The sequence below is a fragment of the Bradyrhizobium sp. 45 genome, from assembly GCF_023073155.1.
Lineage (GTDB): Bacteria > Pseudomonadota > Alphaproteobacteria > Rhizobiales > Xanthobacteraceae > Bradyrhizobium > Bradyrhizobium canariense_D.
Genome location: NZ_JADPIX010000125.1, coordinates 1 through 50880 on the forward strand (window position 1 = coordinate 1; position 50880 = coordinate 50880).

General features: G+C 61.1%; 30 protein-coding genes and 4 pseudogenes. 16 read left to right on the forward strand and 18 right to left on the reverse strand.

Going from position 1 to position 50880, the window contains the following annotated elements; all coding sequences use genetic code 11:
• Positions 1-159: 159 nt before the first annotated feature.
• Positions 160-1190, reverse strand: a pseudogene (locus IVB42_RS28310) (IS110 family transposase).
• A gap of 214 nt (positions 1191-1404) precedes the next feature.
• Between IVB42_RS28310 and IVB42_RS28315 the strand changes: the two are divergent.
• Both IVB42_RS28315 and cysK read left to right on the forward strand, forming a co-directional pair.
• Positions 1405-2430: an IS110 family transposase gene (locus tag IVB42_RS28315; protein ID WP_247369490.1), complete on the forward strand. Its 1026-nt coding sequence runs from the start codon at positions 1405-1407 to the stop codon at positions 2428-2430.
• 669 nt (positions 2431-3099) lie between these two features.
• A complete protein-coding gene (gene cysK / locus IVB42_RS28320; protein ID WP_247369492.1) occupies positions 3100-4149 on the forward strand; it encodes a cysteine synthase A in 1050 nt (349 codons plus the stop codon).
• 497 nt (positions 4150-4646) lie between these two features.
• Here cysK and IVB42_RS28325 read toward each other — a convergent pair whose 3' ends face one another.
• Positions 4647-6023, reverse strand: coding sequence for an FAD-binding oxidoreductase (locus tag IVB42_RS28325; RefSeq protein WP_247369494.1), 1377 nt, complete (start codon positions 6021-6023; stop codon positions 4647-4649).
• Between the two features lie 107 nt (positions 6024-6130).
• Here IVB42_RS28325 and IVB42_RS28330 point away from each other — a divergent pair, with 107 nt between their 5' ends.
• Positions 6131-7039 (forward strand): LysR substrate-binding domain-containing protein, encoded by a 909-nt coding sequence (locus tag IVB42_RS28330; RefSeq protein WP_247369498.1) that lies wholly within the window; start codon positions 6131-6133, stop codon positions 7037-7039.
• 360 nt (positions 7040-7399) lie between these two features.
• Here the strand turns inward: IVB42_RS28330 and IVB42_RS28335 are convergent, their stop codons facing one another.
• Positions 7400-10732, reverse strand: coding sequence for an adenylate/guanylate cyclase domain-containing protein (locus IVB42_RS28335; RefSeq protein ID WP_247369500.1), 3333 nt, complete (start codon positions 10730-10732; stop codon positions 7400-7402).
• A gap of 731 nt (positions 10733-11463) precedes the next feature.
• Between IVB42_RS28335 and IVB42_RS28340 the strand changes: the two genes are divergently transcribed.
• Both IVB42_RS28340 and IVB42_RS28345 read left to right on the forward strand, forming a co-directional pair.
• A complete protein-coding gene (locus tag IVB42_RS28340; RefSeq protein WP_247369502.1) occupies positions 11464-12339 on the forward strand; it encodes a site-specific integrase in 876 nt (291 codons plus the stop codon).
• 13 nt (positions 12340-12352) lie between these two features.
• Positions 12353-13552: an IS91 family transposase gene (locus tag IVB42_RS28345; protein WP_247369504.1), complete on the forward strand. Its 1200-nt coding sequence runs from the start codon at positions 12353-12355 to the stop codon at positions 13550-13552.
• Between the two features lie 765 nt (positions 13553-14317).
• Here the strand turns inward: IVB42_RS28345 and IVB42_RS28350 are convergent.
• From IVB42_RS28350 to modA, 3 genes are all read right to left on the reverse strand, one after another.
• A complete protein-coding gene (locus IVB42_RS28350) occupies positions 14318-15490 on the reverse strand; it encodes an IS110 family transposase (RefSeq protein ID WP_247369506.1) in 1173 nt (390 codons plus the stop codon).
• Between the two features lie 202 nt (positions 15491-15692).
• A complete protein-coding gene (locus tag IVB42_RS28355) occupies positions 15693-16688 on the reverse strand; it encodes an SAM-dependent methyltransferase (RefSeq protein ID WP_247369585.1) in 996 nt (331 codons plus the stop codon).
• Between the two features lie 33 nt (positions 16689-16721).
• On the reverse strand, positions 16722-17498 hold the full coding sequence (modA, locus tag IVB42_RS28360; protein ID WP_247369508.1) for a molybdate ABC transporter substrate-binding protein: 777 nt from the start codon (positions 17496-17498) through the stop codon (positions 16722-16724).
• Between the two features lie 233 nt (positions 17499-17731).
• Here modA and IVB42_RS28365 point away from each other — a divergent pair, with 233 nt between their 5' ends.
• Positions 17732-18562, forward strand: a complete 831-nt coding sequence (locus IVB42_RS28365; RefSeq protein WP_247369510.1) for a helix-turn-helix domain-containing protein — start codon at positions 17732-17734, stop codon at positions 18560-18562.
• A gap of 248 nt (positions 18563-18810) precedes the next feature.
• Here the strand turns inward: IVB42_RS28365 and IVB42_RS28370 are convergent, their stop codons facing one another.
• The gene (locus IVB42_RS28370; protein ID WP_247471455.1) at positions 18811-20250 is read right to left on the reverse strand and encodes an IS1182 family transposase; all 1440 of its coding nucleotides are present in this window, start codon (positions 20248-20250) and stop codon (positions 18811-18813) included.
• Positions 20251-20406: 156 nt separating this feature from the next.
• Between IVB42_RS28370 and IVB42_RS28375 the strand changes: the two are divergent.
• The 4 genes and pseudogenes from IVB42_RS28375 (at position 20407) to IVB42_RS28390 (ending at position 25488) form a co-directional block, all read left to right on the forward strand.
• Positions 20407-21448, forward strand: a pseudogene (locus IVB42_RS28375) (IS110 family transposase).
• A gap of 582 nt (positions 21449-22030) precedes the next feature.
• On the forward strand, positions 22031-22336 hold the full coding sequence (locus tag IVB42_RS28380; protein ID WP_247369515.1) for a pilus assembly protein N-terminal domain-containing protein: 306 nt from the start codon (positions 22031-22033) through the stop codon (positions 22334-22336).
• A 448-nt stretch (positions 22337-22784) separates the two neighbouring features.
• Positions 22785-24314 (forward strand): adenylate/guanylate cyclase domain-containing protein, encoded by a 1530-nt coding sequence (locus IVB42_RS28385; protein ID WP_247471457.1) that lies wholly within the window; start codon positions 22785-22787, stop codon positions 24312-24314.
• Positions 24223-25488 carry a carbohydrate porin gene (locus tag IVB42_RS28390; RefSeq protein ID WP_247471461.1) on the forward strand — a complete coding sequence of 422 codons (1266 nt, stop codon included), beginning with the start codon at positions 24223-24225 and terminating at the stop codon, positions 25486-25488. The genes IVB42_RS28385 and IVB42_RS28390 overlap by 92 nt, the downstream gene beginning before the upstream one ends.
• 107 nt (positions 25489-25595) lie before the next feature.
• Here the strand turns inward: IVB42_RS28390 and IVB42_RS28395 are convergent, their stop codons facing one another.
• From IVB42_RS28395 to IVB42_RS28405, 3 genes and pseudogenes are all read right to left on the reverse strand, one after another.
• Positions 25596-26111 (reverse strand): DUF1003 domain-containing protein, encoded by a 516-nt coding sequence (locus tag IVB42_RS28395; protein ID WP_247369520.1) that lies wholly within the window; start codon positions 26109-26111, stop codon positions 25596-25598.
• 2 nt (positions 26112-26113) lie between these two features.
• Positions 26114-26557 (reverse strand): low affinity iron permease family protein, encoded by a 444-nt coding sequence (locus IVB42_RS28400; RefSeq protein WP_247369522.1) that lies wholly within the window; start codon positions 26555-26557, stop codon positions 26114-26116.
• Between the two features lie 313 nt (positions 26558-26870).
• A pseudogene (locus tag IVB42_RS28405) lies at positions 26871-27285 on the reverse strand (glycosyltransferase family 4 protein); the annotation flags it as partial.
• A gap of 131 nt (positions 27286-27416) precedes the next feature.
• Between IVB42_RS28405 and IVB42_RS28410 the strand changes: the two are divergent.
• Positions 27417-27701: a tyrosine-type recombinase/integrase gene (locus IVB42_RS28410; RefSeq protein WP_345947080.1), complete on the forward strand. Its 285-nt coding sequence runs from the start codon at positions 27417-27419 to the stop codon at positions 27699-27701.
• Between the two features lie 12 nt (positions 27702-27713).
• A pseudogene (locus tag IVB42_RS28415) lies at positions 27714-28913 on the forward strand (IS91 family transposase).
• Positions 28914-29680: 767 nt separating this feature from the next.
• Here IVB42_RS28415 and IVB42_RS28420 read toward each other — a convergent pair.
• From IVB42_RS28420 to IVB42_RS28430, 3 genes are all read right to left on the reverse strand, one after another.
• Positions 29681-30850, reverse strand: coding sequence for an IS110 family transposase (locus IVB42_RS28420; RefSeq protein WP_247395402.1), 1170 nt, complete (start codon positions 30848-30850; stop codon positions 29681-29683).
• 231 nt (positions 30851-31081) lie between these two features.
• Complete coding sequence (locus IVB42_RS28425) at positions 31082-31897, reverse strand: MBL fold metallo-hydrolase (RefSeq protein WP_247395403.1); 816 nt, start codon at positions 31895-31897, stop codon at positions 31082-31084.
• A 252-nt stretch (positions 31898-32149) separates the two neighbouring features.
• Complete coding sequence (locus IVB42_RS28430; protein WP_247395404.1) at positions 32150-33658, reverse strand: tetratricopeptide repeat protein; 1509 nt, start codon at positions 33656-33658, stop codon at positions 32150-32152.
• A 342-nt stretch (positions 33659-34000) separates the two neighbouring features.
• Between IVB42_RS28430 and IVB42_RS28435 the strand changes: the two genes are divergently transcribed.
• Complete coding sequence (locus IVB42_RS28435) at positions 34001-34954, forward strand: MBL fold metallo-hydrolase (protein WP_247395405.1); 954 nt, start codon at positions 34001-34003, stop codon at positions 34952-34954.
• Between the two features lie 177 nt (positions 34955-35131).
• Here the strand turns inward: IVB42_RS28435 and IVB42_RS28440 are convergent, their stop codons facing one another.
• From IVB42_RS28440 to IVB42_RS42340, 5 genes are all read right to left on the reverse strand, one after another.
• The gene (locus tag IVB42_RS28440; RefSeq protein ID WP_247395406.1) at positions 35132-35281 is read right to left on the reverse strand and encodes a hypothetical protein; all 150 of its coding nucleotides are present in this window, start codon (positions 35279-35281) and stop codon (positions 35132-35134) included.
• A 289-nt stretch (positions 35282-35570) separates the two neighbouring features.
• A complete protein-coding gene (locus IVB42_RS28445) occupies positions 35571-36326 on the reverse strand; it encodes a substrate-binding domain-containing protein (RefSeq protein WP_247392938.1) in 756 nt (251 codons plus the stop codon).
• 277 nt (positions 36327-36603) lie between these two features.
• Positions 36604-37950, reverse strand: a complete 1347-nt coding sequence (locus IVB42_RS28450; protein ID WP_247395407.1) for an IS5 family transposase — start codon at positions 37948-37950, stop codon at positions 36604-36606.
• Positions 37951-38310: 360 nt separating this feature from the next.
• The gene (locus IVB42_RS28455) at positions 38311-38970 is read right to left on the reverse strand and encodes a response regulator transcription factor (RefSeq protein WP_247285914.1); all 660 of its coding nucleotides are present in this window, start codon (positions 38968-38970) and stop codon (positions 38311-38313) included.
• 81 nt (positions 38971-39051) lie between these two features.
• Complete coding sequence (locus IVB42_RS42340) at positions 39052-40620, reverse strand: ATP-binding protein (RefSeq protein ID WP_247395408.1); 1569 nt, start codon at positions 40618-40620, stop codon at positions 39052-39054.
• Between the two features lie 383 nt (positions 40621-41003).
• Here IVB42_RS42340 and IVB42_RS28465 point away from each other — a divergent pair, with 383 nt between their 5' ends.
• The 3 genes from IVB42_RS28465 to IVB42_RS28475 form a co-directional block, all read left to right on the forward strand.
• Entirely contained in the window at positions 41004-48590 is a 7587-nt protein-coding gene (locus tag IVB42_RS28465; protein WP_247471469.1) for a peroxidase family protein, read from the forward strand.
• Between the two features lie 80 nt (positions 48591-48670).
• Entirely contained in the window at positions 48671-50386 is a 1716-nt protein-coding gene (locus IVB42_RS28470) for a type I secretion system permease/ATPase (protein WP_247395410.1), read from the forward strand.
• Between the two features lie 16 nt (positions 50387-50402).
• On the forward strand, positions 50403-50880 hold a 478-nt coding region (locus IVB42_RS28475), incomplete at its 3' end, for a hypothetical protein (protein WP_247471472.1).

The following is a 50880-nucleotide window of genomic DNA, read 5'->3' on the forward strand; positions in this document are numbered from 1 at the left end:
CGTCGATCTCATCCTTCGGCCGCCGCCCCAGCAGTGCCCATATTGCCGAAAGAAAATCCTTGAAAAACAGCGGCGAAAACACATTCTGCCAAAGTAGTGCTAGTGCTGTTCGCCCTTCCAACCGTTACGTTACAGCCGGATGACCGGCTGTGATCTCGTTCACGCCGTAAGGCCGGCGGGTTCCTTGTAGGGTTCGTTCCTGGCCATCATCGCCCATGCCATCCTGGCGAGCTTATTGGCGAGTGCGATGGCTGCGACCTTGGTGGGCGCCGTGCCAACAACGCAGTGAGCCAAGGCCGATGGCTTGTGCCATGGATCTTGGCATAGCGGATCACGGCGAGTGCGCCCGCTGTGAATAGGCTGCGTAAATAGCGATCGCCTTGCTTGCTGATACGGCCAAGCTTGTCCTTGCCCCCACTCGAGTTCTGCTTCGGCACGAGCCCGACCCAAGCCGAGAAGTCCCGCCCCGATCGGAAGGTCTTGGCATCGGCAACGCTTGCGACTAGCGCCGTTGCCAGTGCTGGACCGACGCCAGGGATCGCATCCAGTCGCTTGCTCGTCGCGTTTGATCGATGCCAGGCCATAATGCCCTTATCGAACTCCAGGATCTGAGCCTTCAGTCCCCGCAACTGACCGCCGAGAGCCGCAAGACACGCGCGGGCCACCTCCGGGACCCGGCGGTCGGCTGGATCGGCGACGACTTCCAACAGCTGTTCCACACCCCTGCGCCCGACGGGGGCAACAATCCCGAACTCAGCCAGATATGCGCGGATCGAGTTGATGAGGGCAGTCTGCTGGCGAATGAAGAGATGGCGCACGCGATGAAGCATCAGACAGCTCTGTTGCTCGATCGTCTTGGTCGGCACGAACCGCATGTTGGGCCTTGTGACCGCCTCGCAGATAGCCTCCGCGTCGGTGCTGTCGTTCTTCTGCCGCTTGACGTAGGGCTTCACATAGGCCGGTGGCATCAGTCGCACCGTATGCCCCAACGCCTGCAGCTCGCGGGACCAATGGTGCGATGAAGCGCAAGCCTCAATCCCGACTAGGCACGGCGGCAACTTCTCAAAGAAGGACAGCACGAAACGGCGCTTGAGCTGACGGCGTATGATCACCTGGCCGGCTGTATCAACCCCATGCACTTGAAAGACCGACTTCGCGATATCCAGACCAATCGTTGAAATTGACTGCATAGGCTGCTCCTCCGAATCGTGGGAGCCTTAAACGGCGCCCATTGTTTGGCACTCTCGTGCCCGTGGAGGAGCCGTCCACATGGGGTAATCGCGGGAGCGAGTCGCCCCTCAAGCCGGGTCAACCGACAATGGAAGCTGGTGGCTGTTCCCCGATAGGATGGAAATACGGGCTCACGACCGGACGCCGGGCCCAAGCATCGAATGGAGAACAGCCATGGAAGAATATATCGGTCTCGACGTGTCGATGAAAGAGACGTCAGTCTCGATCCGCCGAGCAGGTGAACGGATCTGGCGCGGCAAGTGCGCATCTGATCCCAGAATCATAGCCGAGCTCATCCGCAAGCGGGCGCCATCCGTGAAACGCGTCGTATTCGAGACCGGACCGCTGTCGGTGTGGTTCTATCATTCTCTGCGCGCCGAAGGCTTGCCGGCGATCTGCATCGATGCGCGCCATGCTAAAGCGGCGCTCGATATGGCGGCGAATAAGACGGACGCAAACGACGCCGATGGCCTGGCGCAACTCGCGGAAGTCGGCTTCTTTCGTGAGGTGCGTGTGAAGGGATTCGACAGCATGCTGACCCGCACGCTTGCCGCAGCGCGGACGCGGCTGGTCCGAATCACTACCGAGCTTTCCAACCAGATCCGCGGCGTCATGAAAACCTTCGGTCTGGTCGTTTCTGCCGGAAAGGGAAGTACCTTCGAGAAGAACGTCCGGAGCCTTCTTGCCGATCAGGACGGACTTGCATCGATCGTGCTTCCGATGCTGGAAGCCTGGCGTGGCATTCGCATCCGCGCCGCCGAACTCGGACGCCAGTTGGTCCAGGACGCGCGCCAGAGTGAGGCTTGCCGCATCCTTATGTCCATTCCCGGCATCGGTGCGATCACCGCAACCGCCTTCACAACAGCCATTGAGAGGCCGGACAACTTCAGGAAATCCCGATCTGTTGGCGCCTGGATCGGCCTGACAACGCGCCGCTACCAATCCGGAGAAGTCGATTATGACGGCCATATATCCCGACGGGGCGACCACCATTTGCGAGGGCTTCTGTACGAAGCGGCTGCGGTCATTCTGACGCGCAGCTCAACCGACAGCACTCTGCGCACGTGGGGTCTGAAGCTCCGGGAGAGGATTGGCTTCAAAAGAGCTGCCGTGGCCGTGGCGCGCAAACTGGCGGTTATAATGCATACGATGCTTAAGACTGGCGAACTCTTCAATCCGAATGCCGGAGCCACCGCATAAGCCCGATCGCGTTCAGAACCCGAACGCCCAAGGTGTCCCTGCCGAGACGTGAGCCGAGCCATTCCGCTGATGCTGTTGCACTGCTGACTCAGCAAAGTGCGTCGTCCACATTGAAGGCTCGTCCTGCGAAGCTCCCTCATGCGGCGGCTAATGCCGACCGCGAAGACAACCATGCACCCGGCAGTGTCCCCTGAACGAAATTATATGCTTGACGCCTCAGCAGCGATTAGACAACAACAGCATCAAAAGCGGCCAATCGGCTATCCGTCGTGGCGCCCATTTTTGTTTGAAAAAACTTGGTTCGCCTCTTCAAAGCGGCGGACGGCGCGCTCAAGATCGAACCGTCCTTCAGGAGGGTTTCCGGATCCCACTCGCTTCTATGCGTGGGGTCGAGAATCGCCCCCATACACATGAATCGCGCCCGTCAGGCGGGAATGCCAATGTGTGCCGCCTTGGTATTGCATTTCGCCAAAGGCGCCTGAGTCGTCTCGTGACGAGCCGTTTCAGGTCATTTCCGCCGACTCAATCGATGCCGGCCCGGCCTGATGTCCGCGAAAGAAGCCGTATCCAAGCTCTGCCCGATTGCCGGAAAATTCAGTTCGGGTATGCTTTGCCGGTTAACCCGCGCCAGTTTGCTTTTCCCAGAATGAGTACGACACAGGAGGTAGCATGGGCCACAGATATCAAACCATCCTTGAGACGGTCGGCCATACACCCGTCGTGCGGATCAATCGTCTCGCTCCCACGGGAGTCAATTTGTTCGTGAAGGTTGAGGCCTTCAATCCGCTCGGCTCGGTCAAGGATCGGCTGGCTCTGGGCGTGATCGAAGCCGCAGAGAAATCCGGGGAGCTGAAACCTGGTCAAACCGTCATCGAGGCGACCAGCGGCAACACGGGAATCGGACTTGCGATGGTTTGCGCCGCCAAGGGGTACCCGCTGGTGGTCACAATGGCCGAGCCTTTCAGCATCGAGCGCCGCAAGCTCATGCGATTTCTGGGTGCGAAGGTCGTCGTGACGCCTGCGGCCGATCGGGCCGTTGGAATGATCAACAAAACGATCGAGCTTGCCAAAACGCACGGCTGGTTCATGACGCGGCAATTCGAGAACGAAGCCAATCCCGACTTCCACTCCAAAACCACGGCGCTCGAGATTCTGGACGATTTCGCAGGAGAACGACTGGACTATTGGGTCACCGGTTACGGAACCGGCGGCACACTGAAGGGTGTTGCACGGGTGCTCGCTAAGGAGCGCCCCGAAACCAAGATCATCGTCTGCGAGCCCGAAGAAGCGCAGCTCTTGGGCAGCGGTATCGAGCAGCAGCGGAACCCGGATGGCACGCCGGCGGCGCCACATCCGGATTTCAAGCCGCATCCAATGCAGGGCTGGACACCTGATTTCATTCCGAAGCTGACCGGGGACGCCGTTATGATGAAGGTCATCAATCAGATTCTGCCGATTCCCGGCCCCGATGCTATTCGATGCAGCAAGGAGCTTGCGACCAAGGAAGGCATCTTTGTCGGCATCACCTCGGGCGCAACCATGGCGGGTGCGCTGAAGGTCGCAGCCCAAGCAGAGAAGGGCGCAAATATTCTTTGCATGCTGCCTGACACCGGTGAACGTTATCTTAGCACGCCACTCTTCGCGGATGTCTCTGCCGACATGAATGAGGAAGAGCTCAAGATATCGCGCTCCACGCCGACTGCTCAGTTCAAGCCATAGTTGTTCGGGACGCAATCCTGCACTGAATCAGCTGAAAGTGGACATCACCGCATCACTTGGTTGGATCAAAAGCCGCCGTAGTACGGTGTGTGCGACATGTCCGGTGTACTGCTGATCGCGACTGAATGGCGGAGATCGTAGGACGTCTTAAATGGGCCAAACGCAGACGTTTCGTGCTTTTCTCGCACAGATTGCTAACATGACACGGCGCTAGACCTTCGGTATCGTCCCTTAGCGAGAAAGCTCGAAATTTCGGAGGGTGAGAGGATGCCATCTTTCCGAAACCCCGCCGTTCAGTGAGTTCATTGATGCTGGCGACCACGATCTCGTCGGCTCGCTTTAAGTCGTCCATGCGAGCGGGTCGGCACACGACAGCCATTTTCGAGTCCTCCTTCGGGATCAGCACGCCAGACCAACTATAGAACCGGGCCGCAGCGTAGCGGCCTTCCACTGACATCCTGAACCAAGATGAGAGGGACGAAATGCCCTCACCTGGATCAGGCCAGCGGCCGGATGTTCTGATTCATGCGGAAGAAATTGTTCGGATCATACTTAGCCTTGATCTGCTGCAGACGCCGGTAGTTCGGTCCATATGCGGCAGCGACGGGATCGCCCACCTCGTCATCGTCGAGATAGTTGACATACCGACCGGAGGAGAAGAAGGGTCGCATGCCTTCGTAGGTTTCGCGTGCCCAGGAGATGCATTGCCTCGTATCGTCCGGCTGCATCCATTGCGCGAGTACCAGGAAGTTGTAGCCTTCTTGCCGATGCGGAAACGCCGTATCCCTTGCATCGACACGGGCCGCCGCGCCGTGGATGTGTTCGAGAAGCAGCTGCCCCATGGGCGTCGGGCAGCGCGCGAAACATTCGATCATGGTCGCAATCGCACCATCACTCAGCTCACTGAGGAAATTGGACTTCCAATAGTTGAGGGCGCCTCTGGGGTAGTTGGCATCGAGCATGCTGTTGAGCTGGCAATAGGGCATCGGCCCGATTGCGTCCACGATCGGAGCCCCGAATTGTTTCAGCGGCTGCACGGCTCGTTCGGCTTCCGCTGCCGGACCGCAATGGCTGGTGACCAAGGCAGCTACCTCTGCGCCGGACCCGTCGGGCGCATGCGTCAGGGTTGCGAACAGCGTGTGCTCGTCCGGTAGCGATCGCGTGCTGGCCCGGAAGAATTCGAGCACGTCACGGGAGCGATCGATAGAGTAGACGATGGGGCCGCCGGTAATGATTGGCCCCACTGCATGAAGGTCGTATTCGAGACTGGTGGCAATCCCGAAGTTTCCGCCGCCCCCGCGGATGGCCCAGAACAGATCGGGTTCCTCTTGCTTGCTGACCTGCAAGACCTTGCCATCGGCGGTGACGAGTTCGACAGCGCGCAAATTATCCAATGCCAGGCCGTACTTGCCCATCAGCCAGCCGAGTCCTCCGCCGAGGGTCAATCCGGCGATACCCGTGGTCGAGACCACACCTCCGGTGACCGCGAGGCCGTGAAGTTGCGTCTCGCGATTGACATCGCCCCAAGTCGCCCCGCCCTGCGCGCGTACGGTTTTGCCGACAGCATCGACATGGACGCCCCTCATTGGGGACAGGTCGATCATTATCCCGCCGTCGATGGTCGCGCGTCCCGCGACGTTATGGCCGCCGCCACGAACCGCGACCTCGAGGCCGAGCTTGATCACAAGAGCGACGGCGTCCACGACGTCGGCCACACTGCGGCATCTGGCAATCAACGCTGGCCGTTTGTCGACCAACCCGTTGTGGACCTTTCTCGCCTCCTCGTAGCCCTCGTCCGTTGGCTTGAGCAGTTGTCCTCCGAAGGAGGCGCTAAGGTCGGCGGCGGCGCTCGCGACAGATGTGATGGACGACATGACACGGTCTCCTCAATTCAACCGGCTATATCTTCAATCGGCGGCCCTCTCGGAGCAAACCCGAAGAATTCAGGTGAAGATGAATTGGTTTCATCTAGACTAGCCGCATGCACAAGCTGCCGCCCCTGATCGAGCTCCGCGCTTTTGAAGCTGCCGCCCGCCATCTGAGCTTCAAGAAGGCCGCGGCAGAACTCGGCGTGACGCCAACCGCGATCAGCCATCAAATCGTGCTGCTTGAGCAGTATTGTGGCCGCGCTCTGTTTCGCCGCAGACCGCGACCTCTTTCGCTCACCGATGCCGGAGCGCGGCTGTTTCCCGCCATTCGCGGCGGCCTTGAGGTGTTTGCCGCCGCAATCGCGGCCGTCAGGCGGGATACCGACCAACAGCCTCTTCGGGTGACGACAACGAATGCTTTCGCCAGCCGCTGGCTCGTGCCCCGCCTGCCCGCGTGGCGGAAGTTGCATCCCGATGTGCCGCTGGAAGTCATCGGCACGGACACCGTGCTCGATCTGCACGCCGGCGATGGCGATGTCGCCATTCGTTATGCGACTAGCCGAGTACTGCCGACGGACGGGATCGTCAATGATCTCTTCAGCGATACATTCTGGCCCGTCTGCAATCCGCGTTTGCTTTCAACGGGACGCCTGAAGAGACCAGTCGACCTCGCAAACCACGTTCTGATTCACTCCTATTGGTCGCCGGCCGATCGTGAGCCGCCCACATGGCAGAGATGGTTTGCCGTGGCCCAGCGCAGGTGGCGCGAAGTGCCCCAATTCAAGGATATGCAGCACTTGAGTTTCCGGGAGGAACTGCACGCCATCGAGGCGGTGATCGCGGGGCAGGGAGTCGGGATTTTCAGTGATGTGCTCGTCGCACACGAACTCGCCGCCGGTACGCTCGTGAAAGCGTTCAAGTTGAGCTTGTCTGGCTATAGTTTCCATGTGGTCAGTAGGCCAAGCCATCCGCGCGCGAAGACCATCCGAACCTTCTCAGAGTGGTTGCAGTCAAATGCTTAATCCGCTTCTTCTGCGCCTTCGAAATGTTTGCTCGGCGTCAGAATGCGAAGAACTCAGCGTGGGCAAATCTCGTCCGCTGTGCCCGGCTAAGCGGACCTCGATAAGGCGTGCGCCGACTTCGCTTCCGGGTTCATAAGCAGTCATTGCGAGTTTGGATCGGTGTTTGAATGCACCGACCCGCACTGAATGAAACGGTGCGAGCGAGAGCAAGTGCGGTGCGCGAGAGCCCGGTTGTACGTTGGACCCGGGGTAGCCTGGATGACCCACATTGGCACGGAGTCGTGGCGGCGCCAGCGTGGACCGGCGATGCGCAGATGCGGAGGAACAAATGTGAGCCGGCGAGGAGCTGAACAAACTGCATCACTTCAACCGATCGAGGAGCGCCTTTGCGTCTTTCAGGTCCGAAGTACCTAACCCCTCGGTGAACCAATTGTAAATTGGCGCGAGAATATCGCGTGCCTTCCGTTCATGGTGTTCGGCTATTACCCGGGCTAACGCTGTGGCGGAACGGAGCTCAAAAAGTCTAGCTTCCTGCTGGCGGGCCATTTCTATGGCCTTGGCCAGGCATCCTTCTACCATGTCAGTAGGTGCGCCCTCGCACTGAAGCAACAAAGCGTCCAGCCGATCCATTTCCGCCGCGAGATAGTTTTCGCCAAAACTCGCGCAATGCGCTCGCGCGGCTGACAAATAGGACCGCGCCGCCACGGCGTGACCTTGCACGAGAAAACTCTCCGCCAAGCAGATCTCGGCGTGGGTAGTGTGCAGGACGGCTCCGGTTTCGTACCATCGCCTCACGCCCTGTCGCAGGAGATTCAGGCCGCCCTCGAAATCGCCGAGCTGATGAATTGCCCAGCCTTTGCATCGCTCACCGAGAGCCAGCCATTGGGGCATGCGGTGCTCGCGCGCCGTCTCAATGGCTTCCGATGCGAAGCGGGCCGTTGCCGCAGGCTCGTGCTGTGACTGAGAAACGTGCGCGGCAACGCCGAGCGCCCAGGCAAGGCTGTGCGCGTTATTTTGCTGGCGCGCATGCGCTACGGCCGCCTCAATCAGCCTCATCCCGGATTCGGGGAAACCCATCAAGATTTTTACCTGCCCGCCATAGGCTCGGCAAACCATACTTGGATGCTCGCCATAAATCGCGAATTCGCCCTCCGGAATTGTGTCGGCGATAGTCGCTCCCTGAGCAAGCATTTCGGCGGCCTCTCGGAATTCGCCTGCAATAAGTAGCGAGTAGCCTGATGCCCGATGCGCCACGGCGAGTTTTGCCGGATTCCCGTCTTCTTCTGCCAAGCCGACCAAGTCTCTTGCCAAAGCCGCCGTCCTCGGAAGCGGCTGGCGCATCAGGCTGGAATTCCATGCGATCCGTTGCGCCGCGAAGCGACTCTGCGACTCGTCGAGTTTGTCCGAAAGTTCCTTGGCCCGAACAGCACACTCCTCCAAACGTATCGACCCAAAGCCGTGGACCGCGATCAGGGATACCGCGAGAGCAAGCATCAGACCCAGCTCACGCTCATCGCGCTGATGGCTCGGCGGCAGCTTTCCCACTAAATCGAGCGCGCATCCGAAATGACCGACCGCCTCGTGATGAGCAGATCGGTCTGCGCTGCGCGCTCCGGCGCGTCTCCAAAACTCGATCGCGAGATCGACCAGGCCTGCCTGCGAGTAGTGATGAGCTAAAGTCTCTGGCTGCGCCCCAATCGTCTCCTGGAATTCTTGTTCGAGCACCTTGGCGATACGGGCATGCAACTCCTGGCGTTGACTCCGTAGAAGAGTGCCATAAGCCGTGTCCTGCACCAGGGCATGCTTGAACAGGTAGGTCGCACGCGGCGGCGCGCCCTGCCGGAACAGCAAGCCAGCCGCAATGAGACGGTCCAACGCCGATCCCAGCTCTGGTTCGCGCTGGCGCACCACCGAAGCCAGCAGGGCGTAGGAGAACTGGCGCCCGATCGCCGCCCCGACCTGCGCCACTTCCTTGGCCGCGCCGAGCCGGTCGAGCCGCGCCATAAGCGACGCGTGCAGGCTTGCGGGGACCGCCAGCGCCGGGGGCGGAACCGCGCTGGCTGTCCGCCGCGCTTCGCCCTCGCCCTCCGACTCGATCACAGCCTTGGTCATTTCCTCCACGAAAAGGGGAATGCCGTCGGTGCGCTCGATGATATCCTGCCGGATGCTTGCCGGCAGACCCTTGTTGCCGACAAGATGCTCGATTATGGCATCGATGTCGCGCTGACCTAGCCGATTGATGGTGAGGGCGGTCACGTAAGACCGGCCGATCCAGGGTGGATTGAATTCCGGCCGAAACGTCACGCTCAGCAACACGCGCAAAGTCGGAATCTGGTCCACCACCCGACCAAGCACTTCCAGACTCGTCGGGTCGATCCAGTGCACATCCTCGAAGATCATTAGCACCGGATTCGCTCGCACTAGCGTCTCTAGTTGGGCGGCGAGTGCTTCCAGCGTTCGTTGCCGGCGTTGCTGCGGTGTCAGCTCGATCACCGGATAGCGGTCATCGTTCGCGAGCGACAGCATCTCGGCAAAGAGTGCCGCGTCCTGGGCTGACGTCGAAGTCTGCGCGAGCAGTGCGTCGAGTTTGTCGAGCTTCGCTTGCGGGGAGTCGTCGTACGCGAGTCCGGCGGCACGTTCCATCTGGTGGATGAAGGGATAGAGCGCGCTGTCGGTATGCTGTGGAGAACAGAAATAGCGCAGGCGCGTGTGCGGCTCGCCGGCAAGGCGGTCCAAAAGCGCAGCCGTGAGCCGCGATTTGCCAATGCCGGGCTCGCCCGAAAGCAACACGACTTGGCCTTCGCCGGCTTTTGTCTTCGACCAGCGCCGTAGCAGCAGTTCGAGTTCTTCTTCCCGCCCGATAAGTTCCGTCAGCCCGGTCGCGTGAAAAGCCTCGAAGCGGCTTTCGACTGAAGCCGGTCGCAGTGCCGCCCAGGCATTGGCAGGCACCGGTATGCCCTTCAGATCCTTTACTCCGAGGTCCTCAAGCTCGAATAGATTGCCGAGCAGCTTGCGGGTATTTTCCGCAATAACGACCGTGTTCGGTTCTGCAATGCCCTGCAAGCGTGCCGCATGGTTCGGCGTCTCGCCAACGATTGCCTGCTCCTGAGCAGAGCCCGACCCGATCAGGTCGCCGACCACTACTAGCCCGGTGGCAATGCCGACCCGCGTCTGCAGTACCGCCCGGGTCTTTTGATTACTTACGGCACTCACCAACTCCAGCCCCGCGCGTACCGCTCGCTCTGCGTCATCTTCGTGAGCCTGCGGGTAGCCGAAGTAGATCAGCACGCCGTCCCCCATGTACTTCGCCACGAACCCGCCGAAGCGGCTCACAGTTTCGGCGACGCAGTCCTGATACGCCGAAATCACCTCGCGCAGGTCCTCCGCGTCCATGCGGGCGGAGAGCGCCGTCGAACCCACAAGGTCCGAGAACATCACTGTGACTTGGCGGAACTCGGCGGTATCGTTCGGCTGAAGAGTTGCAGCAGTAGGCTTGGGTGTTCCGTTGTCGACGCCATCCAGTTCGGCTACCGCACGTAGCATCTTGCGGCGATGGCCGAGCAAGACCCCGAGATCCTTAAGATCCTGATCCGTCAAATCGCGGAGCACGCTGAGGTCGACACCGTTTTCGGCAAAGCGTTCGGCGTACTCGGACATGCCGAGCTTTTTAAGCCAGTCCGCAACTTGCTGCATGGCGGCCTCGCGCGGATTGTTTGCCCCGACCCGGCTTCGGGACCGGGGCGACAGTTGGCGTGTCAATCTCGCAAATACGCGCGGCCAGTTTACCGCCCAGAATGGCCGGCATTCAATCTACCAATGGAGCCATCAGGGGCCGAAATGACAAATCGGGTCGAACAGAGAAGAGCTCGGTGCGAGCACCACGTTGTCGGCTTTGCCGATGAACGCGGACATTTTACCTAGCCGGCGGCATGTCTCAGAAGAGGCCAGAAGGCGACGCTCGACCCATAAAATGCGCCACAGAGTAGTTCCGACCTACCCCAAAAAATCACCCTAAATTGATGACGCTGTTCCGTTGTATGCTGCTCTGCACACTCGGGAACGCCGCTTGTTAACAATCATTGATTCTCTGTTTTGTCAGTGAGCTTCGAACACGATCGCCTTATAGCCGATCGTCATTGAAGGCGTGAGGCTTCAGGATGTCGGCGAACGCCCACAGTCTTTCTTCGTCGAATGTCTCTTTGGGTCATTCGCGTCGGTTTGGCGCTCGGATGCAAACTTCCGGTCTACCCCTGTGAGCCGAAATAAAGCTGCAGCACGCCAACGGAAGCGATGGGCCAAAGGACTAAACCGCTCGCGCGGTAGGGCACTGCGGCGGGCGTCGGGGCCAATGGGATAGCGCAACGGGGCGTCCTGTCTTGAGATCGAGGGGTTTCGACAACCTCACTCAAGACAGGAGCATCCCCATGACCGACCAGGCCATGAGCCCGTTACGCCGGCGCATGATCGAAGACATGACGATCCGCAAGTTAGCGCCAAAGACCCAACAAGGCTACATCCGCACCATCAGGGATTTTGCTGCGTTCCTCGGCCGGTCGCCCGACACGGCGAGCTTTGAGGACGTCCGGCGCTTTCAGCTGCATCTGGCGGCGAACGGCGTGCACATCCCGATACTCAACCACACCGTGGCTGCATTGCGGTTCTTCTTCAGGGTCACACTGAGGCGTTCCGACATCATCGAGCACACGACGTTCCTCCACGAGCCCCGCAAGCTGCCGGTCGTGCTCAGCGCGGAGGAAGTGGCGCGGCTGCTCGATGCCGCGCCGGGCCTCAAGTACAAGGCGGCTCTGAGCGTGGCTTATGGCGCGGGTCTGCGCGCCGCCGAGGTGATCTCACTCAAGATTGGCGACATCGACAGCAAGCGCATGGTCATCCGCGTCGAACAAGGCAAAGGACGTAAAGACCGCTACGTGATGCTGTCTCCACATCTGCTTGAACTGCTGCGTGCCTGGTGGAAGGCTGCGCGACCGCAGGGCTGGCTGTTCCCGGGGCGCGACCGCGTGCAGCCGATGACGACGCGCCAGCTCAATCGCGCCTGTCATGCCGCAGCCCAAACAGCCGAGATCGACAAGCGCGTCTCGCTGCACACCTTGCGGCACAGCTTCGCCACCCATCTGCTTGAGCAGAACATCGACATCAGGGTGATCCAGGTGCTGCTCGGTCACGCCAAGCTCGATAGCACGGCACTCTATACCCGCGTCGCCACCAAGACGATCCAACAAGTCATAAGCCCGCTGGAGCATATCGCCCGCAAGGTCGAGAGGGCTGAGCCGCCCGCCTGACGCGAGGCTCCTCGTGTCGCGTCCATCGCTGGAGGTCGCGGACATCTTCCGCGGCCACGGCCCGGCATGGCGCCGGGCCAATGCCGGCCATGTCAGCCTCAGCCAGTTGAAGGTGATGTCGGCGATCGAGAACTGCCGCACGGCAGCTCTCGGCGGCCATGTCGCGCGCTGCGAGGACTGCGCCCATAGCCAGATCTCGTACAACTCCTGCCGCAACCGGCATTGCCCGAAGTGCCAAGGTGCCGCGGCAAAGAACTGGCTGGCCGCGCGCGAAGCCGATCTGTTGCCGGTGCCGTACTATCACGTGGTGTTCACGCTGCCGGCGGCCATCGCCGATATCGCCTACCAGAACAAGGCTGTGGTCTATGGCCTGCTGTTCAAGGCTTCGGCCGAGACGATGCTGACGATCGCCGCCGATCCGAAGCATCTGGGCGCCCGGATCGGCATCACCTCGGTTCTCCATACCTGGGGCTCGGCCATGACCCATCACCCGCACGTCCACATGATCGTGCCGGGCGGCGGCATCTCGCTCGACGGCGAGCGTTGGGTGGCGTGCCGGCCCGGCTTCTTCCTGCCAGTGCGCGTGCTCTCGCGCCTGTTCCGGCGGCTGTTCCTGGAGAAGCTGATCGTGGCCCACAAAGCCAGCCATCTGAAGTTCTTTGGTGATCATGCCGTTCTCGCCGACCCGCAGGCGTTCGCGGCGTATCTGGCGCCGCTACGACGATCCGAATGGGTCGTCTATGCCAAGCGCCCGTTCGGCGGACCACAGGCCGTGCTGGCCTATCTGTCGCGCTATACCCACCGCGTCGCCATCGCCAACAGCAGGCTGATTGCGGTCGACGGGCACAGCGTCACCTTTCGATGGAAGGATTATCGCGCCGAAGGTCGCGACCGCCGGAAGGTCATGACACTGGCCACCGCCGAGTTCATCCGCAGATTCCTGATCCACGTGCTGCCGCAAGGCTTCCACCGCATCCGCCACTATGGGCTACTCGCCAGTGGCACGCGCGCCGACAATATCGCACGCGCGCGTGAGCTGCTCGCCGTTGCAATCCCTGACGGCCAGCCCACCGCTGCCGCCGCCGGTCAAACCAAGCCGAGTTGTCCATGCTGCGGCGGTCGCATGGTCCTCATTGAGGTCTTCGAGCGCGGTGCCACGCCGCGGTATCGGCCGACAGCTCCAACGATCGTGATCAGGGTCGACACCTCATGACCGCGTCTCTATCCGGCAAATCTGCTTGTCGTACTCGCCGGCTCTCCACCGGCCACGGAAAAGCGCGCCAAGACATAAAGCTGCCGCCCCAAATCGTTCGGCAGTTCACGACGTTCCACCCGACTCGCCGCTCATTCATGAGCCGCTTTACCGCAGGCGAACTTGCTGAACCGGCTCAGCTCCAATCACACACCTCAGCCGCGGCACTCAAATCCCCATAGCCCACGCCGCGCCACCTACGTGCCCACTCCCGCGGTTTCCTTGTACGGGCTTTTGTCAAGGAGGCGGCATTTCAAGAGGCGATAGGTCGGCGCATCTTTTTTCCTTCGTCAGTTTCTTTGTTCGATCTGAGAGCCGTTTCTTCGTCCCGACCCGCACTTCGCTTGCGCTGGCGCGCGCAGAAGCTGTCAAGGTTGGCCGTCGCGCGAATCTTACGACAGGCTCCACCGTTGCCAGGCCACACCTTGACAGCTTCGAGCACGACGGCACGGTTGGTGCGATCGGGATGACGATCGGAGGGGAGCCCGCTTGCGGGCGCGATCAATCGCGCCACAACCTTGTATCCGGTGGGTCCAAGGACCCGAACCATGATGCAGTCATACGCATCGGCAGCGAAGCTCCGAAGCGGCGGACCCATTCTCCCTTTCGGCATTGAAGCCAAGGAAACGCGTCGGGACCCCGCCACCTCGAACCGTCATCGGCGATACCGTCACCAGCGGACGGACAAGGCCGAAACTGTTGGGTCTTCTTCAGTGACCTCCGTGTTTATGATGCCGGCCGCAGAACGACGCCGTCCGGCACTACGCCCTCCCGCACGAGCCGCCACAGGGCGATCAGTAGCTTGCGCGCCAAGGCCACGATCATGGTCTTGCGCGCCCCGCGGGCGTTCTCGGTACGGCTTCGAAACCACTGCGCCAAGACGCTGTCCTTCTGGAACCTGAGAAATCGCCACGCCAATTCGATCATGCCCCGTCTCACTCGAGCATTGCCGGAACGGGTCAGCCCTTTCTCCCGGCGTTTTCTGCCGCTCTCGTCGGGCGAGCCGGTGAGGCCGGAATAACGCGCTACAGCCCGTCGGTCGCGCATGCTTCGCGACAGTACCTCCTGCACCAGCATGTCGGCGGTCTCGACACCAACCCCGATCACCCGCGCCAACAGCCGCACCATTGCGTGTGGTCCATCACTGGGCGCTTGCGTGAGACGCTCCAGGCGAGCGTCCTCGATCTGCCGTATCTGATCGCCGACGAGCCGCCGGCGCGCCATGTCGCGACGCAGCTCAGCCAGGGTGTTGGGCGGGATCGGCTCGCCCTCGGGGGAGCGCAAGCCGTCAAGGCGTTCGGAAGCTTTCTTCAGCTTGGGATTGAAGCCGCGGATGCCGAGCCGGATCAACGCCGCTTTCATTCGGTTGACGATCCGACTTTGTTCTCCGATGAGGCTCTCGCGCTCACGGTTGGGGCGCTTGGCATCTTCGTCCTTGATTGTCGGGATCGCGACCATCTTGCAGTGATCACGCTCGCCACGCAACCAGCCGAGAAAGCTGCGTTTGAGCAGTTCGGTGTCGAGACGATCGGTCTTGGCGCGCCGGTGCTCGCGCGATACCGCTACGCTCGATGCGTGAATGACATGCGCCTCGATGCCGCGCGCCCTGAGCCATCGGGCCAGCCAGAAACCGTCACGGCCGGCCTCGAAAGCGACCGCGATGCGTTCGATTCCGTATCCTTTCTTCTGCGCCTCTTCTCGCCAGCGATTGAGCAGTTTCAGCAAGGCGTTCTCGTCGACCTCAAGCTTCTTCGACGGCTGGCGTTCGACGCCAGGCACAATCCCCGCAACGAGCCAGCTCGACAGGCTCATCTCGATCACGGCGATCAGCGTACCGTTCGGTTTGAGGGACGTGAGGGATCGGCTCAGGTCGTTCAACTTCTGCATGGGGTGCTCCATCGGTTCACATCAGCGCCGATGAATGCCATATCCTTACCTTCCTCACCGCCGCCGTCTGCTGCATAGCATCTCCCTTGGAGGTTTGCGGACGCCGGCCCCGTGCGCGCGGCGACACCCTCATGGGGCCGGCATCCGAAAACCTTCACAGAACCGGAAGTCGAAATTCGCCCGAACGGTGTTCCAGCTTGGCTTTGGCAATGGACTATCGATGCGCCCGCACAATGTGAGGACCAGGTCCGAACACGATATCTCGCCTCAGGACGCCGTAGTACCGCTCGGCTATTTCGGGAAGTCCTAGATCTTCTATCACATTAAAGCGCTCGCCTTGCAGCAGTTGCAGCAGTTCGATCGGATCAAAAAAGCTGAGCCAGGGTTCGCCCCGCGACGCTGCCCTTGCGGCAGTTGCCATGACGCTGGCGCGGCGCTCAGCAGGATAATTCTGGAATGGTTCGACGTAGTCGAAAGCCACGGCTGCCTGCGGCACCTCGGAAATAAACTTCAATGTGGAGGAGACCGCATCTTTAGTCAGATAAGGCACTACGCCAAGCCATTGAAAAAACGCCTGCTCGTTCAGTTTGAACCCCGCTTTTACTAACCCCTCCGCGAGGCTTTCTCGTTCAAAATCTACCGGTGCGAAAGCAAGCGACGGCGGCTCCGCGAGACCTGCGGTCCTTATCTGATCGCGTTTCCACATTTGTGTCGAAGGGTAGTCGACCTCGAAAGTGCGAACGCCGAGATGAGCATAGGGATTTCGCAGCGAGAAGGTATCGAGGCCTGCCCCCAGCACTACGACCTGTCGTACGCCGCATGCGATGCAATCGCCCATCGTGTCCTCGGAAAACCGGCTGCGCGCTGCGATAAATAAACGCCAGGGCCGTAGCGAGTCGTTTGCAGCGATCTCGTCTAAGGCAGCGGCTGTCTCTTGGTCTATTATCCTCGACGCTAATGGATCTTTGAAGATCGCTCCGCCTTCTAGCTTTTGATGAATGGCACGATAAGCAGCCGCACCCCGAGCGGTCTGACTAGCTTGTCCATCGCGCATAATGATCTGTCCCGAAAAGGGTGCACGGCTCATGGCATCGTTGCTGCTCAAATTCAGCACCCTCGATAAGGGACTCTTGATGTCCACCTCGTCAAGAGCGCCGCCCGCAGGGCCTTCATCATTTGTCAACGGAGACAAGCCACCGCCGTGGATCACCAACCGAGGTGCATCTTTCCACGCTGCACGACGCTATTCGAAACCCTTTGCCTTCAGAACGGTCCGGCTGGCGGGCATGGACAGGAATGCGACCAGCGCTTGTGCGGCGTCAGCCTGACTGCTACCTGTAATGATGCCTGGGGCGAACTGGGTGTAATTCTGTATATCTGGGGGCAACGGGGCAATAAGTTCGACGGTTGGTTGAGCCAAGATTTCGCTTACTTGATTGAAGCCGATCTCGACTTCCCCGCTGGCCACGCTCGCATACAGTGTTCCAAGCGTTGACAGTCTTGTCTTGGCCTTCATCTCCCCAGCAATCCCCATTCGTTCGAGCAAGTTGGCCACGTAGATGCCACTGGCACCTCCTCCGGCCGGATCGGGATAAGCGATCGCTCTTGCGACCAGCATCGTGCGTTTAAAGGCGTCGGCCGAACTTATATCGGGCTTCGCGGCACCCTTGCGCACAAACGCGCCAACACCGACCTTCGCGATAACGATGCGGTTCCCGGCCACGATTCTGCCCTGCGCTTCAAGCCGGTCGACCGTTTGGACCGAACTCAAGATGATGTCGGCAGCCTCACCCTTTTGGACGCGGTCCGCAACAGCACCAGCGGTTCCGTAGTCCACCGTTACCTTGTGCCCCGAGGATTTCTCAAAATCCGGTATGAGGGCATCAATTGCGGGATGCAATGCAGAGGCAGATAGAAGCTTGACCTCGGCGGCTTTGGCGGCAGCTCCCACAGTGACGCCGAGCGATACCAGCCCAATTGCAACTCCCGCAGAGACACTTAGTAAGTTGCGCCGGTTCATGGCATTTCTCCCTTGGACGTCTTGTTTCGCTTTCGGCGAGATAGGCGACCATCTAATGATTAGCACGTAAGCCTACGTCGCCCCGGGTTCTTCGCGCAGAGTTTGCCGCAACGCGCCGCGACGCAATGGAAAAGCGCAGAGAATTTCCACATCGTGGACACTTGCGGGGAGCTGTGCCACGGTAAGGTTGGCACCTCACCGGGGAGCAATATCGTTTCTTCAAGGCGCATCCCATGACAGCTCGTGGCTCTCGCCATACCGCCGGCGCCGCATCCGTCGATTTGCCGGGCGGAACGCAAAGCATTCAGAGAGCAGTGGCTGTGTTGCGGATCCTGGCAACTGCCCGCGAGGCTGGCCTAGGACTCACCGAAATTGCGAAACAGGCGGAACTAACTCGCCCAACGACACATCGCATACTGAGCGTCTTGATTGCGGAAGGCATCGTTGAGAGGCGACAAGGCTCTCAACGATATCTGATTGGCGAGCAGATACCACTGCTGGCGCTTTCGCGGCGAATACGGGATCCCCTACTCGATATCGTTAGTCCTCATCTGCGGGCTGCCGTCCGTGAACTTGGTGACACCGGCTTTTTCACACGCTGGGTGGGACTTGAGACGGTCTGCGTCGCAAGGCAGCTCGGAACCTACCCTATCCAGGCCCTCGCTTGGGATGTCGGTGAACGCCGCCCCCTTGGCGTTTCCAACGCCGGAATTGCGATCCTATCCAGCATGCAAACCGACGCGGCGCGCGAAGTGCTCGCCAAAAACCGATCGCGTTTCTCTCGTTACGGCCTATCGACGGAAGCGATCTTGCAGGAGGTTGCGGTGGCCCGATCGAAGGGCTTTGCAGAACGCGCAATATCCCTCATTCCTGGCGCAAGCCCCGTATCCGTGATGATCCGGTCTTCTTTTGGCATAGCTCGTGGCGCTCTTACCATAACGCCAACACCGCGACGGCGCTCGCCCGAACGCACCGAGGAGATCGTAGCTTGCCTTCTCAGGCACGCCACGGCGGTTGAATTTGAACTCAGCAATGCGGCCACCCTGCGACCGCCGCGCCGTTAGCTTTGCGACAAAGGGAAGCCGGCTTCACCAATGGCAACGCCTAGAGTTATGGGAGGCATGTCGGCAATGGGTCTTGGTCGTGTAAAAACGCTGTTGCATGACGCGGACCGGCGCGGTCGAATTCAGGCTATCGCGGTCCGATCAATTTGGGCAAGTTTTACGGCCGCTCGACCAGAACTCATCCTGAGGCAATGTCGGGGCTCTTTTACGCGCCCCATGAACCGCAACGGCGCGCGGCAACGCCCGTATCACGCCCTCACCGCCGCCAGCAGCGGTTTCATCCCGACGATGTTCAGCACGCGTGTCAGATTGTAGCCGAGCACGCACAGCGCCATCTCGGTCGCAACTTTCGGCAGCGTCACGCACAAGAAGTGCGTCGCGCCCATGCGCATCTTCAGTGTGCCGAACGGATGCTCGACGGTCTCGCGGCGTGTGCGCATGGCGTTTGGATTCTTGTCGAGCCGCGCCTGAGCGCGTTCGAGAACGTCCTCGTGCACCCATCGCTTGATACGGCGTTGTGGGCTCGGCGTGCACTTCGATTTGAGTGGACAGGTTTTGCAGGCGTTCGTCCAATAGTTGCGCAGCTTCTGGCCGTCTTCGTCGTTGGTATAATAATATTTGAGTTTCTCACCGGCAGGGCAGCGATAAACATCCTCATTTGGCAGATAAGCAAAGTCCTGTTTGCCGAAGCGTCCTGAAGCCTTCGCACCCGATGTCATCGGCTTGGGCAAAGTCACCGTGATGCCAGATTGCTCGCACGTCACGATTTCTTCACCCTTGAAGTAGCCGCGATCGGCGACAACATCGAGCGTGTCGGCCTCAAGAACGGCTTTGGCTTGCCGGGCTATGTTTGCAAGTTGCGACCGGTCTGAGCCGCTTGTTGTCACCTCGTGCGCGAAGATCAGATGGTTTTCTGTATCAACCGCCGTCTGCACGTTGTAGCCGACGACGCCAGAACCACGGCCGCTCGTGGCCATCGAACGGCTGTCGGGATCAGTGAACGATATCTGCTGATCGGGCGACGCCAGAACCTGTTTTTCAATCGCTGCGAGTTTCGCCATTTCAACGGTCAGATTTTTGAGCCGTTCTTTGATCCGCGTCTTTTTTAACTCCAGTGTTTCCGACGGCTCCTGCCGGTCGGCGGTATCGAGCTGAGCGAGATAGCGCGCAACACTCTCCTCCAATTGCGTGCGCCGCCGCTCGACTTTGCCGCGCGTGAAGTTCTTATCGCGATTATTGACTGCTTTGAATTTGCTGCCGTCGATCGCAACGCTGGTTGTCGCGAGCAAGCCCATCTTGCGGCACACCTCGACGAAGCGCGCGCAGACCTTTTTGATGCCGGGACCATTGTCCTTGCGGAAATCGGCAATCGTTTTGTGATCGGGCGCAAGCCTGGCGAGCAGCCACATCACTTCGACGTTGCGGCCAGCTTCACGCTCAAGCCGGCGGCTCGAATGGACACAGTTGAGATAACCGTAAATGTAGAGCCCTAAGAGCGCGGCCGGATGATACGACGGCCTACCTGTGCCGGCAGGCTCAACGCCACCGAACCCAAGTTCAGCCAGATCGAGGGCTGCAACGAAGGCGTCGATCACGCGAACCGGATTGTCATCTGCAACCCAGTCGTCCAGGCATTCCGGCAACAAAGTAGATTGCCCGCGATCAGCTCCTTGAACAAAACGAGCCATGCCAGCCCCCGCCGATTCAGTGCGGGAATCATAGCAGGCACGGCGTTTTCACACATGGGGTAATTTCGGGCTCGGAGCCATACTCAGGCTCTGGGAATCAGCTCTCCAGGACTCGACGAGGCCCACCCCAGGGCCTTGCAATGATGGAGAGAGGCAATGGAGCACTATGTCGGATTAGACGTGTCACTGAAACTGACTTCGATCTGCATCGTCGATCGGACAAGGAAAGGTCGAGCGCGAAGGGGTGGTTACGTCTGACCCGGAGGCGATCGCGACGTACATCAAATTGCACACGTCACACGTCGTTCGGATTGGACTTGAGACCGGAGCAACGTCGACATGGCTGTGGACCGAGCTGAATAAGATCGGGTTACCCGTTATCTGCATTGACGCCAGGCATGCGAAGGCGGTTCTGAAGATGCAGATCAACAAAAGCGACCGAAATGACGCTGCTGGCATTGCGCGCATCATGCAATGTGGTTGGTACAAGGAGGTTTGCGTCAAGGATCTCGACAGTCATGCGACCAAAGCCCTTCTTGTCAGTCGAGCTCTGCTCGTCAAGATCAAGCGGGATATCGAAAATCAAATCCGGGGGCTCCTCAAGAATCTTGGGCTCGTCATCGGACGAGCAAAGATGAATGTGTTTGCTGTGCGCGCCGCGCAGTTGGCCGAGGAACGGTCAGAGCTTTTTGCCGCTGTCGATCCATTGCTAAAGGCACGCGAGGCCGTCGAGCAACAGATTGCGGACCTTGACCGCAAGGTGCTGCGGCTGGCTCGCAACAATGCTCAGGTGCGACGGTTCATGACGGCTCCTGGCGTCGGCCCGGTCACGGCCCTTTGCTTCCTTGCGACGATCGATGACCCCGCTCGCTTCAAGAGGTCACGAAGCGTCGGAGCCTACGCAGGGCTAACGACTCGCCGATACGCATCCGGGGAGATTGACTGGACGGGCCGAATCTCGAAATGCGGCGATAAGATGCTGCGAAGTTACCTCTACGAGGCGGCCAATGTGCTGCTGACACGCGTAGCAAAATGGTCAGCACTCAAAGCGTGGGGTATTCGGCTTGCGAAACGAAGCGGCCTACGCAAAGCCAAGGTTGCGGTTGCCCGAAAACTTGCTGTCATTCTGCATCGGATGTGGATCGATGGTACCGAATTTAAATGGTCATCAAGGGATGCTGCTGATCAGCCTGCATAAAGGATAACGAGTTCCCGCCGAACAGCGGGAGCGAACGTCCCTGCCGGGACGCTGGCGTTGGTGAGATCGCCCCTGGCTTTGCGGTGCTCGAAAGGGCAAAGCGCGCTTCACACATTGATCCGCTAACGTCATCTTACGCCATCATGCGGAGGGCACGCCCCTACCGCGGAGAGAACCATGGACCCGGCAAGGATGTTCAAGGAGAGCTTGACCTCACTCCCGGAATTAGAGAACAGCCAGGGTCAATCGCGTTGGTCTGCGCCTGAATCCGGCTCTTCAGGTCCACCCCCAGCACCGGACATGTCGCAGTACTGCGCCAACCTACGCGATGGGCCAACACCGGACCTAGTGTAGCAATTATTCAATCACCTCGTCGGCGCTTGCGACCAAGCTTGGTCGGACAATGATGCCAATGTCTTGCGCCGCATTGGTGCTGATCGAGAACTTGAACGGAGGTGGGTTGCTTTGTCCTCCAGAAAGGGGAATTTTGCGGGTTGTGAACCACTTTACATTCGGTCGATGGGCTTGATGCTACCCAGCTGACTGTTAACTTGGGCAATTGAGATCATCGGAGCATTTGCGATGGCCGCTATACTTCGAGCTTGCGCCCTTGGATTGAACCTTCTCATTGCTGCGATACCCGCTGCGAGGGCCGGCGATCAGACCGTCACTCTCAATCTCGGTTCAGGGTCAACGCTGCTGCTTGAGAGGCCGTTCAAAACTGTACTGATCGGAGATCCGAATGTCGTTGATCTTCGTACGCTGAATAGCCGCTCGGTCGTTCTCACGCCGCGAGATACCGGAGCCACGAACCTCATCTTCGTAGACGAAAATAGTGTCGCTATTGCCAACGTGAAAGTCATCGTTCGCGAGCCGGGCACGATCTAAACCAATTACCAGAGTCTGGCTTCCTCGATCTGAATGTCCGTTCAGGGTCAAAATGCGAAGAACTCAACCTGAGCAAATCTAGTCCGCCGTGCCCCAATGAGCGGACCTCAACGAAGTGCGCTGCTACTTCGCCGATGGGCCGACAACGGAAGTAGACTTCTCACCCGTTCACCCCGTCGGCGAGCGCGAGAAGCGTCGGTGGGATCGTGAAGGTGAGTGTCGCGATTTCTGGGGAGTCCTCACGGGCTCGCGACGGGGTTGGTCCGCGGGTTCCAGCGATTCACGAGCCAAAAAGGGCGTGTTTCGCCCCATGGGGTGGGGTAAACTGGTTATCTCATTCTGGTGCAGCGGCTGGTCCGCGAGCGGCTCGATCGACGGGGCGCGTTGCGACCGACGTGACTGCGGCCATCGCCAGTGATGAGTGCGGCCAAGTGTGCGTGTGAACGCCATGAATATCAGTGCGTGGCTGCGCAGCCTCGGCCTGGAACGCTACGAGCAGGCATTCCGGGAAAACGCGATCGATGAGGCAATCCTGTCCAAGCTGACCGCCGAGGACCTCAGAGACCTCGGCGTGACGGCGGTTGGCCATCGCCGTATTCTCTTCGATGCGATCGCCACCTTGCGAGCCGACTCTTTTCGCGACCCGGCCCAACATTCGGTCGAGCCCGATCGCTCCGTCGGCAAGGCTCCCGAAGCCGAACGCCGCCAGCTAACGGTCATGTTCGTCGACCTCATCGGTTCCACGGCATTGTCTGCGCGGCTCGATCCGGAAGAACTGCGCGACATCATCGGCTCCTATCACCGTCGTTGCGCCGAGGTGATCACCAGGTCCGGCGGCTTTGTTGCCAAGTATCTAGGTGACGGCGTGCTGGCCTATTTCGGATATCCGCAGGCCCAAGAGGAGGACGCCGAACAAGCGGTGCGCGCTGGCCTCGCCTTGATCGAAGCGGTGGCCAAGCTCGAGGCGGGCCACGCGACCACGTTGCGGGTGCGTGTCGGTATCGCCACGGGCCTCGTAGTCGTCGGTGACCTGCTCGGGGAGGGAGCTGCCCGGGAACAATCGGTTGTTGGCGAGACCCCTAATCTTGCCGCAAGGCTTCAAGGGCTTGCCGAACCGAATACGGTGGTCATCGCAGACAGCACGCGCCGCCTGCTTGGCGGGCTGTTTGATTATTGCGATCTGGGCACATTGCCGATCGCGGGAATTCACTATCCGGTGCGTGTCTGGCGGGTCGTGGCCGCGAGCCTGGTCAGCAGTCGGTTCGAGGCCCTACGCGCCGCCAGCACGCCGTTGATCGGTCGCGAGGAAGAGATCGCATTGTTGACCCGCCGCTGGGAGCGGGCCAAGGCCGGCGACGGTTCCGTCGTCCTAATCGTGGGTGAGCCGGGCATCGGCAAGTCGCGCATCGCACAAACCCTACTGGAGCAGTTGGGCGAGGAGCCGCACACGCGGTTGCGTTATTTCTGCTCGCCGCACCATCAGCACAGTGCGCTCTATCCCAGCATCACCCAGCTCGAGCAGGCGGCCGGCTTTCGACGCGAGGATACCGCCGAGACCCGCTTGGATAAGCTTATTGCGGTGCTGGCTCTGGCCAACCAGGAGCTGAGCGAAGCTGTCCCGCTCTTGGCGGACTTGCTGTCGATACCGACCGGCGACCGCTACCTGCCGCTCAATTTCACCGCGGAAGCGCAAAGAGAAAACGCTTCATGTGCAACTTGCGCAGGTGGAAGGACTCGCGGCGCAGCAGCCGCTGCTGATGCTATGGGAAGATGTCCATTGGAGCGACCCCACCACGCTGGAGTCGCTGGATCTGCTCATCGACCGCGCCGCGACGCTGCGGATCTTGGTGATTCTCACAATTCATCCCGACCGAAAAAGAAAGCGAGTGGAGGAAAAGACGCTCGGCCTTCTTCCCAACCCGCTGCAGAAGTACGGCGTGAAGTTCGCGGCCACTTACATCGGCGAGGTGTTCGGTAATCCTTCCGGCGGCCTGAAACAGGGCGCTATCTACGAAGGCCGTCTCAACCTCGCGGTGGATGTCGATCTGCAGAAGCTCGTCGGCATCGACAAGCTCACCTTCCATGCCAACATGTTCCAAATCCATGGCGACGGCCTGTCCCGGAGCAATCTTCAGAACTTCTTTGTCGTCAGCGGAATCGAGGCTCTACCCTCAACGCGTCTTTACGAAGCGTATTTCGAGAAGCGGTGGGGCGGGAAGAGGATCTCGCTGAAAGTGGGTCAGCTCGCCGCCGACAGCGAATTCTTCAACACCAAATATACAGACGTGTTCACCAACGCCTCAATGGGTTGGCCCGCGATCACGTCGCTCAATCTGCCCAGCGGGGGACCTTCGCCACCTTTGGCGGCCATGGGCGCAAGGCTACTGGTCAACGTGACCGACCAGCTTTCCGTTCTGGGTGGGATCTTCGACGGCGACCAAGCCGGGCCCGGACCGGGCGATCCGCAGGAGCGCAACCGCTACGGCGTCAATTTCCGCGTCAACGATCCGCCGTTGTTACTGGGTCAGATCCAGTACGCCTGGAACAACAAGAAGGGCGATCCCAACCTGACCGGCCAGGTCAAGTTCGGTGGGTGGCGGCACTTCGGCTCATTCGCCGATCAACAGCTCGCGTCGAACGGCGTCTCGCTCGCCGCTTCCGGTAGCAGTGGCGAACCCTTATTGCTGGCAGGAAACATCGGTGGTTGGGCGGTCTTCGAGCAACAGATCTACCGCCTGCCTCACAGCGACGATCGCGGGATCGGTGTGTTCGCAAGGGCCGCCGGCGCGCCCGCTGATCGCAACCTCATCGATCTCTACGCTGATGCCGGCGTCGAGTTCATCGGGCTTCGTGACGACCGGCCGGACGACAAGTTCGGGATCGCCGCGGGTTATGCCCATGTGTCCAAACGGGCGCAGGCGCTCGACGCCGACTACCGCACGTTGGTGAATCCAAATTGGCCCTTGCGAAACTTCGAGGGATTGCTGACGACGGTCTACCAATACCAGATAAAGGACGGCTGGTCGTTGCAGCCAAACTTCCAATACATCATCCACCCGGGCGGCGGCGCCACGGGACCGGGGACGCCATTCGCCGGAAAGGTCCTCAAAAACGCGTCGGTGTTCGGTCTTAGGACGACGTTAAAATTCTAGCACCGTGCGCATCGCACGGACTCTGCTCCAGGAAGAGCTCGTGCAGATGAACACGATGGCGCAGATGGCATCAGAGCGACCCCCATGTCGTCTTCCGGGCGGACATCTCATTGAGCCTTTTCAGCCTGCTCGCGCTCGCGCAAGCCTCGGGCAAGTTGATCAACAGACGTCTCCTCCGCCAATTCGTCTTGTTGGCAATCCTCGTCATCGACATTCAGCCGCCTGGCAAGCTTCTGCAATATTCTCAAAGATCGCGTCGCCTCCCGTTCGGAGAGCAGATTAATCTGAAGTTCTAGACGATCCCGCTTCTCCAAGATGCGGTCGGTTGCATTTTGGCGAATGAGGACACAGGAGGTGAGAAGTACCGCCTCCAGCGCGAGGAATGTCCCGAGCAGCGGGAACGGGAATGGATCAAGCGCGCGATCGGGGAATACCCCGCCGAACGCAATCCAACACACCACCGCCCCGCACTGCAGCACAACGAACTGCGGAGTTCCCGCAAACGATCCGATTGCATGAAAAACACGATGATGAAGAGCGATCTTTTCCTCATCCTGCTTTTCAAGGCGCAGGATGGCGTCGATATTTTCTACCGGTCTTTTCGATGATGCCGACGCTGACATGGTCAGGTGGCGATCTGCTCGGCGGCTCGCCGCGCTGACTGTCGGGTCCGGTCGAGTGTCTCATCTCCGGCTTTTTCGGCCTTGGCACGCGCTTCACATTTCGAACGAAGCTCCTCAATCTCATCGTCTGTGAGGTGCTCGATTCCCACGAGACTATTGCGCGCTGCGCTCACGCGAATGAGTTCGTCAAGCTTTACCTGAATGGCGGCGCTGTCCCGGTGTTGCGAATTCTGAATCAGAAATACCATAAGGAAAGTTACGATTGTGGTCCCAGTATTAATGACCAACTGCCAAGTGTCCGAGAACTGGAAGAGCGGGCCGCTGATGCCCCATACGACCACCACACCCGCGGCTAACAGGAAGGTCGAGGCGCGCCCCGCCGCAAGCGAAGTCTTGTTCGCCAAGTCACCGAAGAATTTTGAAATCGGCGATGGTTCGTGTGTCATGATTGTAGCCTCTACCACCGACCACAATGTTGTGTTGGGGCAAAAAGTTCCGCGTTAGGAACCATGGTCTCCCTCTGTGAAATGCTTTTCGCGGGCGCTCCCGAGAGAAGGTATTACGAGCGATCGCGGAGTACGTCCTAAGCCGCGCCCCTTTGGAGCCGACCTCAACCCTAGAATTCCACTTTGCCCCTGACTCGGAACGGATGGCCAAGGATTCGATTCCTGCCGGCTCATAAGTCAGCCGCGGAAAAATCTCTCACGCGAAGGGTCCTCCACGAGCGATCAGGTTGCGATATCGGGCCTCGTACTCCTTCGCCATCCGCAGCGGAATCCGGGCCGCACGCGCGATGCGTATGGCGTCCTCCGGACCCTTGTCCGCCGTCAGCCGCCCCAGAAAGGCCAGGTACGAACCTGGTTCGTAGGAGGGCCGAAACATATCTTTGGGCAGTCCGTGCTGGATCGTCGCGATCCAGTTTGCCTCCGGAAGCGGCCGACGCTGGTCGGCGGAAATGGAGACGAACGGAGCGTTCGCAAAGGCGCCGATTAGCTGCGGCAGACCGGGAAGGTCGAGACGGCCGTGCATGGTCGTCAGGAAAGGCACGCCGGTCCGGCTCAGCACCGGAAGAGGCAGCCAGTCGACGTGGGAGTGAATCACGTCGAAATCGCGCGCGCTCGGCGATGGCCTCGATCAGAAGCGCGTAGGCGGCGTTCGGATCCGCACCCTTCCGCCAGCATATTGTTCTCCACTGTTCGTGGTCGTTCGAACTCCACCGCAAAATCAGTGACTTGCGCCAATGGACTGTACTTCACAGTTCTTAGGTGTTCTCCCTAATCGGGACGCTGACCGTAGCTTTAGACCGTGGGTTGCCGGACGAACGAGGCCGTCGAAGGGCATTGGTGTGAAATCGATAGTCCGGCCGCCACCTGGAAAATTCCTGGCGAGCGGATGAAGATGGACCAAGACCATTACGTTCCGTTGACGGATCCCGCGCTGGCGGTGCTCGACGAGATGCGCAACGGCAGCCAAGGTGAGCTAATCTTCGTCAGTCCCGATGCCCGCGTCGCCACCAAGACGATCAGCGAGGTCATGAGCCCGTTGGAGCACATCGCGATCAAGCTGAAGGAGGCCCGGCCGCCCGGCTGACGCGAGGCCGGCGTGTCTCGTCCGGCTCTGGAGGTTGCGGATATCTTCCGCGACCGTGGCCCGGCATGGCGGCAGGCCCATGCCGGCCGTGTCAGCCTCGACCAGTTGAAGGTGATGTCGGCGATCGAGAGCTGCCGCACGGCGGCGCTCGGCGGCCATGTCGCGCGCTGCGAGGACTGCGCCTACACGTCCATCGCCTACAACTCCTGCCGCAACCGGCACTGCCCGAAGTGCCAGGGCGCCGCGGCGAAGCAGTGGCTCGCCGATCGCGAAGCCGAGCTGCTGCCGGTGCCATATTATCACGTCGTGTTCACGCTGCCGGCCCGGATCGCCGACATCGCCTACCAGAACAGGGCCATCATCTACGATCTCCTGTTCAAGCTCTCGGCCGAGACGATGCTCACGATCGCCGCAGATCCGAAGCATCTCGGCGCCAGGATCGGTATCACGTCCGTGCTGCACACCTGGGGCTCGGCCATGACCCACCACCCGCATGTGCACATGATCGTGCCCGGCGGCGGCATCTCGCCCGATGGCCAGAGTTGGGTGTCCTGCCGCCCGGGGTTCTTCCTGCCGGTACGCGTGCTCTCACGCCTGTTCCGGCGCTTGTTCCTGGGTCGCCTTGCCGCGCTCCACCAGGCCGGCCGCCTGAGCTTCTTCGGTAACGACGCTCAGCTCGCCGGAGCACAATCATTCGCCGCATTGCTTGCAGCGTCGCGCAAGACGGAATGGGTCGTCTATGCCAAGCGTCCGTTCGGCGGGCCACAAGCCGTGCTGGCCTATCTGTCGCGCTATACTCACCGCGTCGCCATCGCCAACAGCCGCCTGATCGCCCTCGACCAGCACGATGTCACCTTCAGATAGAAGGATTATCGGGTCGAAGGCCGCGACCGGCAAAAGCGGATGACGCTCGCCACAGACGAGTTCATCCGCCGCTTCCTCATCCACGTGCTGCCAAAAGGCCTTCACCGCATCCGCCATTACGGCCTGCTCGCACGGGGCGTCTGCGCCGACAATGTCGCACGCGCGCGCGAACTGCTCGCCGTCAGCGATCGTGAGGATGAACCGACCGAGACCATCGTCGACAGCGGCAAGCCACCGTGTCCATGCTGCGGCGGCCGCATGATCGTCATCGAGGTTTTTGAGCGAGGTGCAATGCCGCACCGTCAATCGACCGCGCCAATCAGCGCCATCAGGATCGACACCTCATGACCGCGCATCGGCCATTCCGCAAAGCTGTTCGTCATGCCCGCCGCTCATCGACCGGCCACGGCGCAGCGCACCCGAACGCTCATCGGTCGTCGCCCATCCGTCGATCATTGATCGCGTTCGACAACGTCCACCGCCCATTCCATGATAGCGACAGCGTCGTGCCGCGCGCTGCACCGGTTCGAACTCCATCACCAAACTCGCCTGCAGCGCTCAAATCCCCATAGAGCCTGCCGCATCAGTCCTGCCCACCATGCGCGGTTTCCTTGTATGGGGCTTTTTTTGTCAAGGAGGCGTTTCAAGAGGCGACAGGTCGCGCATCTTTTCCTTCGTCAGTTTCTTTGTTCGATCTGAAAGCCGTTTCTTCGTCCCGACCCGCACTTCGCCTGCGCTGGCGTGCGCAGAAGCTGTCAAGGTTGGCCGTCGCACGAATCATACCACAGGCTCCGCCGTTGCCAGGCCACACCTTGACAGCTTCGAGCACGACGGCACGGTTGGTGCGATCGGGATAACGATCAGAGGGGAGCTCGCTTGCGGGCGCGATCAATCGCGCCACAACCTTGTATTCGGTGGGTCCAAGGACCCGAACCATGATGCAGTCATACGCATCGGCAGCGAAGCTCCGAAGCGGCGGACCCATTCTCCCTTTCGGCATTGAAAGCCAAGGAAACACGTCGGGACCCCGCCACCTCGAACCGTCATCGGCGACACCGTCACAAGCGGACAGACAGGGCCGAAACTGTTGGGTGTCGTTCAGTGACCTCCGTTGATTATGCCGGCCGCAGAACGACGCCGTCCGGCACTACTCCCTCCCGCACGAGACGCCACAGGGCGATCAGGAGCTTGCGCGCCAAGGCCACGATCATGGTCTTGCGCGTCCCGCGGGCATTCTCGGTGCGGGCTCGAAACCACTGCGCCAAGGTGCTGTCCTTCTGGAACATGAGAAATCGCCACGCCAATTGGATCATGCCTCGTCGAACCCGAGCGTTGCCGGAACGGGTCAGCCCTTTCTCCCGGCGTTTTCTGCCGCTCTCGTCGGGCGAGCCCGTGAGGCCGGCATAACGCGCTACGGCCCGTCGGTCGCGCATGCTTCGCGACAGTACCTCCTGCACCAGCATGTCGGCCGTCTCAACACCAACCCCGATCACGCGCGCCAGCAGGTGCACCATTGCATGTGGTCCATCATTGGGCGCTTGCTTGAGACGCTCCAGGCGAGCGTCCTCGATCTGCCGTATCTGATCGCTGACGAGTCGCCGGCGCGCCATGTCGCGACGCAGCTCAGCCAGGGTGTTGGGCGGGATCGGCTCGCCCTCGGGGGAGCGCAAGCCGTCAAGGCGTTCGGCAGCTTTCTTCAGCTTGGGATTGAAGCCGCGGATGCCGAGCCGGATCAACGCTGCTTTCATTCGGTTGACGATCCGACTTTGTTCTCCGACGAGGCTCTCGTGTTCGCGGTTGGGCCGCTTGGCATCTTCGTCCTGGATTGTCGGGATCGCCACCATCTTGCAGTGATCACGCTCGCCGCGCAGCCAGCCGAGAAAAGAGCGTTTGAGCAGCTCGGTGTCGAGCCGATCGGTCTTGGCGCGCCGGTGCTCGCGCGACACCGCCACACTCGATGCGTGAATGACGTGAGCCTCAATGTCGCGTGCCCTGAGCCAGCGCGCCAGCCAGAAGCCGTCACGGCCGGCCTCGAAAACGACGGCGATGCGTTTGATCCGATGCCCGGCCTTCGTTGCTTCCTCTCGCCATCGATGCAGCAACTTCAGCAATGCGCTCTCGTCGACCGCGAGCTTCTTCAATGGCTGGCGCTCGACGCCAGGCACGATGCCGGCGACGAGCCAGCTCAACAGGCTCAGTTCGATAACTGCGATCAGCGTGCCATTCGGGTCGAGGGGGCTCGAGGATCGGCTCAGATCGTTCAACTTCTGCATGGGGCGCTCCATCGGTTCATCAGCAACAATGGATGCAATATCCTCGTCGCCGCCCCATAGCATCTCCCTTGGAGGCTTTCGGACGCCGGCCGCCCGGAATGTGCCGCGCCGTCAATCATGCGGCCGGCATCCGAAATCCTTCACACAAGCGGACATTTCGGTTCGACCGCCAATTGGTCCGGTAGGGGCCAAATCCGGACTCGTGCAGCGCAGAAAAAGTTGCTTCCATCGCGTTAGCTCGGATCACGGTTTGGCAGGTCTTCGGACGTCAATCTTCTCGCCGACGTCTATGACCATTAGATCTTCACCAAGCTCCAAGGGACCGGAGTAATTTTTCCGAGTTGGCGGAATCAGATCCTGCTCGGTCGCGTTTGGCAACACAATGTGTGAATACACTGCCAGCTTAGGCTTTGTCCGCGCAAACACCTCTCCCGCCTGCTCTGGCGTGACATGATGGGCAACAACACTTGACGTCCGCGCTGGCGGAACTCCAAGGCGCTGGAATGTTTCGGGCGAGGCGACCTCGTGCACCAACAGATCAACGTTCTGAGCGTGCCGGATTAGATTTTCAGAGGTGCGGGTGTCTCCGGAGAGCACGACAGACCGACCGGAATAGTCGATGCGATAGCCAAACGCCGGCTTTACTGGCGTGTGATCCACTTCGAACGCGGTGATCTTCACGCCGCTGTCCTCATATGTGAAGCCCTCGGCGATGTCCTCCGCGAGGATGACCACGCCATCTGGTGCGGCCCGGTCATCGTATAGCCTAATCCGGATGTCGTACTCGAATGCCTGCTCGAACAGCGACGTCATCCGCTTTGTCCCTCTTGGTCCCCACACCTGCAGTGGCCGATCCCGTCCCGGCGTAAGCCAACCGGTCAGCCACAGATCCGGGAAGCCGACAACGTGGTCTGAATGAAGGTGAGTGAGAAAGACGCCGTTTACATCCTGCCAGGGCACCTTGATCTGATTGAGTCGCTGAAGGGCACCGCGGCCCGCATCGAAAATGAACTTCTGCCCACCCGCTTCGACGAGGATGCTCGGTCCGAACCGGTTCATGACGGCCGGAGGACATCCTGTGCCTAGCAGGGTAACCCTTATTTCTTGTCCCTGTGCCGTCGCCGCCGGGACAAGGAGCAGGGCAAGTAGTGCGATTCCCAACATTCTCTGAAGACATTTTGACGACATTGGCTGCCCTCCTGGTCAAATCGCAACGTGATTACTTGGAGTCATTCGCGGCACTCTTGCTGGATCAAAGGGACTTCCGGTCTATTCCTCTTAAGTGAGCAAGCAACGAAGATCCTGGTCACCTCATTGCTCGCGAACGCCGGCCTTCCTCAGTCCTTCGACGATGTCGTCGTACTCACGACGAAACTGCGGATTGCTCGAACGTGCGTAGCCGATTTGCTGGAACCACTGGATCGTGAAGTCCGGTCGGATTGCATTCAATTCGACCAACACTTGCTGGGCCATCTCCAATTGGCCAGTGGCTCCATAAGCTGAAATCAGATCTACATACGGAAACCAGTCCAATTTACTCAAGTTGATGGAGCGCTTACATTCGTCGATGCCTTCCGCGTATTGGCGCAGATGGACATGAGCATGACAGAGGAAATAGTGCCAAGTGCCAGCGGCCGGATCTTTGGGGCTTAGGCGCAACGCGATCTGAATCGGGGAAAACGCTTCGCGCGCGCGTCCGGCCGTAATAAGTACGATCCCCTTGGATGCATACGCGACGGGCGAATTAGGATCGATTTCCAACGCTGCGTCGTATTCAGGTAAGGCTTGCTCAGGATTTCCGTAGTTCAAAATGTTTCCCTTGGCTACGTGCGCGTTTGCGGTCGCCGGGCGTTTTGCGAGAACTTGATCAATTAGGTTCAGCGCCGTCCTTTTGTCCTCGACCACGGATGTTGACCATCCGTAGATCACGCCCTCCGCGATGCACAACGACTTCCCGATCATTGCATCGATGTTGTCTGGATCGAGGCGCAGTGCGCTATCGAACAAGTCGTTTGCCTGTGCATTCGTTAACTTTGTCCGGGGGCCATAGCGCTTCGCCCAGCCGCGCATGCTGAAATCCACAGCGTCTGGATTGGTTGGCCTGTCCATTTGGCTGCGCCGGCTTTCGGCCTGGATGAGCTCGACGTTGAGAGAGCGAGCGAGCCGCGCCGTGACCTGCTCCTGCAAGGCCGCAAGATTTGTCCGATCGCCGTCAAAGCGGTCAGACCAGACGTCACGACCAGTCGACAGTTCGGCAAGTGACACGTTCATCCGGACCCGATCTCCGGCGCGCTGTACCGCGCCCTGTACCGCCCATCGGATACCAAGATCCTTGCCGAGCGTCTTGAGATCGATCTGCTTATTTTTGTAGGTGAAAGCCGTCCCGCGCCCGATCACGAACGTATCGGGCATTTGCGCGAGGTCCGTTGTCAAATCGGTCGTAAGGCCGTCGGCAAAATAGTCCTGCTCCGCATCGTTGTTGAGGTTTGCGAATGGCAGGACAACGAGAGACAAACGGGGAGCAACGTTAGGCCGGGTCGTAGCCTCCTTCTGCGTCTTTTGGCTTTCCGGAAACACGTCTGTGCGGAGCGTCTTCCAAACAGTCCAGTAGCCGACGAGGCCGCCCGCGATCGCACCGACGGCCGCAATCGAGGCCAGCGCGCCGCCAATCAACTGCAACCTTGCCCGCAGGCGGACCTTTAAATTGCGATCCGTTAGCGGCTTCCCCAGGCGCTCCTCATCGGAGACAGCTTTGTCCGGTTGATCATTATCGGATGGCGGCTTGCCAGGTGGGTCGTTGGAGACTTCCGAGTTTGTCACCGTTGCCTCTCCGCGTAGGCCACACGCTTGGACTTTTAGCTTAGCAGAATTGCACACCTGAGCTTGGTCAAGGCTTCTGACTCATTTGCGCTTCTTTCAAAGTTGTCGCGTCGTAAAGCCGGTCTAAGAGATTCACACAGGTTTCGTCTGGGCAAAAGTGTCGGTCTAGCGCTCAGCTGCAAACTTCCGGTCGTCCGCTCTCAACCGACATGTAGCGGCAGCGCTTCAACAGTAACGACGGGCCATGACTCGCTATCCCAAACCGGCTCAACCGGAACAGCGAAGTAGACGGTCCTGCCATTCAGCAGTAGCATTCTGCCGCTTCGGCGAGGGCGATCTGTGATGTTGAATAGACGAGAGACGCTAAAGATTTCCGCAGGAGCACTTCTCGCGCCGGCACTGGCGCCGAGCCTCGCCGCGGGACAATCCGCCCGCACGAAACTTGTGCTGTTGGGCACGACCGGCGGTCCCCCCTTGCAGGTTGGGCGAGCCGCACCTTCAAACGCCATTGTAACCGGGGGCTCCCTTTACGTTGTTGATTGTGGCAACGGCGTTGCCCGACAGATCGTGCAAGCTGGTCTTAGGCTCAACGCGTTAAAGAGCATTTTCATAACGCATCAGCATTCGAACCACAATTTAGACTACGGAAACCTGTTTTATTTTGCCTGGTATTCGAGCCTGCGGAAGCCAGTGTATTCTTACGGCCCGCCACCATTGGCGGAAATGACAAAGAAGTTCTTTGAGTTGAATGCTTTCGACATCGACATTCGAATTCGCGATGAAGGCAAGCCCGATCCTAGGGCGATGCTTATTCCGCATGAGATTGAGTTGGCCGGAATTGTGATGCAAGACGAGAATATGAAGGTCAGTTGTGTCTTGGCTGACCATCCACCGCTTCCGGTGGCGCTATCGTATCGCTTTGACACTGCAGATCGCTCTATCGTGTTCTCTGGTGAGCCCCGAAAGACCGACGCTCTCATTAGTCTTGCGAAAGGCGCGGACGTATTCGTCTGCGAGGCGCAATATCTTCCGGGAATGCGTCAGGCGCTCGATGGAGCCGTGAAAGTAGGCAGGTTCGATAAGGAGACCGCCGACAACCTTTTCAAAAGTGTTTCAAGCAATGCACTTACGGTCGAACAGGCCGGCGAAGTGGCTCAAGCCGCAGGGGTCAAAACGCTAGTGTTAAGTCATTTCGTTCCAGGAAATGGCGCTGTACCTGATCAGGTGTTTGTGGACGAAGCCCGCAAAGCTTTCTCCGGCGAAATCATCCCGGGCCGCGACTTGCTCGAAATTTGAATTTAGCCTCATGTTTGACAGCGTCCGGTTTGGGTCAAAGGCTGCCTGGGAAAGCTTGCATGCCTTGTTCCGGTGAACTTCAGGAAGCAGACCTCGGGAAGCTCTGAGCCAATGGAGGACTCCGCACGGTTTTTCCCATGCTGACCGACATGACATAGGGTTCAGGCGGCTCTTCGGCTAGGCGATCAAATAGAAGGTGGTTGCCAGCGCCGCGGCGAGGACCGCCAAGCGAGTGGCCGCTTTCATCATTTTCGTCATGGACGATTTTTCGATGATGAAGTTTAGCCCGCTAACGACCACGACCATGAAAGCCACAAGCAACCACATGACGCTCATCCTCTGATTGAGCACGTGGCATATGTATCGGGCCAAGTGTCCTGATTCTTTATCGTTGTTTCATTCTAACCAGACAGCACCCAACAAAGGTCTGCTCAGGGCCAAAAGCAGCGGTGGACACCAAGTTGGAACCGCGTCCGGATTGCCCCTGACGGCCGACATTACACGCGCTCAATCGACCTTCGGCTTCGGGCCATCAGCCGACATGCACCAGCGGGTTAAGCAATCCGCTGTAGCAGCGTCTATTGAACGTCGTTGCCCCACGAAGCAGCTGATTGTTTCACCCCGGCGTCATACCTTTGCTCTTGATCACCGATATGGCGTCCGGCGTTTTCAGGTAGTCGACGAGCGCCTTCGCGGCTGCGGCTTCCTTCGTGGCCGCACCGAGCGCGGCCGTGAATACGACATCCTGCTGCAAGTCAGCAGGGAACGGGCCAACCACATCGAGGCCCGGCACCGTCAAGACGTTCATCAGGAACAGCGCGAGTTCGGCCTCTCCGTTGGCGACTACAGCGACGACCTGTGCGGGGGTCGGCTGCGCTTTCATCTTGGCTTTCATCTGTTCGGTGATGTTGAGGCGCTCGAATACTTTCGCTATTGAATAGCCGGTTGCGCTTTCCGGAATCGAGGCGACCGATTCCGCGTTAAGCAAGGCAGCTTTAAACACGTCGGGCGTGGAGATGTTGGGCTTCGGCGCACCGTCGCGAACCGCGACACCGAGGCCAACACGAGCTATGTCCAGCGTCGGCCCGGCTGCGAAGTGTGATCGCGCGGCGGCGTCCCTCATTACCTCGACCGGCACGACGCCGACATCGAACGGCTTGCCGGAGGTAGCTTCCTTGATCAGGTTCGGAGTGGTGCCGAAGAAGATATCGAGCTTGTGACCTGAGGTTTGTTCGAACTTCGGCTTGAGACCCGCCCACACTGCTGTCATGGCGCCGCCGGCCAGAACCCTCAACTCAGCTGCGGTCGCCGCTGGTGACAGCATCATGCCGACCAAGATACCCACTGCCGCGAAGGAAAACACAGTCCTCATGAAACCTCTCCCGAGTATATGAACCGAGCGTTTGACGCACGTGGACGTTACGCTGCTCCTGGTCCACCGTCTAATGTCTCAGATGGGTCAAAGGCCGCCCTCGGCGGCTCCAAGTTCAACCCTCGGAAGCGGAACGGGCTAGGCCCAGAGAGGAAGTCAGCCACCGGCCATTTCCTGACTCCAAAGTGCGCCACGACCAACGCCCTTTTCAACTGGTTGGCACCACGGTAGCCTTTACCTCCGTGGCTGAGGAAAAAGGGGTGTACTCAGTCGTCCGTTAAGAAGCCGAATTGAGCGGGAGCGGACAGGCAAGCGTATGCGATAGCTGGATCAGGAAGAGGCACAAGAGTTCTCTGAGCCAGGCGAGGATACGGCGGAAGTTGTGGCCGACTGCTGAGAGCACGACGTTGGCGGCGTCGCCGGCGCGGCCTTTGAGATAGCAGCGGCCAAGGTGACCTTCGGCCTTCAGATGTCCGATGATGGGCTCGATGGCGGAGCGGCGCCGGAGCTCGCGCTTGATGGCGCCGAACACGCCGCGCTTCTGGCCCGAAATGAAGACGCGACGTGGATTTTGCGTGTCGTGGCCGCGATATCCCTTGTCGACATAGGCCCGCTCGATCGGACAGCCGGTGAGCGCCTCGGTGCGGTCGATGACGTCCCGCAGGGTATGACCGTCGTAGGGATTATCGGGCAGCGACCTGGCGTGCAGTACGAACAGGCCACCGGGCGCCCGGCGGTTGTTGCTGACGATGGAGGCCTTCACGCCGAACTCGTAAGGGGCTGCGGCCTTGCCTTTGCCGATGCATTCCACCTCCGGGGCATGGAAGGAATAAAGCTTCCAGCCGCGCTGGCGCTGCTGCTGCGAGCGGATTTGCACGGCCCGGCCAAGCGGGAGGGCGAATGCCTCCTCCAGTGCCGGCTGGCCCTCGATCTTGCGGCGGATGTCGCGGATGATACGGCCGAGCCGGCTGCGCAGAATGCGCAACTGCCGCTGATGCCGGCTGAACTGTTTGGCATGGGCGTAGCGGCCCGCCATCATCGCGGCGGCCTTGGCCACACGAGAATAGGATTGCCGCAGCCTGACGGCGTGCCTTCTCGCCAGGCGGTTGAGCCCCTTGATAGCCGCATGAAGCAGCTTGGCGTCGGTCGGAAAGGTGATGGCCTTCGGCTGCACCGTGGTGTCGACGGTGACGCGCTTGAGGTCCTGGCCGCGTAACGCGCCGGCCTCGTGCGCCACCCGCAGGCTCTCCGCCAGCAGCAGCTCCAACTTGTCGCCGAGCCGCTTGCGCCAATGGCTCAGGTCCGAGCGCTCGTGCGGGAAGGCATGCTGAAAGAACTCTTGCCCGGTGAAGAACTGGAAATACGGGTCATGAACCCAGCGCTCGCAAACGCCCTCATCGGACAGCCCATAAGTGTGCTTGAGCAACAGCAGCCCGATCATGAACCGGGTCTCGATCCCGGGCCGGCCATTCTCGCTATAGAGCGGCGCGACCTCGCCGTCGATCCAGTCCCAATCGATCTTGCCGGCGAGCTGAACCAGCTCGTGCTTCATGTTGATGATCTGGTCCAGCCGCGCCCGGAACAGATCGTTCGATCCCGTCGTCCTGTGCTTCTTCGGTCGCATCGGCCCCTCCGATGCACACAGAATCATGGTCCGCAGCAAAAGGGAATCCACAAACCAAAATTGCAAGGTTTGGGGGCCTCAAGCCCCCAATCCCTGCAATCTCAAATGCCGCCGCAACCGGAAAACTGACTCCTGCTCAATCGCTTAGAGCCTTGTTCACGGACGACTTTCTGATCTCGGGCCGAAGGCGCAGAAGTCCCGCTTGCTTGGGCCAGCGAGTAAGGTGACTCCAACTGGCTGCGGTATTGGTCTCCGTAAGACATTTGGTCCACTACCCGCGTGGGCCTTAGCATGAGGCGCTGCCCAGGTGATCCAACGCCAGCGCAGCGCGGTTCGCAGCGTGATATGGATTGTCATCCTTCAAGCGTGTTGGCCGGACTGGCGCATCCTCTGATACGCCATGACCGCGGACACGCGGTTGGTCGCGCCGCACTTCTGCATGATGCTGCTCATGTAGTGCTTGACGGTCTTTTCGCTGATCTTGAGCTTGTCGGCGACCATCCTGTTGGTGGCGCCGCTCTCGACCTCCGCGATGATCTGGAGTTCGCGATGGCTGAGACCGACGTCGATGGACGTCGCCTCCTTCTGCTGAACCGCCGAAAGCAGCCGCGCCGCGAACTCCGGCGAGACGAACGAGGACTCGTTCTTGAAGACCGCCCAGATCGCCGCCTTCAATTCGCTCGCGCTGACCCCCTTCAGGATGTAGCCGTGCGCGCCCGCGTTCAGGGCGGCGATGCCGGTCTGCGGATCGTCGCAGGCGGTGAGTATGACGCAGTGCGTTCCGGGAAATTCGACGCACAGCTGCTTGAGAGTCTCCAGGCTATCGCCGGGAATGCCGAGATCCAGAACGAGGATGCTCGGGCGATGCGTTTTTGCGATGTCCAGCGCGTCTGCCGTAGAGGCGCCTTCGGCTACGACTTTGAAGCGAGCCTCCGCCCGAAACACGCTGGCCAGTCCTTGGCGATAAATCGGATGATCGTCGACGATGGCAATAGTGGCCTGCTCACTCGAATTTTCCATATGTACTCTCACAATTAAAAAACACTGCGGAAAAGTGGCATTTCAGAATGCTGCGAGAATAGGCATCGTAAGGATAAAGTTTCAATCACTTTTGATCGGTTGACTATCTTTCGAGTGTTCATCGCCAGTTCCTGCGGTGGAACTTTGGACGGGAAGTTCGCACAGGATCTCCGTGCCTTGGCCGAGATTGGAGATCACGTAGAACGTCCCGCCCAATGCTCTCACTCGGGAGGCCATCCCGATCAATCCAAGACCTGATCGAGACTTGGCTGTCTTGCCGGCAAAGCCGCATCCGAGATCGCTCACCGATAGCCGCAGCGTCCCGGCGAAGTAATTAACCATTACGGTCTGGCGGTCGCTCCCCGAATGCTTGAAGGCGTTGTTCAACGCCTCCTGCGTCACCCGAATGAGGCAGCGCACCGCGTCGCGAGGCAGTTTCTCAGGCACTCCGGTCATCTCAAAATCGACGATGCAGGCGGCGCGGCCTTCATGCGCTCGTATGATTTTGCGGAGCATCCGGATGAGATTACCGCTGTCTCCGAGATCGGGAAGAAGCAGATCGGCGGCGATCGAGCGCAGCTCCTTGAGCGCGTCCTTAAGCGCGCTCCGGAATTCCGTCAGGAGAGCTCGCGCTTTGGGTGTCGGGCCTTCCAGCTCCTGTTCCAGACCTTCGAGCCGCAGCAGGGCGAAGGATATCAGCTGGGCAGGGCCGTCGTGGAGCTCGGCTCCGAGCCGCGTATGGATAAGATCGTCGATGCGGGCGGCAGTGCGAAGAGCATCTTCCGTTTCAGATTTAAGAACATCGTTCTTGCGATGCAGCAATACTTTCTCCCGGAACCGCTGCTTGATGGCCGAACGTTGCTTTTTGATGGTCGTGCTTGCTCGATGGACGACGATGAACAGAGCCAAGAGGGTGACGAGACCCACCGACCCGACCACCAGCCATGCGCCGCGGATGGCGCTTGCCTGGTCGCGGAGAAGCGCGCGGGCGTCTTCGTAGATTTCTGCGACCGCGATGATCCTTTCCGTCTCGTTCTTGTAGAGAGGCAGGAACATCTCATAGAGGGGCATCGACAGAGAGCGTTCGAACTCGCTGTCATCGTCCTCGAGGTCGGCCATCCCAGCACGAATTTTCCCTTGCAGCGAAGGCGTGAGGTCGGTCGTCGGAAATCGCTTTCCGATTAGCCCCTTTTGCGTGCTGTACACGATGGTACCGTCGCGCGCCCAGATCTTGACGGAGGCGACATGCCGCCTGGATTTCAGCAGTTCGGCGACGGACTCGAGCCCGCGAAGGTCTTCCGCGCTGAGTGTGCCTCCGCCGTCCATCGACTGAACGTAGGGCTCCACGAAATTCGTCATGTACAGCGCGGCGGCGCCACTCGTTCCGCGCAGAACGCCATCGGCGATACGATTGCCGACCCATCCTCCGACCGCGGCGACGGAAAGCGATAGCACCAGCGAAGACAACAATGCGAACTGCTCGAAGAGGGACCTTCGCATCCACCAGCGACGCGGCCGATCCGTGGCGACTTTGATGAATGCCCCTAACGCCCTCCTGGTCTCGGGCTTGCCTTCACCGGCTCTCAACAAGGCACTGTCGACGCGACGGATGTGCCCATCAGCTTCATCGGCGACGGAGACTTCCTCCACGACTGGCTCCATGAAGAACATTCTCGAACAATGTCATCGGTGAACAGATGCTTAAATTGGCGACATCATATGCATCGATCGTATCGGCTTTCAACTTCCTGGGCAAACATGGTGAAGATCGCACGTGCCCACACTGCTCCTTTGAAGCAGCGGATCAGGGTTAACACCATCGCCGGCAGCAGCCGCGCCGCCGCAGAAAGACCGATGGCGCTTCGGACTAAAGTCCGAAGCAAGGGACTTTCGTCGGGTGCGGCGCATTCGACCATCGACGGAAATTTTCGCTCGACCTTCTGCCCTACCGCGCCCGCGAAGCACTCGACATGCTTCTGAAACGTGGGAGATCCGGCCGTTCGGTTCTCCGTTAATCCTGGCAGGAGCGCATCATGTCGAATTATCTCAAGCCGTTCGTAATCGACCAGAGCGACATCGACTTCATCCTCAGCCAGGTCAACTTCCGCCCGTTGTTCGATGCGGCAGGCAACGCCATCATCCTGTGGGACGGCACGGGGGCGGTCTACGATGCACACGGCAATCTCATCGGCACCGGCGGGTCGGCCGCCGGCGACGCGGCATCGACCGTGGCCATCGCGCAGTGGGGACAGTCCTACTATTCCGAATTCGACTTCGCGGGCTTGAGGGATCCCAGCGGTCTCAACAACAACCTGTCGCTCATCAACGCCACCTTCGGCGCGGTCGACCAGATCTTCACGCGCACGGCGGCTGCCGACTACGCCGGCTACTCGTCCGTGATGCAGACGGTCGCCGACCGCGTCTACGCCGCCGCCAAGACCTACTACTCCTCCTACAGCGCGGCGACCGGCGGCTTCAACCCGGCCCTCAACGGCGACTACGCGGTCAAGGCCGATCCGGCCGGCGCCCAGACCGCGGCCGACGGCACCAAGATCGATCTGCCGAACGTCGTCGATTACACGCCGCGCATGATCAGCCTGACGACTACCACCGGCGGCGTCACCTTCGACACCTGGGCTAACCATCAGGGCGACCTCGGAGCGACCTCGCATCAACCGAACGAAATCTACTACGATCCCACGACAGGGACGGCGAAGGTGCTCGACTGGGGCCAACTCGCCACGGTCGCCGACGGCGGCCTCGGTCAGGTCGACACGCAGGCGCGGCTCGCCGCCTCGGCCGGTCAGGGCGACCACTTCCTCGGCGGGCTCAATCCGGGCGTATCGCCCTCCAACGGCTTCTTCGTACTGTTCGGCCAGTTCTTCGACCACGGCCTCGATTTTATCGGCAAGGCCTCGGGACAGACCATCAAGATCGCGCTCGCCAGCGACGATCCGCTCTACGGCATGCTCGGACCGGACGGACGGCCGGTGCACGAAATCACCATCAACCGGGCCACGGTGCAGACGGTGGACGCCAACGGCCCGGAATACGTCAATCACACCTCGCCCTTCATCGACCAAAGCCAGACCTACGGCTCGCACGAGCAACTGACGAACCTGCTGCGGGAATGGGTCGCGGATCCGGCCACCGGCCAGTACCACGCCGGCATGAACCTGTTCGACGGGCAGACCCTCGAAACCGCATGGACCAAGCCGGACGGCACCGCGACGCACCAGACGCTGCCGACGCTGGACGAACTGCGCGCCCATGTGGATGCCACCGGCCGCGACGCCCTGACCTGGGAGGACGTCAACGATCTGCGCAACCGCGACGCATCCGGCCACGTGATCGCCGGCACCAGCGGCTCGGCGCTGCTGCTCGACATGAATCCGCGGTTCGATGCAGGCCACATGGGAGCCTTCTACGACAAGAATGGCAACGGCGCGCAAGACGTCGGAGAGGCGGCCTATGGCACTGCGGCCCAGTCGGCCAAGGTAGCGGCCGCAATTTCGACCATCGACACCTACGCCAAATCCACGTTCGGTGCGGGCTCGAGCTTCGGCATCGACGCAACGACACACAAGCTGACGCTGACCATGGCCACGCTACCCCCAGGCTCGCCTCCCGGAACGCCGCACACCCTGGACGGCGCCAGCTCGCTGTTTCCGTTCGTCAACTTCGCCGACTTCAGCATCACGGTCCCGGCGGGCGCGCTGCACGACGCCGTCGGCGAGATCCTGATGGCCTCGGTCGGCGACCACTACGTGGCCGGAGACGGGCGTGTGAACGAGAACTTCGGTCTGACTTCGATCCACCACGTCTTCCATGAGGAACACAACTACCAGATCCAGAACATCATCGAGGCACTACATACCCAGGACGTCGTGTCCGGCGACCCGACCCACGCCGCGCTGCACGGCTTCCAGATCGACACCGGGCACGGCATGAACGCCGCCGGCGACTACCTGGATTCCGCAGGCAACATCTCCTGGGACCAGGACAAGATGTTCAACGGGGCCAAGCTGGTCGTGGAGATGGAATACCAGCATGCTGCCGTCGACCAGTACGCCCGTAACGTCTCGCCCAATATCCAGGAGTTCGGCGCCTACTCGACCGAGGTCGATTCGGCGATTTCCCTGGAATACTCGCAGGCCGCCTTCCGCTTCGGTCACTCGACCTTGCGCGAGACCATCGACACCATCGATCCGTCCGGCGGCCTGACCGGCAAAATCATGGGCTATGCCCTGAAGGCAGCCTTCCTGGCCCCGGACAAGTTCGCCGACGTCGGGCCGTCCGCGATCGTGCTCGGCATGACGCACCAGCAGATGAACGAGGTGGACGAGTTCGTCACCCCGGCGCTCAACCAGGGTCTGCTCGACCAGCCGCTCGATCTGGCGGCGATCAATATCGCCCGCGGACGGGACGTGGGCATACCGACCTTGAACGAGGTTCGTCACACGTTAGGTTATTCCGAATACTCGAGCTGGAACGACTTCGGTCAGAACATGCAGCATCCGAGTTCGCTGGCCAACTTCATCGCCGCGTACGCTTTCGACGGTGACATGGAAAAGGCGAACACCATCGTCGGAATCGTCGACGGAAGCGTCGCCGCGGGCACGCTCGGCATCTCGCTCGACCAAGCCTACGGCTTCATGAACGGAGACGAGGCGGCCGGCGGCGTCGGTACGCTTGCCTTCAACCAGATCGACACATGGCTCGGCGGTCTGGCCGAAGTCCATCAGCCGGGGGGGCTCCTCGGCGAGACCTTCGACCGAATCTTCGTCGACCAGATCGAAAGGCTGATGGACGGCGATCGCTTCTACTATCTCTACCGCCTGTTCGGCGTTCAGTTCGGCACGGAGATCGTCAACGCCCAGCTGAAGGACATGGTGGAGCGCACCACGGGTCTGACCCACCTCAACGGCAACATCTTCGGCTATGCCGACCAGTACGTCGATCTCGGTGCCCACAAGGAAGTGCTGGCTCCGGGACAGACCGAGTACCTGACGACCGGCAACGAGCACAAATACGGCGACATCGCCGCGGTGGATGCCGGAACGATAGGCATCTACTCCAACGGCGGACGCGGCAACTTGAACGACGGACACGAAGTCGTCATCGGCGGCGTGCACTACATTCAGGACACCCGCCTGGCCGACACGGACCCCAACAGCGCCTATGGGCAGAACGGCTTCGTCAACCTCGACGGCACGCCGAACTCGGGCGCCGAGTCCAACGAGATCATCGTCGGCTCGAAGGGGCAGGATCTGATCTACGCCCAGGGCGGTGACGACACGGTCTACGGCGATGCCGGCAATGACAAGATCTACGGCAGCTACGGCATCGACCGCCTGTACGGGGGGGACGGCTCCGACACGATCTACGGCGGCGACAACCCCGACCTGATCGACGGCGGCGCCGGCGACGACTTCCTGTATGGCGAATCCAGCGGCACCGACATCAACGGCCTGGACCAGGTCATCGGCGGCGCGGGCAACGACTACATCAACGGCGGCCTCGGGATAGACAAGCTGTTCGGCGGCAATGGCGACGACGTCATGTATGGCGAGCAGGACACCGACCCGTTCTTCGAAGGAAACGACGGCAACGACTATCTGGACGGCGGCTCCGGCACCGACATGCTGTACGGCAGCAACGGCGACGACATGCTGCTCGACGGCACCGACGTCGACATCTCTTTCGGCCAAGCCGGCGACGACTGGTTCAAGGTTGGCGACATCGCTCAGGCGTTGAGCACCGGTCCTGATGAAGTGCTGGGCGGTGACGGCGTCACCGACGACGGCAACACCCCGGGCACGATTGGTTTCGACGTCCTGGACTTCAGCCTGCAACACGCCCGGCCGATCGGGGTGACCTACGACCTCGACCAGCAAGCGAACCCACTGGCTGCAGTCAATACCGCGCAGTCGGTTCCCGCGGCGTTCGAAATGGAGGGGCTGGTCGGCAGCGTGTCCGACGACAATCTCGGAGGAGACTCCGGAGACAACTGGGTCGTGGGCGGCTCCGGAGCCGATCTCCTGACCGGCGACGCCGGCAATGACGTCATCGTCGGCGGCTCGGTCCGGCTCGACACCCTGATCGGACAGTACATCCAGGGCCATGACGCTCAGGGCAACGAGATCGCCTCAACCTACGACCACAACAACAACAACGACGGATCCACCGAGGCATTACGCCTGCAGGATGCCCGCTATCAGGGCGCCTCTCACCGCGTCGCTTACGACGACACCCTGGGCGCCGGTTTGCTCGACAACGCCGCGCTCGGCACGCAGGGCTTCGACAAGCATTTTACCGAGATGCTGCGCACCCAGTTCTTCAAGGACAACGTTCTCGGAGACGGGGGCGCCGACGCCAGCACCCTGGCCAAGCCGGACATCGCAGTTTTCACCGGCAACCTGGCCGACTATCGCATCGACCCCATCACATTCCAGAGCACCCACGAGGGACAGATCGTCGCCTACAAGGTGACCGACCTGCGGGATCCCAACGGCGTCGACGCCAACGGAGCGCCCATCGTCACCGACGGCACCGACCTGGTCGTGGGCGTGGAACTGCTGCGCTTCGCCGACCAGGACTTCTCGTTGGTCAACACGCCCCCGAGCCTGAAGCTTCACGCCTTCGATCCGGGCGCTGCGACCGACAACTTCGCCTCCGGCAGCTACGCCGGCGGCTCGAGCTGGACGGGCAACTGGACCGAAACCGGCGACAACTTCAACGGCGCGGTCAACGGCAGCGCCACCGCGGGTCAGATCCGCGTGGGCTCGCAGCAACTGCAGTTCACCGACAACGCCGACGGGGCCAACGTGCAGCGGGTGGTGAACCTCGCCGGCGTGGTGGAGGCCAAGTTGGGCTTCACCTACAACCAGAACAGCTTCGACAACGGCGACTACGTCCGCGTCCTCTTCACCGCGGACGCCACGGCGGCGACGCCGGTCTTCCATGAACTCGGAACAATCACCAATGCCGCCGGCTTCGGCAACCATACGTTCTCGGCCGATCTTCTCGCGTCCCTGAACGCCGGCGAGACGGTGACCGCCAACGCGGCCCTCAGGTTCGAGGTGGTCAGCTCGGCCACCAACACGGGCAACAGCGCCAACAACGGCACCATCTCGATCGACAACGTGTCCGTCGACTACGTCAGGCCCGCGGCGGCTCCGAGCACGGACTACGTCGTCACGTTCACGGAGAACGGCAATGCCGTCGGCATAGCCAACCATCCCGGAATCGTCGACGACGGCACGCAACTGTGGTCGGCGAAGGTCGTCCTGACCGGCCGGGTGGCGGGCGACGCGCTCAACGCGAACGACATCGCCGGCGACGGCATCGCGAGCACTGTCGACAATTCCGTGGCCGGACAAATCACCGTCAGCCTGACGGGCAAGGCCTCGATCGCGGCCTACCAGAACGCGATCCAGGCGATCACGTTCTCCAGCAACTCCAACGACCCCACCAATGCGGACCGCATCGTCCAGGTCACGGTCAATGACGGCTTGGCCGACAGCAACGTCGCGACCACGACCATCCACGTGACTCCGGTCAACGATCCGCCGAGCGTGGGCGCCGATCACGTCTACACCAACCTCGGCAACGTCGCGAGTGGCATCGTGGTGCCGGACTGGGCGCTGCTCGCCAACGACAGCGACACGGACGGTCCCAACGCGCTGGCGATCACCGGGGTGGGCTCCTTCAACAGCCTCACGGCGGTCCATGCCGCTGGCGCGGTCACGATCACCGACAGCGGAACGAGCGGCAACCCGGCGAGGCCGAACGGCGGCTCGTTCTCCTACACGGTGAACGACGGGGCCGCACCGGCCTCCGCCACGGTCACCGTGACCGCGGTCAACGGCACGACGATTAACGGATCGACGGGCAACGACATCCTGGTCGGAAGCTCGGCCAACGACATCCTCACCGGCGGACGAGGCGACGACGCGGTCTTTGCGGGCGGGGGCGACGATAGCGTCGGCTGGTCGGTGACCAACCCCTTCAAGATCGGCAACATCACCATCATTCCCGAACTGCCGGACGGCCGCGACTTCGTCGACGGCGGCGCCAACGGCGCGGCGGGCGACCGCTTCACCGTCACCGGCAACAACACGGCGGAATCCTTCGCCATCTACTCCAACACCGACGACTGGGACGGTGCCGGTCCGGGCACGGGCAGCAGCGCGGCTCATGTCGGTTTCACGGGCCTGCATGCAGGCACCGAGATCGTCGTCGCCCGCAACGGCACGGTGATCGGCGAGCTCGACAACGTCGAGGAGATCACGATCAACACCCTCGACGTGACCGCCAACAACAACAACGGCGGGCTCGACGGCGGTACGGTGGCCGGCGACAGCGTCGCCATCGTCGGCAACTTCACCGGCACCAGCCTGAACTACAGCACGATCACGGTGAACGGGGGCGCAGGCGCCGACACCGTCGACATCTCCGGATTGACCTCCGACCACCGCATCGTATTCCACGGAGGAGGAGGCGACGACCAGGTCACCGGCACCTTGCGGCCGCAGGACGTGGTCGACACCCAGACCGGTCTGCCTTCGGGCGACCAAGGCGGCGGCCAGGGTGGATCCGGCGGCGACGGTCAGGATGGCAACTCCGGCGGCGACGATCAGCATTGTTCGTCGGGCGACCATCAGCACGACGGACAGGGCGGCCCAGACACGCCGCAACCTCCGGCGGTCAACCCGGGCATGGCTGAAGGCCAGATTGGAACTGCAGCCGCCGACGTGATGGTGGGGGCGACCGGCGACGATGTCCTCAGTGGCCTCGATGGCGACGACGTGATCCTCGGCAACGACGGTGCCGACACGCTGAAGGCCGGATCCGGAGACGACTTGGTGAAGGCCGGCGCAGGCGACGACGTGGTGTTCGGCAACGACGGCAACGACGATCTCTTCGGCGGCGCCGGCCGCGACCTGATCACCGGCGACGGCGGGGACGACCGCCTGTTCGGCGACGCGGGCGACGACGCCCTGGAAGGCGGCGCGGGAAACGACACCGTCTACGGCGGGGCCGGCAACGATCGGGTCATCGCGACCGTCGGCGACGGCAACGACACCTACTTCGGCGACACGGAGGAAGACACGCTGGACTACTCGGCCATCTCTGCAAACCTCACGGCCGATCTCGGCAACGGCATCGGACAGCACGGCAGCGTCGCCAGCGCCCAGAGCGGGACCGACCAGATATTCGGGTTCGAGGACTTCATCGGCGGCTCCGGCAACGACACCATCGTGGCCAGTTCGGTGGCGAACGTCATGGACGGCGGTGGAGGGAACGACACCTACGTGTTCGGCTCCGCAGCGGACGCCAACGGCGACACCATCAAGGGTTTCCAGCCGGGCGACAAGATCGACCTGTCGGCCATCGACGCCAATACGGGGGCGGCCGGGAACCAGTCCTTCGTGCTGTTCGCCGGCAACGTCTTCACCTCGGCGGGACAGGTCATCGTCACGCAGGAGATCAAGGACGGCGCGGAGCACACCTTCGTGTCCGGCAATACCAACGCCGACGCCGCGGCCGACTTCAAGATCGATCTGGGAGCCGGCAACCATGCACTGACGACGGCCGACTTCAACGGCGTGCACTAGGCGCAACCGACCATCACCACCCGGGCGAACCGCCGCCCGGGTGGACGACGTCACCGAGGCCAAGGGCAGGGCAGGAAACGATGAGCAAGAACCCGAAGCGAAAGAATCCGACGGAGAATCCAATCGGCAGCTACCGCGGCATCGGTTTTGTCCTGCTCGGAGTGTCCGGAATCATCAACGTGCTGGCGTTGACGGGCTCGTTCTACATGCTGCAGATCTACGACCGGGCGCTGACGAGCCACAGCATCCCGACCTTGGCGGCGCTCTCCGCGCTCGCCATCGGGCTTTATCTGTTCCAGGGCATGTTCGACATCCTGCGTTCGCAGATACTGGTCAGGCTCGGGGCCCGTCTCGACGCCAAATTGGCGCCCTTGGCGCACTGCGTCGTGATCGAGATGGCCCGATACGGCTACTCGACGTCCGAGGCGCTGGAGCGGGGGCGCGACGTCGACGTCGTGCGCGGCTTCCTCGGCAGCCAAGCCCCCATCGCCTTCTTCGACCTGCCCTGGATGCCGCTGTTCCTCGGCTTCGTCTATCTGCTTCATCCGGTGCTCGGGCTTGTCACCTTGGCCGGCGCGGTGGTTCTGATGTCGCTTACGGTGGCAACCGAACTTCTGACGCGGCGGGCCGGCAAGGAGACCCACCAGGCCGCGGTGCAGCGGTCCACGTTGGCAGACTCCCACGCACGCAACGCCGACATCCTGCGCGCGATGGGGTTCGGCGGCCGCGCCGTGGCCCGGTTCGAGACCGCCAATGCCCGTCATCTGGCGCTGCAGACCCGAACCAGCGACATCAGCGGCAGCTTCGGCGGGATGGCGAAGGTGATGCGCATGATGCTGCAGTCGGCGCTGCTGGGCCTTGGCGCGTTCCTCACCATCAAGGGCGAGCTTTCCGCGGGCGCGATCATCGCGTGCTCGGTGGCTTCGGCGCGGGCGCTGGCGCCGATCGATTCGGCCATCGGCAACTGGAAGGTGATCGCCGCGGCACGGCGCAGCTTCAACCGTCTGAAGCAGACGCTCGCCGCGGCAGAAGACGGCAGCCATATCCTGCCGCTTCCCAAGCCTTGCGCGACCCTGAAGGTCGAAGGCATCACCGTGGTCGCGCCGGGCAGCGGGACCGTGCTCGTCGGCGACGTCGGCTTCGAGCTCAAGGCGGGCGAGGCGCTCGGCCTGATCGGCCCTAGCGGTGGCGGCAAGACATCTCTGGCCAAAGGTGTCGTCGGCGTTTGGCCGCTGCTCAGGGGCAAAGTCCGGTTTGACGAGGCGGATCTCGATCAGTGGCGCGCCGATGCGCTCGGCGAGCACATTGGTTACCTGCCGCAGGACGTCTCGCTGCTCGACGGCAGCATCGCCGAGAACATTTCGCGGTTCGAGACCGAGCCCGACGCCCGCAAGATCATCGCCGCGTCGAAAGCCGCGGGAATCCACGAGATGGTCACGCGGTTGCCGGATGGCTACCAGACCGAACTCGGGCCGTCGGGCACCGCGCTGTCGGCCGGTCAGCGGCAGCGCATCGGGTTGGCGCGGGCGCTCTACGGCGATCCCTTCCTCGTCGTGCTCGACGAGCCGAACTCGAACCTCGACGCACCGGGCGAGGCGGCGCTCGGGGAGGCCATCGAAGGCGTCAAGGCGCGCGGCGGGATCGTCATCGTGATCGCGCACCGGCCGAAGGCGCTGGCGGCGGTGGACTACGTCGGCGTGGTGCAGGGCGGCAAGTTGGTCGCGTTCGGACCGAAGGACAAGGTGGTCGGCGCGCCGGCGGCGCCGATCCCGTTCCCCGCCGCAGCGACGGCTTGATCAGCGGGAGGTGGCCATGGACGATCGGCTGTCGTTGGGAATTCCGGACCGCAGCGCGCTCGACGCGCCGGCGCGCCGCTTCGCGCTCATCGAAGAGCGGTCGCGCGTCAGTTCCATCGTGCCCGCCATCCTGATCGCATCGTGGGGACTGCTGCTGAAACAGGTGTTCGGCGAAGGCAAGGAGGATGCGCCCCATCTGCCGAAGCCGGACTCTCCGGAAGCGGCAACGCAGCCGGAAGCGGATACGTCGGTCGCGCCGTCCATCGCCGTGGAGCGGAGCGCAGGATCGTCCGAACTCGTCCGTGCCTTCGGGCTGCACGCGGTATCGATGAACGAAGCGTTCGAAGCGGCAGTCGATCCGGACAGGCTCAGGTTCGACAGGACGGAAGGGCCGCGGCTGTCGCTGGTCCCGGCGAACCAGAACGCGCCGGCTCCCGCGCATCCGCTGCCGCGGGGGGCAGACGGCACACCGGTCGCCGGCGGAGGCGGGGGTG

Excerpts from the sequence above, each read along its gene's own strand:
- IVB42_RS28315 (WP_247369490.1), top strand. The coding sequence starts at position 1,405 with ATGGAAGAATATATCGGTCTCGACGTGTCGATGAAAGAGACGTCAGTC.
- cysK (WP_247369492.1), top strand. The coding sequence starts at position 3,100 with ATGGGCCACAGATATCAAACCATCCTTGAGACGGTCGGCCATACACCC.
- IVB42_RS28325 (WP_247369494.1), bottom strand. The coding sequence starts at position 6,023 with ATGTCGTCCATCACATCTGTCGCGAGCGCCGCCGCCGACCTTAGCGCC.
- IVB42_RS28330 (WP_247369498.1), top strand. The coding sequence starts at position 6,131 with ATGCACAAGCTGCCGCCCCTGATCGAGCTCCGCGCTTTTGAAGCTGCC.
- IVB42_RS28335 (WP_247369500.1), bottom strand. The coding sequence starts at position 10,732 with ATGCAGCAAGTTGCGGACTGGCTTAAAAAGCTCGGCATGTCCGAGTAC.
- IVB42_RS28340 (WP_247369502.1), top strand. The coding sequence starts at position 11,464 with ATGACCGACCAGGCCATGAGCCCGTTACGCCGGCGCATGATCGAAGAC.
- IVB42_RS28350 (WP_247369506.1), bottom strand. The coding sequence starts at position 15,490 with ATGGAGCACCCCATGCAGAAGTTGAACGACCTGAGCCGATCCCTCACG.
- modA (WP_247369508.1), bottom strand. The coding sequence starts at position 17,498 with ATGAACCGGCGCAACTTACTAAGTGTCTCTGCGGGAGTTGCAATTGGG.
- IVB42_RS28365 (WP_247369510.1), top strand. The coding sequence starts at position 17,732 with ATGACAGCTCGTGGCTCTCGCCATACCGCCGGCGCCGCATCCGTCGAT.
- IVB42_RS28370 (WP_247471455.1), bottom strand. The coding sequence starts at position 20,250 with ATGGCTCGTTTTGTTCAAGGAGCTGATCGCGGGCAATCTACTTTGTTG.
- IVB42_RS28380 (WP_247369515.1), top strand. The coding sequence starts at position 22,031 with ATGGCCGCTATACTTCGAGCTTGCGCCCTTGGATTGAACCTTCTCATT.
- IVB42_RS28385 (WP_247471457.1), top strand. The coding sequence starts at position 22,785 with ATGAATATCAGTGCGTGGCTGCGCAGCCTCGGCCTGGAACGCTACGAG.
- IVB42_RS28395 (WP_247369520.1), bottom strand. The coding sequence starts at position 26,111 with ATGTCAGCGTCGGCATCATCGAAAAGACCGGTAGAAAATATCGACGCC.
- IVB42_RS28400 (WP_247369522.1), bottom strand. The coding sequence starts at position 26,557 with ATGACACACGAACCATCGCCGATTTCAAAATTCTTCGGTGACTTGGCG.
- IVB42_RS28420 (WP_247395402.1), bottom strand. The coding sequence starts at position 30,850 with ATGGAGCGCCCCATGCAGAAGTTGAACGATCTGAGCCGATCCTCGAGC.
- IVB42_RS28425 (WP_247395403.1), bottom strand. The coding sequence starts at position 31,897 with ATGAACCGGTTCGGACCGAGCATCCTCGTCGAAGCGGGTGGGCAGAAG.
- IVB42_RS28435 (WP_247395405.1), top strand. The coding sequence starts at position 34,001 with ATGTTGAATAGACGAGAGACGCTAAAGATTTCCGCAGGAGCACTTCTC.
- IVB42_RS28440 (WP_247395406.1), bottom strand. The coding sequence starts at position 35,281 with ATGTGGTTGCTTGTGGCTTTCATGGTCGTGGTCGTTAGCGGGCTAAAC.
- IVB42_RS28445 (WP_247392938.1), bottom strand. The coding sequence starts at position 36,326 with ATGAGGACTGTGTTTTCCTTCGCGGCAGTGGGTATCTTGGTCGGCATG.
- IVB42_RS28450 (WP_247395407.1), bottom strand. The coding sequence starts at position 37,950 with ATGCGACCGAAGAAGCACAGGACGACGGGATCGAACGATCTGTTCCGG.
- IVB42_RS28455 (WP_247285914.1), bottom strand. The coding sequence starts at position 38,970 with ATGGAAAATTCGAGTGAGCAGGCCACTATTGCCATCGTCGACGATCAT.
- IVB42_RS28465 (WP_247471469.1), top strand. The coding sequence starts at position 41,004 with ATGTCGAATTATCTCAAGCCGTTCGTAATCGACCAGAGCGACATCGAC.
- IVB42_RS28470 (WP_247395410.1), top strand. The coding sequence starts at position 48,671 with ATGAGCAAGAACCCGAAGCGAAAGAATCCGACGGAGAATCCAATCGGC.